General features: G+C 63.3%; 40 protein-coding genes. 34 read left to right on the top strand and 6 right to left on the bottom strand.

Translation table 11 applies throughout. The features are described 5' to 3' along the window. The first annotated feature begins 635 nt into the window (after positions 1-635). Entirely contained in the window at positions 636-1,262 is a 627-nt protein-coding gene (locus tag P9M14_00005) for a HEPN domain-containing protein (protein ID MDP8254104.1), read from the top strand. 379 nt (positions 1,263-1,641) lie between these two features. On the opposite strand, the gene smc is transcribed toward P9M14_00005, so the two are convergent. Next, positions 1,642-5,199: a chromosome segregation protein SMC gene (smc, locus tag P9M14_00010; protein MDP8254105.1), complete on the bottom strand. Its 3,558-nt coding sequence runs from the start codon at positions 5,197-5,199 to the stop codon at positions 1,642-1,644. 278 nt (positions 5,200-5,477) lie between these two features. Here smc and P9M14_00015 point away from each other — a divergent pair, with 278 nt between their 5' ends. The 20 genes from P9M14_00015 to P9M14_00110 all read left to right on the top strand — a co-directional run bounded on the left by P9M14_00015 (position 5,478) and on the right by P9M14_00110 (position 24,662). Further along, entirely contained in the window at positions 5,478-6,074 is a 597-nt protein-coding gene (locus P9M14_00015) for a hypothetical protein (protein MDP8254106.1), read from the top strand. After that, positions 6,071-6,535 (top strand): OadG family protein, encoded by a 465-nt coding sequence (locus P9M14_00020; protein ID MDP8254107.1) that lies wholly within the window; start codon positions 6,071-6,073, stop codon positions 6,533-6,535. The genes P9M14_00015 and P9M14_00020 overlap by 4 nt, the downstream gene beginning before the upstream one ends. Further along, positions 6,532-6,987, top strand: coding sequence for a biotin/lipoyl-containing protein (locus P9M14_00025; GenBank protein MDP8254108.1), 456 nt, complete (start codon positions 6,532-6,534; stop codon positions 6,985-6,987). The genes P9M14_00020 and P9M14_00025 overlap by 4 nt, the downstream gene beginning before the upstream one ends. A 4-nt stretch (positions 6,988-6,991) precedes the next feature. Continuing rightward, positions 6,992-8,098, top strand: coding sequence for a sodium ion-translocating decarboxylase subunit beta (locus P9M14_00030; protein ID MDP8254109.1), 1,107 nt, complete (start codon positions 6,992-6,994; stop codon positions 8,096-8,098). Positions 8,099-8,874: 776 nt separating this feature from the next. Continuing rightward, entirely contained in the window at positions 8,875-10,626 is a 1,752-nt protein-coding gene (gene mutL, locus P9M14_00035) for a DNA mismatch repair endonuclease MutL (GenBank protein ID MDP8254110.1), read from the top strand. Continuing rightward, on the top strand, positions 10,623-11,606 hold the full coding sequence (meaB, locus tag P9M14_00040) for a methylmalonyl Co-A mutase-associated GTPase MeaB (protein MDP8254111.1): 984 nt from the start codon (positions 10,623-10,625) through the stop codon (positions 11,604-11,606). Before mutL ends, meaB begins: the two co-directional genes overlap by 4 nt. Position 11,607: 1 nt before the next feature. Beyond that, entirely contained in the window at positions 11,608-13,218 is a 1,611-nt protein-coding gene (locus P9M14_00045; protein MDP8254112.1) for a kelch repeat-containing protein, read from the top strand. Next, entirely contained in the window at positions 13,215-14,138 is a 924-nt protein-coding gene (gene miaA, locus P9M14_00050) for a tRNA (adenosine(37)-N6)-dimethylallyltransferase MiaA (protein MDP8254113.1), read from the top strand. The genes P9M14_00045 and miaA overlap by 4 nt, the downstream gene beginning before the upstream one ends. Further along, positions 14,132-15,436 carry a 3-phosphoshikimate 1-carboxyvinyltransferase gene (aroA, locus tag P9M14_00055; protein ID MDP8254114.1) on the top strand — a complete coding sequence of 435 codons (1,305 nt, stop codon included), beginning with the start codon at positions 14,132-14,134 and terminating at the stop codon, positions 15,434-15,436. Before miaA ends, aroA begins: the two co-directional genes overlap by 7 nt. After that, positions 15,433-16,119 (top strand): (d)CMP kinase, encoded by a 687-nt coding sequence (gene cmk, locus P9M14_00060; protein ID MDP8254115.1) that lies wholly within the window; start codon positions 15,433-15,435, stop codon positions 16,117-16,119. The genes aroA and cmk overlap by 4 nt, the downstream gene beginning before the upstream one ends. A 110-nt stretch (positions 16,120-16,229) precedes the next feature. Beyond that, entirely contained in the window at positions 16,230-18,464 is a 2,235-nt protein-coding gene (locus tag P9M14_00065) for a 30S ribosomal protein S1 (GenBank protein ID MDP8254116.1), read from the top strand. Between the two features lie 25 nt (positions 18,465-18,489). After that, entirely contained in the window at positions 18,490-19,404 is a 915-nt protein-coding gene (gene sppA / locus P9M14_00070) for a signal peptide peptidase SppA (protein ID MDP8254117.1), read from the top strand. A gap of 28 nt (positions 19,405-19,432) precedes the next feature. Then, a complete protein-coding gene (locus P9M14_00075; GenBank protein ID MDP8254118.1) occupies positions 19,433-19,711 on the top strand; it encodes an integration host factor subunit beta in 279 nt (92 codons plus the stop codon). A gap of 4 nt (positions 19,712-19,715) precedes the next feature. After that, positions 19,716-20,204 carry a metallophosphoesterase family protein gene (locus P9M14_00080; protein MDP8254119.1) on the top strand — a complete coding sequence of 163 codons (489 nt, stop codon included), beginning with the start codon at positions 19,716-19,718 and terminating at the stop codon, positions 20,202-20,204. 11 nt (positions 20,205-20,215) lie between these two features. Then, positions 20,216-20,707, top strand: coding sequence for an HIT domain-containing protein (locus tag P9M14_00085; GenBank protein ID MDP8254120.1), 492 nt, complete (start codon positions 20,216-20,218; stop codon positions 20,705-20,707). Next, positions 20,707-21,087: a lipopolysaccharide assembly protein LapA domain-containing protein gene (locus tag P9M14_00090; protein ID MDP8254121.1), complete on the top strand. Its 381-nt coding sequence runs from the start codon at positions 20,707-20,709 to the stop codon at positions 21,085-21,087. The genes P9M14_00085 and P9M14_00090 overlap by 1 nt, the downstream gene beginning before the upstream one ends. A 7-nt stretch (positions 21,088-21,094) precedes the next feature. Next, a complete protein-coding gene (locus tag P9M14_00095; protein ID MDP8254122.1) occupies positions 21,095-22,099 on the top strand; it encodes a hypothetical protein in 1,005 nt (334 codons plus the stop codon). 12 nt (positions 22,100-22,111) lie between these two features. Beyond that, the gene (gene ftcD / locus P9M14_00100; GenBank protein MDP8254123.1) at positions 22,112-23,104 is read left to right on the top strand and encodes a glutamate formimidoyltransferase; all 993 of its coding nucleotides are present in this window, start codon (positions 22,112-22,114) and stop codon (positions 23,102-23,104) included. After that, entirely contained in the window at positions 23,104-23,727 is a 624-nt protein-coding gene (locus tag P9M14_00105; protein MDP8254124.1) for a cyclodeaminase/cyclohydrolase family protein, read from the top strand. Before ftcD ends, P9M14_00105 begins: the two co-directional genes overlap by 1 nt. Before the next feature lie 47 nt (positions 23,728-23,774). Then, positions 23,775-24,662: a formylglycine-generating enzyme family protein gene (locus P9M14_00110; GenBank protein ID MDP8254125.1), complete on the top strand. Its 888-nt coding sequence runs from the start codon at positions 23,775-23,777 to the stop codon at positions 24,660-24,662. 171 nt (positions 24,663-24,833) lie between these two features. Here the strand turns inward: P9M14_00110 and P9M14_00115 are convergent, their stop codons facing one another. Continuing rightward, a complete protein-coding gene (locus P9M14_00115; GenBank protein MDP8254126.1) occupies positions 24,834-26,765 on the bottom strand; it encodes a glycoside hydrolase family 127 protein in 1,932 nt (643 codons plus the stop codon). A gap of 152 nt (positions 26,766-26,917) precedes the next feature. Here P9M14_00115 and P9M14_00120 point away from each other — a divergent pair, with 152 nt between their 5' ends. Beyond that, positions 26,918-28,066, top strand: a complete 1,149-nt coding sequence (locus tag P9M14_00120) for a hypothetical protein (protein MDP8254127.1) — start codon at positions 26,918-26,920, stop codon at positions 28,064-28,066. A 300-nt stretch (positions 28,067-28,366) separates the two neighbouring features. Here P9M14_00120 and P9M14_00125 read toward each other — a convergent pair whose 3' ends face one another. The 4 genes from P9M14_00125 to P9M14_00140 form a co-directional block, all read right to left on the bottom strand. Beyond that, entirely contained in the window at positions 28,367-29,587 is a 1,221-nt protein-coding gene (locus P9M14_00125; GenBank protein MDP8254128.1) for a hypothetical protein, read from the bottom strand. Positions 29,588-29,728: 141 nt separating this feature from the next. Continuing rightward, positions 29,729-30,202 carry a DUF2062 domain-containing protein gene (locus P9M14_00130; GenBank protein ID MDP8254129.1) on the bottom strand — a complete coding sequence of 158 codons (474 nt, stop codon included), beginning with the start codon at positions 30,200-30,202 and terminating at the stop codon, positions 29,729-29,731. 141 nt (positions 30,203-30,343) lie between these two features. Further along, complete coding sequence (locus tag P9M14_00135) at positions 30,344-31,996, bottom strand: OmpA family protein (GenBank protein MDP8254130.1); 1,653 nt, start codon at positions 31,994-31,996, stop codon at positions 30,344-30,346. Position 31,997: 1 nt separating this feature from the next. Continuing rightward, positions 31,998-34,268, bottom strand: a complete 2,271-nt coding sequence (locus tag P9M14_00140; protein MDP8254131.1) for a metallophosphoesterase — start codon at positions 34,266-34,268, stop codon at positions 31,998-32,000. 270 nt (positions 34,269-34,538) lie between these two features. Between P9M14_00140 and rplU the strand changes: the two genes are divergently transcribed. The 12 genes from rplU to P9M14_00200 all read left to right on the top strand — a co-directional run bounded on the left by rplU (position 34,539) and on the right by P9M14_00200 (position 44,885). Then, positions 34,539-34,850 carry a 50S ribosomal protein L21 gene (gene rplU, locus P9M14_00145; GenBank protein MDP8254132.1) on the top strand — a complete coding sequence of 104 codons (312 nt, stop codon included), beginning with the start codon at positions 34,539-34,541 and terminating at the stop codon, positions 34,848-34,850. Between the two features lie 10 nt (positions 34,851-34,860). Then, positions 34,861-35,127 carry a 50S ribosomal protein L27 gene (rpmA, locus tag P9M14_00150; GenBank protein ID MDP8254133.1) on the top strand — a complete coding sequence of 89 codons (267 nt, stop codon included), beginning with the start codon at positions 34,861-34,863 and terminating at the stop codon, positions 35,125-35,127. A gap of 95 nt (positions 35,128-35,222) precedes the next feature. Further along, positions 35,223-36,266, top strand: coding sequence for a GTPase ObgE (gene obgE, locus P9M14_00155; protein ID MDP8254134.1), 1,044 nt, complete (start codon positions 35,223-35,225; stop codon positions 36,264-36,266). A gap of 160 nt (positions 36,267-36,426) precedes the next feature. After that, on the top strand, positions 36,427-37,500 hold the full coding sequence (locus P9M14_00160; GenBank protein MDP8254135.1) for a mannose-1-phosphate guanylyltransferase: 1,074 nt from the start codon (positions 36,427-36,429) through the stop codon (positions 37,498-37,500). Continuing rightward, positions 37,497-38,657, top strand: coding sequence for a glutamate 5-kinase (proB, locus tag P9M14_00165; protein ID MDP8254136.1), 1,161 nt, complete (start codon positions 37,497-37,499; stop codon positions 38,655-38,657). The genes P9M14_00160 and proB overlap by 4 nt, the downstream gene beginning before the upstream one ends. Positions 38,658-38,830: 173 nt before the next feature. After that, positions 38,831-39,382: a 2-oxoacid:acceptor oxidoreductase family protein gene (locus tag P9M14_00170; GenBank protein MDP8254137.1), complete on the top strand. Its 552-nt coding sequence runs from the start codon at positions 38,831-38,833 to the stop codon at positions 39,380-39,382. Positions 39,383-39,391: 9 nt separating this feature from the next. Further along, on the top strand, positions 39,392-39,709 hold the full coding sequence (locus P9M14_00175; protein MDP8254138.1) for a 4Fe-4S binding protein: 318 nt from the start codon (positions 39,392-39,394) through the stop codon (positions 39,707-39,709). After that, positions 39,706-40,908, top strand: coding sequence for a transketolase C-terminal domain-containing protein (locus P9M14_00180; GenBank protein MDP8254139.1), 1,203 nt, complete (start codon positions 39,706-39,708; stop codon positions 40,906-40,908). The genes P9M14_00175 and P9M14_00180 overlap by 4 nt, the downstream gene beginning before the upstream one ends. After that, the gene (locus P9M14_00185) at positions 40,905-41,846 is read left to right on the top strand and encodes a thiamine pyrophosphate-dependent enzyme (protein MDP8254140.1); all 942 of its coding nucleotides are present in this window, start codon (positions 40,905-40,907) and stop codon (positions 41,844-41,846) included. Before P9M14_00180 ends, P9M14_00185 begins: the two co-directional genes overlap by 4 nt. Positions 41,847-41,852: 6 nt before the next feature. Beyond that, a complete protein-coding gene (locus P9M14_00190; protein ID MDP8254141.1) occupies positions 41,853-42,329 on the top strand; it encodes an NAD(P)H-dependent oxidoreductase subunit E in 477 nt (158 codons plus the stop codon). A 3-nt stretch (positions 42,330-42,332) separates the two neighbouring features. Next, a complete protein-coding gene (locus P9M14_00195; GenBank protein MDP8254142.1) occupies positions 42,333-44,183 on the top strand; it encodes an NADH-quinone oxidoreductase subunit NuoF in 1,851 nt (616 codons plus the stop codon). Positions 44,184-44,192: 9 nt separating this feature from the next. Further along, positions 44,193-44,885 (top strand): 2Fe-2S iron-sulfur cluster-binding protein, encoded by a 693-nt coding sequence (locus P9M14_00200; GenBank protein ID MDP8254143.1) that lies wholly within the window; start codon positions 44,193-44,195, stop codon positions 44,883-44,885. The last annotated feature ends 310 nt before the right edge of the window (positions 44,886-45,195 follow it).

The following is a 45,195-nucleotide window of genomic DNA, read 5'->3' on the forward strand; positions in this document are numbered from 1 at the left end:
GTGAAATTTGGTAATTTGGTTCTTTGGTCATTTGGGGGAGTCCAGAGGGGCATCCCCTCTGGTGGGTCCAAGGCGAAGCCTTGGTCGCGGCATTTTCTTGAATGGCGAAATACGATCACCTGCCGATTTACAAGAAGGCGTTGGAGCTGACGGTGTACGTGGAAGATGTGGCGAAGAACTTTTCCCGCTACCATAAGTACACGATCGGCACGCGCCTTCGTGACGCCTGCTGGGAAGTCGTGACGGGCATTGTGAAAGCGAACAACACGCCTTCCGCCGAACGGCGGGGGCTTCTGGTTGCGCTAGGAGCGCGAGGACGAGGTCAACTGGCTGCTCAACGGCTGGATCGAGCAGGGAATCGAACCGTGGAACACCGAGGGTTTCCTCGAGTACTGGTACGAAAGTCGGTCGCCGATGAGGGGGGGGGCGTTCGGGGAAATTATCGAGACAGAGAAATACGAAAATTCGGGCATGTGTATCGATGCGATTCTGAGAAAGCTCTACGATAAAAAAACGAATAGACTTTTCTAGAGATACTTACATGGAAGAGATTCTATCTCTAGACCAACGTACATTTAAAGATTTCTGCTTTAGAATGGGGTGGAAATTCACTTCTTCATGAGGAGTAGCCACCGGTGGACGCAAAAACGAAATTCGATAAAGTGATTGCCCGCGCGATAAGTTTGTGTGATCTTCACGAAAGGCTTGAAACAAATGGCATTCCAAACGGAACCGTGGTTGATCTGTCGCTTGATGATCTGCTGCGATCAGCCCTTATGCTTGGTGTTTCAGGAATGGATGCCTATTTTAGGGACAAGTTCTTAGACCGACTTGTCCCATATGTGACGAAGAAAAAAACACCCAAAACACTTGAAAAGCCTTTGTCTGACGCTGGGGTGTCAATGAGCGATGTTCTTGAACTTCTCAACAACCAACGTCCACACAGAACCTTGAGGAATAAAATTGCAAACTGGCTGCTAGAAAAACCGATGCACGACCTTCGTCAAGTTGATGATCTGTTTCTTGGATTCGGAATTAAAAAACTGACGGAGAACGCTGCCAAGAAAAGTGGCGCACCCACTATAAACAAGAAGGTTTCTGACGCTGTCAATCGGCGTCACAATATCGCGCACTATGGTGATTACTTTGCAGGCAGGAGTAAGTTAAAAGAAATCAAGCGCGATTGGACAAAACGCCAATTGAACTGGATTTCTAGACTTGTGAAAGAGGCAGACTCGATTATCGCGTCAGCGACTTCGTAGTAAAAAAATTGTATCAATCGTCAATTTGTCGCGATTTCTTCCTATGAATTCGAACACCTCATGATCTTGTCCTTTCCGAGACGGACCCATATTCATGCTCGCATGAAGAAGCTGATGGCCTATCTGGAAGCCCTGATCGCTGAGGGATTCTTCGGCACTGCTGACCACGAATCCGGCAGCCGACGACTTTGTGCGCAAGGGGAAGTTCGGGGGACACCATACCTAACTATTGTCAGCCAATTCACAACAAATTCATCGTGCGAGCGTAGATCCTTCGGCCCAGGGCCTTTGGATGACGGTTATAGATAGGGTAGGCGGGCAAGAAAAAGCCCCCGTGGATGCTGCGGGGGCAAAACCGTATTGCAGGAAATCGGATCGATCAGTTCAGTTTCACCGAAACGATCTTACTGACCCCCTTCTCTTCCATGGTAACCCCGTATAGCTGATTAGCTATCTCCATGGTTCGCTTATTATGCGTAATCAGCACCAGCTGACTGTGCTGGTTCATCTCGTGCAGCAGCGAGTTGAAGCGGTCGATGTTGCTGTCGTCCAGGGGCGCGTCGACCTCGTCGAGCACGCAGAACGGGCTGGGCTTGATCAGGAACAGCGAGAAGATCAGGCCGATGGCCGCCAGCGCCTTTTCGCCGCCGGAGAGCAGCGAGACGTTGGTCAGGCGTTTGCCCGGAGGGCGCACCACGATATCGAGTCCGGCCTCGAGCACGTCGTCGGACTCGGTAAGCTCGAGCCGGGCGCTGCCGCCGCCGAACAAAATTGGAATCACCGCCTGGAACTGCTCGTTGACCCGCTCGAAGGTCTCGCTGAACAGTTTGCGCGAGGTTTGGTTGATACGGGTGATGGTGCGTTTGAGCGTGTCCATCGCCTTGAGCAGGTCCTCGCGCTGGGTGGTGTAGAACTCGAGCCGCTCCCGTTGTTCGGCGTGTTCCTCCACCGCGTTGGGGTTGACCTCGCCCATCTGCTCGATCTTCTGCCGCAGGTCGCGCCGCCGTTGGGACTGGGCCACGGGGTCGGACTCGAACTCGAGGTGTTGCGCGGCCTGCTGGGTCAGTTCGATGTTGTAGCGCTCAATCACCTGGCCGGTGACGTGTTCGAGCTTCATCCGCGCCTCGGTCAGGCTGACATCGCACGAGCGCTGTTCGTCGCGCAGGCGGTCGATCTCGCGTTGGCGGCGTTTGAGCCCTGATTCGCGTTCGGTCAGGGCCGAGCGTCCGGACTCGTATTCCTCTTGGACTTTGCGCAGGCCCGCCGCGTGCTCGTCGCGCTGTGCGTGCAGCGTGCCCAGCTTGGTCTTGAGCTCGGTCTTGGTCGCGGCGATCTGCTCCAGCCGTTGTCCGGCGGAGGCGATCTCGCGATTGCGGCGCTCGACCACCGAACCCAGGTCCGCGCGGGATCTCTCGATGCGGGTCAGGCTCGAACCCAGCTGGTCGGCCCGTTCGCGCAGGGCGCTGATCTCGATCCGCCGTTCGGAGAGTTCGGCCAGCGAGTTGTCGAGCGCCGCGCGATCGGTCCGCAGCCGTGCGTCGAGTTCGCGCACCGTGCCGCCGATCCGTTCGCGCTCCGCGACGATGGTGCTCAGCCGCTGCTCGGCGTCGGCCAGCAGTTTGCCGTCACGTTCGGCGCGCTGGACCAGGGCGGAGCCCTCGTCGGTCAGCCGCTGCCGCTCGGACCCCAGGTCGCGCAGCTCGGACCCGGCGTTGTCGCGGGCGTTTTCAATGTTGATGCGGTCGATGTGCAGCCGCCGCAGTTGCTCCTGGGCCTGCTCGAGCTTGTCCGCGACCTTCTGGGCCAGACCTTTGTTCATCAGGTAGGAGGACTCGGCGGCGGTGTACGATTTGGCCAGGCCGCTGATCTCTTGTTCGAGCTGTTTGATCTCGCGCTTGGCTTGCAAAATGCCCGATTGCACGGACTCGGGCGTGCCGCCGGTCATTGCGCCGCGGTCGTCCAGCAGCTCGCCCTCGATCGTTACCAGCATTCCGCGGTAGCCGTTGGCCTTCCACACTCGGTGCGCGGTGTCGATGTCCTTGACCAGCAGCGTGTCGCCCAGCAGGTAGTCGGCCACGGTCTCGTAGCCGGTCTTGACGTTGACCACCTCGCGTAGCGGGCACTCGGCCATGGACAGCGCGGTGTTGCCGAACTGGTTGGGGACCTGCTGCCGTAGGTTCATCGGGATGAAGGTCGAGCGTCCGGCCGAGCTGGACTTGAGGTACTCGATGGCCGAGATGCCGCAGGTCTGATCGTCGACCACCACGCCCTGCAGCCGGTCGCCCAGCACCGCCTCGAGCGCGGTCTCGTAGCGCTGGTCGGTGTCCAGGAAGTCGGCCACCACACCGCGCACGTTCAGCGGCTCGGGGTGGTCGCCGCCCGCGTGGCGCAGGATGCTCTGCACGCCGCGCTGGTAGCCCTCGAGGTTGTCGCGCATCGCCTTGAGCGATTTTAGTCGCACGCGGCGGCTTTCCAGCTCGCCCTTGATGTCTTCGTAGCGTTCGCCCAGGCCGCTCCCCTCGTCGAGCAGCGCCTGCCGCCGCCGGGCCAGGTCGTCGCGTTCCGCGCCCGCCTCTTGTTCGCTCTTGGTCAGGGCGGCCAGGTCGGACTCGATCTCGCTCAGCCGCGCGCTGAGTTCGTCGTTTTGCTCGGCGTTGGCTGTCAGCCGCTGGGACCCCTCGCTGTTGCGCTCCTGAGCGTCGGCAATGCGCGCCGCGGCCGCCTCGCGCGAGCCCTTGAGCTGCGCCTCCTCGGTCAGCAGATCGACCAGCTCGCTCTTTTGCTCGTCGAGCCCGGACGCCAGTTGCTCGACTGTGCCCCGCGCCTCGATCAGTTGCGACTCGAGGTTCGCCAGCTCGCCGTCCGACTCGGAGATCGTGACCAGCAGCGCGTTGCGCTCCTTGGCCAGCTTGTCGCGCTCGGACTCGAGCTGGTCGCGGCGGTTGCCGTAGTCCGCGATCTCGGCCTGGGCCGACTCGATCGATTGCTCGAGCTTGCCCGCCTCGCGCGTCAGGTGCTCGTACTCGGTCTCGGCGGCCTGGATTGCGCTATGGATCTCGAACAGCTCGCTTTGCCAGTTGTTCAGCCGTTTCTCCAGCTCGAGCAGCGTCAGCCGGTTGTCCTGGATTGCCAGTTCCTCGGCCTCGAGGCCGCCCGCGGCCTGCTCGACCTGCCGCGCGATGCGCGCCATGCGTCCGTTGATCAGGTCGGAGTCGAATTGCAGACCCGCGTACTCCCGCGCCGAGACCGCCAGGTCGATCCCGCGCAACTCGGTTTTGAACTCGTGATAGCGCCGCGCCTTGCCCGCCTGACGCGCCAATGAGTTGACCGAACGCGTGATCTCGGCGATCAGATCGTTGACCCGCAGCATGTTTTGCTGGGTCGAATCGACCTTGCGCAACGCCTCGTCCTTGCGCGCCTTGTACTTGGTGATCCCCGCGGCCTCCTCGATCAAGGACCGCCGCTGCAGCGGCTTGGCCGCGATCAGCCGGTCGATCTGACCCTGCTCGATCATCGAGTAGGCGCGTACGCCCAGGCCGGTGTCCATGAACAGCTCGTTGATGTCGCGCAGGCGGCAGGGGACCTTGTTGATCAGGTATTCGCTCTCGGCCGAGCGGTAGAGTCGGCGGGTGATCATGATCTCGGCGCAGCCCTCGTAGCCCGCGGGCGCGCCGGCCGAGGTGTCGAGCACCAGGTTGATCTCGGCCATGCCCATCGGCTTGCGCTCGTCCGTGCCGGCAAAAATTACGTCGGCCATGGCCGAACCGCGCAGGCTCTTGGCGCTCATCTCGCCCATTACCCAGCGCAGGCCGTCGAGCAGGTTGGATTTGCCGCAGCCGTTGGGCCCGACGATCGCGCTGATCTCCTCGTCAAAGGCGAGCACGGTTCGGTCGGCGAACGACTTGAATCCGAAAAATTCTATTTGTTTGATCTTCATCCGATATACTTCACCTTAAGCTACACCCCTACAAGCAAGGTGCAGCCCGCTTGTTGATTCAACAATTGGCTGAAAATTAGCACTCAACGGGACAAGGGTCAAGCAAAAACCGCAACTTGTAGCGCCGTTTGTGTAGGCTGGCACAAGATATGGTATTGTAAGGTTTAAGGGGCTTTTCCCGCGGCAAGCGGAGCGCCGTTCTGATGTTGACCGCGTTCCAGCGCTTTCCTTATAATGGATGATTGGCAATTGGGGCCTGGGAAAAGGGATTTTACCAGATGCAACGACCGGCACTTTACACCTTGATTCTGATTTTGGCCTTGGCGTGGGCCCTGGGCTGCACTGTGGGCGATTACGGCGGCAAGGAAACCGACGTGGCTGACGACGCTGAGGACGATGCGCCGGATCGCAACATTGACGATGACGACACGGCGGACGATGACGACGATGATCAGCTCGATTGTCAGCCCGACGGCTACGAGGTGAACGACGGATTCCCCGGAATGTTTCTCGGACAGCTCGGCAGCGAGCCTGTGCAGCTCAGCCCGACCTTGCATACGGCCGTGGACCACGATTTCTTTTCGTTCTACGTCGTGGACCTGTGGAACGAGACCTTCAGCCTGTACATCGAGCTGTGGCAGGTGCCCGCCTACGCCAACTACGAGCTCGAGCTCTACCGTTGCGACGACGAGCAGTGCGCCTCAACCGAGTTGGCCGCAACCTCGTACAACGCCGCGGGTCAGTCCGAGAGCATCGTGATTCACGATACCCCGGCCTACGAGGACGGCGGGTACTATTGCGTGCGCGTGTTCTCGGCCGACGATTATTCCTGCGACCCGTACGTGCTCTATCTCCAGGGACCGGGGGACAAGTGACCGCACAGATTTCGAGCATCCTGGCGTCCGCGATTGTGGCGCAAAGCGCCGCCCCAACGGCCCGGCCGGGACAATTGCAGTTCGTGATCATCGGTCTGGGCACGGTCTTCCTGGTGTTGATCCTGCTCTACGCGGCGATCAGGCTGTTAGCATGGATTATCAACCGCGAGGCGCGCGCGCCGCAGCAGGTCGAACCGATCAGCGGCGGAATCGTGTCCCGGATCGTGTCACAGCCCCAGCCCGTGGCTGATGCCCCGGCCGCGTTCGAGCCGGAGCCCACGCGACCACAGCTCGACCCGCCGCAGGTGGCCGCGCTGGCCTATGCGGTCTATCGCCGTCGGCTGAGCCAGGGACGGCCGCCGGGAGTCCAAGGCGGACCGGGCAGCGACGGCGCCTGGTCGCGCAAGGCGCGTCTGGACCAAAGCGATCGGCTGAGCAGCCGCTGGGAGAATCCGCGATGAAGCGCTTTGAACTCGACGTGGAGGGCCGTCGCTACTGGATCAAGATCCTCGACGAAGGTCCCCAGGGCGCCACGGTGGAGGTGGACGGCAAGCCCTATAGCGTGCGCCTCGGCGCCAAGCTGGCCCTTGATGGCGAGCCCGCGTCCGCGTTGCCGAGCAGTGCGCAGCCCGCAGCGGCCTCAATGCCCGCGTCCCCGGCGCAAGCGGCGGAAGCCGCACCGGAACAGGGCTGCGTCGAGATTCGCTCGCCCATGCCCGGCACCATTTTACAGTTGCTGGTCGAGCCAGGAACTTTGGTGCAGGCCGGGCAGGCGCTGATGGTGCTTGAGGCGATGAAGATGGAGAATCAGATTGCGTCCCCGGTTGCCGGGACTGTCGAGCGCCTTGAGGCCGTAGCGGGCCGCGAGGTGAGCAAGGGCCGACTGCTGGCCGTAATCCGCAAGCAAGACTAGCACCATGTTGGAATTCATCCAGAGCACGGGGATCTATCAGCTCGACTGGCGCAGCCTGACGATGATCGTCATCGGGCTGGTTTTCATCGGCCTGGCGATCATCAAGCGTTTCGAGCCGCTGCTGCTGATTCCCATCGGCTTCGGCATTATCATTGCCAACATCCCGTTCTCAGCGGCCGATATCAACGATCCGCACAGCACGATGTACTATCTGTACATGGGCGTGGAAATGGAGATCTATCCGCCGCTGATCTTCCTCGGGATCGGCGCGATGACCGACTTCAGTTTTCTGCTGTCCAAGCCGCGGCTGATTTTACTTGGTGCCGCGGCCCAGATCGGCATCTTCAGTACGTTCTGGATCGCGGGCTCCCTGGACTTCACCCTCAAACAGGCGGCGGCGATCGGCATTATAGGCGGCGCTGACGGCCCGACCGCGATCTACACCACCTCGATTCTCGCCCCGGACCTATTGGCGCCGATCAGCCTGGCGGCCTACAGCTACATGGCGCTGGTGCCGATCATCCAGCCGCCGATAATGCGCCTGCTGACCACCCGGGCCGAGCGCCGGATCAGGATGGCCGCGCCGCGCGACGTCGGACGCGCCGAACGCATCGCCTTCCCCCTGGTCGGCACGCTGGTCACTGTGCTGATCGTGCCCAAGGCCGCGGTGCTGCTGGGCATGCTGTTTTTCGGCAACCTGCTCAAGGAGAGCGGCGTCACCGACCGGCTGTCGAACACGGCCAAGGGCTCGTTCATCGACGCGGTGACGATTTTGCTCGGCGTATCGGTTGGCGCGTCGGCCAAGGGAGCGACGTTTCTGAGCAGCCAGAGCATCAAGATCTTTTTGCTCGGCGTGTGCGCGTTCGCCGTGGCATCGGCCGGAGGCGTGCTGTTCGCCAAGCTGATGAACCTGGTCTCGCGCGAGAAGATCAACCCCTTGATCGGCTCCGCCGGAGTCTCGGCAGTGCCCATGGCAGCGCGCGTTTCCCAGATGGTGGCCCAGAGCGAGTCGCCGGACAACTTCATCCTGATGCACGCCATGGGGCCCAACGTGGCGGGCGTGATCGGCTCGGCCGTGGCCGCGGGAGTGCTGCTCAGCTTCTTCGCCTAACAAGGGGTGGGGTAAAGATCGATAAATCGATCTTTGGCACCTTTTGAGGTGCCGCAAAACTCGCGTAGGTCGCTGGTCGTAGTGCCACGACCCACCCCGCGTCGAAAGATTGGGAAGGGGTAGGTAAAGATCGATAAATCGATCTTTGTGTGTAGGGCTCGCGGGGCATTGGAACGAAATTTCTTAATATCGTTCTGCATGCCGCCTCTAACATTATCCGCGACCCTCAACAGTCAGTAGGTCAGCCGTACCGGGTTCTCCACGCTCTTTTTCTTCGACATGCGCGCGGAAAAGTTCGTTGTTTGGCCCACCTCAAAATAAATTTCGTTCCAACACCCCGCGAGCCAGGGTGGGGGCAGGCAGGCGGCGCGATGGCGGCACGCCATCGCGCCGCCGTCTCTCTCCCCCCGCGCGAGCAGAGTATTGGATTGTTTATCGCTCACTGCGAGAGAAGCACGATGGCCCGATCTGCGCGTTCTCATCCGAGGGTGGACTGATACGCGAAGTTTGCGGTGCCATGTGCCAAGCCACGATCTATGATCGATAATCGTGCGGAATATCTTGCCTTGATGAACAACACTTCTTTGAGAACGCGCAGAGCGGGCTATCGTGCGTAGTCAGGTGGTAAATCTCAATCCAATACCCTGCTCGCGCCCACCCAATAATGTTATTCAACATTATTATTCCCCCACCTTATATTGTGGGAAGACTTGATTTGACGCCCCAGGTTGATCGCGGATAGGATTCTTAGCCTTGAATTCGCAGGATTGCATGACGTGAACCGAATAAAACTGCTCGACGACGGAACCATCAACCGCATTGCTGCGGGCGAGGTGGTCGAGCGCCCGGCCTCGGTGGTCAAGGAGTTGGTCGAGAACAGCCTCGACGCCGGGGCCACGGAGATCGTGGTCGAGATCGAGCGCGCCGGTCGGCGGCTGATTCGCGTGGCGGACAACGGCTGCGGCATGGGGTACGACGATTGCCTGCTGGCCGTGGAGCGCCACGCCACGAGCAAAATCAACGACGAGTCCGACCTGCTGGCCGTGCGCACCCTGGGCTTTCGCGGAGAGGCGCTGCCCTCGATCGCCGCGGTCTCGCGTTTCGCTCTCACCAGCTGCGGGCCCCAGGACGAGGGCGGAACCAAACTGACGATCAACGGCGGAGTGATCCAAAGCGTCGAGCAGGTCGGCTGCCCGGCCGGGACGATGGTCGAGGTGCGCGAGCTGTTCTACAACACCCCGGCGCGCAGGCGCTTTCTCGCCGGATTGCAGACCGAGCTGGGGCACATTATCGATCGGCTGACGCGCATCGCCCTGGCGCGTCCCGAGGTGCGTTTCGTGCTGCGGCACAACGGCCGCAACGTGTTCGTGCTGCCCGCATTGGACGACGCGCTGCTGCGCGTGTCCAGCCTGATCGGCGACGACGTGTCGCGGGCGCTGATTCGGCTCGAGCTCGACCAGGACGAGGTGATGATTCGCGGCGGAATCGCCGCGCCCGAGGTCAGTCGCGGCAGCGCGCGCCAGATCTACGCGCTGGTCAACGGCCGGGCCGTGCGCGACAAGGTGACCACCGGCGCGGTAATCGAGGGCTTCCGCGACCACCTGATGCGCGGCCGCTACCCCGTGGCGGTGATCGATTTGAATACTGCGCTGGACATGGTCGACGTCAACGTGCACCCGGCCAAGACTGAGGTGCGCTTCCGTGATTCGCGCAGCGTGTTTCAGGCGCTGAGCCAATCCGTGCGCCAGGCGTTGCGCTCGCACGCGGAAAGCAGCATGCCGCAGCCGACGGGGCAGGGCGGCGGGTCCGAACAGGTTTTGCCCGACCAGCGCGAACAGCGCGTGGCCGACGCGGTGGCGCGTTACAGCGTGGGACGCGGCAGCGACGCAGGCGCACAGCCCTATTTTCCGCGACAAGAACAGCCCGAGCTGATCCAGCGGCACGACGAGCGTCGCCCCTGGCGGATCATCGGCCAGGTGCTGGACTGCTACATCCTGGCGCAGGACGAGCAGGGGCTGGTGATTATCGATCAGCACGCGGCCCACGAGCGGGTGGTCTACGAGCGACTGCTGGGGCAGATCGAGCAAGGCGCGGCCCAGAGCCAGCGGCTGTTGCTGCCGATCACGCTGGACCTGGCCGGGACCGAGGGCGCGGCCCTGGAGCAGTTCGCGCCCGAGCTCGAGGGTTTCGGCATTACGGTCGAGCGTTTCGGGCCGCAGACGTTCGTGATAAAATCCCTGCCCGCCTTGGTGCCCGAATCCGCGGCTTCGAACCTGGTGCGCGATTTGGTCAGCGACCTGGCGGAGATCGGGTCGGCGGGACGGATCGAGGACGCGCGCGATCAGGTGGTGGAGCGCATCGCCTGCCATGGAGCGATTCGCGCCGGCACCGAGCTGAGCGAGGCCGCAATGCGCAGGCTGCTCGACGAGCTGCTGCGGACCCGCAATCCCGAGCATTGCCCCCACGGCAGGCCCACGGTGCGGCGAGTCAGTAGCGTAGAGCTGGAAAGGATGTTCAAGAGAACGTGACACAGCTTGTAGACAAAATGCTGCACGGCGACCCGCGGGCCCTGGCCCGGCTGATGTCGATCGTCGAGAGCGGCGGAGCGCAGCGGCGCAAGATCATGGCCGAGGTCTATCCCCACGCGAACAACGCCCGGGTGCTGGGGATCACCGGCCCGCCCGGCGCGGGCAAGAGTACGCTGGCCGACCGGCTGATCAGCCGTTTTCGCTCCCAAGATAAACAGGTCGGCGTGCTGGCGATCGACCCCTCGAGCCCGTTCAGCGGCGGCGCGCTGCTGGGCGACCGGATTCGCATGTCGCGCCACGCAGGAGACCGCGGAGTTTTCATCCGCTCGCTGGGCACCCGCGGCAACCGCGGCGGCCTGGCCCGCGCCACGCGCGAGTTCGCCATGCTGCTTTCCGCATTTGGCAAGGACGTGGTGATCGTCGAGACCGTGGGAGTAGGGCAGACCGAGCTGGACATCATGGACCTGGCGCACAGCGTGCTGGTGGTTTTCGTGCCCGAGAGCGGCGACGTGATCCAGACGATGAAGGCCGGGCTGACCGAGATCGCCGACATTTTCGTGGTCAACAAGGCCGACCGCGAGGGAGCCGACCGGATGGTGGCCGAGCTGCGGGCGATGGTCGAGATGAACCGACCGCAACAGAACGGTTGGACCATTCCGGTGCTGCAATCGCAGGCGTTCAAGGACGTGGGCGTCGAGCAGATTGCCGTGCAGATCGATCTGCACTGGGAATACCTCCAGCGCAAGGGCAACGGCCCGTGCGATCAGGCGTTCCGTGACGAGCTGTGCGAGGTGCTGCTCGAGCAGGTGCGCGACAATCTGAGCAGCACGGCCTGTGACGCCGATCAACTGCGCCGCATGGCGCGGGTCAGCGGCGACGAAGCGCATAACCCCTACCTAGTGGCCGAACGGATCGTGGCCGACAGCGCGCTGGCGCGTCGGCTGATCCTTGATTACAAGGCGGACAAATCCGATGACTAAGTTGAGCAATGCTTCAATCCATCCGATCAAGGCGGCCCTGCTGCTCGCGGCGCTGCTCGCGGCGCTGCTTTGCTGCACCGGTTGCCCCGAGGACGAGCCGGATTTGGACGAGGATGAGACCGACATCGACGCGCCCTATGCGGTCAGTCTGTTCTCCGCGGCAGGCTATATCGACCGCGTGGAGCTGACCTGGACTAATCCCACATCGCGCGACAGCGACATGAACAAAGACTTTGTCGGCGTGATGATCCTGCGCAACGAGGGCACGCCGATCAGCGCCCTGCCGCTGCGCGACTTGCGCTACATCGTGGGCGAGCAGATCGGCGCGGACACGGTGGTCTTCGTCGGCAGCTCCCAGAGTTTTATCGACGGCGACGTCGAGCCCGGGAAAACCTATTACTACGCGGCGGTCAGCTTTGACGAGGTGCCCAACTACGGCGACTCGGCGCAGACCAACGCCACGCCGGGCAGCTCGATCAAGGCGCGCATCGCCCACACTCTGACCGTGCTCGACGACGGGCGGGTGCTGATCGTCGGCGGCGTGAGCTACGACGGTCCCCAGGACACGGCCGAGATCTACGACCCGGCAAGCGGCACGTTCAGCCTGCTCGAGGCGCGGATGCACGAGGAGCGCTACTGGCACAGCGCGACCAAGCTTGCCGACGGCCGGGTGTTGATCGCCGGCGGTCAGCTCGAGGCGTTCGCCGACAGCCTGTCCAACGCCGAGATCTTCGATCCGCAGAGCGAGACCTTCGACCTGATCGGCTCGACGCAGATGGGCACCGGCCGCGCCGGGCACTGCGCCGCTGTGCTCGAGGACGGCGCGGTGTTGCTCGTGGGCGGCACCGACGGCCAGGACCAGCTCGACGACGCGGACCTGTTCAACCCGGTCGGCGGGTTTGCGGCAAGCGCGGCACAGCTGTGCGCCCCGCGCTCCAGCGCCACGATCAACGCGCTGACCATCGAGGGCCAGACGCGTCTGCTGGTCTGCGGCGGGTTCGACGGCGAGACCAGCCTCAACTCCTGCCAGCTGTACTCCGCGACGGAAGATGCGTTCACCGACTTCGCGGGCGTTACCGGCGAATGCGACGAAATGGCCGACAGGCGGTTGAGCCACAGTGCGACTTTGATCCAACTGCCCGTAGCGCCGGCAACGATTGACGACGACGACGACGACGACGAGCCGCAGTACGCGGTGCTGCTCGCCGGCGGCGACGCGGGCGATTTGGCCGCGAGCAACGTCGTTGACTCGGCCGAGATCTACGACCCCGCGGACGAGGCGCTGCTTTACGAGGTCGGCCCGATGAGCACTCCGCGCTCGGGGCAGGCCGCCGTGGCTTTGGATGACGCGGTGCTGTTGATCGGCGGCGTGGACGAAAACATCAACGCGCTGTCCTCCGCCGAACTCTACGACGTTGAGCTCGAGAGCTTTGTGCAGACCGGATCGATGGGCTTTGTGCGCGCGGTGCCCCAGGCGGTGCTGCTGGGCGACGGCCGGGTGCTGGTGGTCGGCGGCAACCTGAGCACCAACGTGTTCGAGCCGCGTCCGCTCTCCGCGGCGGAGATCTACGACCCCCTGGGCGGGTCGTTCGGCGTGGCCTACGGCGAGTGAGCGCCCGCGTCCTGGCGATCGTCGGGCCCACTGCCTCAGGCAAGACCGAACTGGCGGTGGGACTGGCCCTGGAGCTTGGAGCGCAGATCGTTAACGCCGATTCGATGCAGGTTTACCGCAACATGGACCGCGGAACCGCCAAGCCCACGGCGCAGCAGCGCGCGCAGGTGCGTTTCCATTTGGTGGACGTGGTCGATCCGCAGCAGGGATTTTCAGCCAATCAATTCGCCCAGCTCGCCCGCGAAGCCATCGAGCAGATCGGCAGCCAGGGGATGCTGCCGCTGGTCTGCGGCGGCACCGGGCTCTACATCAAGGCGCTGTTCAGCGGGCTGTTCCAGGGGCCGGAAGCCGACCCGGATTTGCGCGCCGAGCTGATGGCGCAAGAGGCGGCGCAACGCGGCAGCCTGCATCAGCGGCTGGCGCAGGTCGATCCGCAATCCGCCGAACGGATCAGCGTGGCTGACAGCGTGCGGCTGGTGCGCGCGCTGGAGGTCTATCAAAAAACCGGACGCAGCATCAGCGAGCTGCAAGCGGAGCACGGGTTTGGCGGCAGCGACTTTCAGGTGACGATGATCGGACTGGATCCGCCGCGCGATGAACTCTACCGCCGCATTGAGCAACGGGTGGACGCGATGTTCGCAGCGGGCCTGGTGCATGAGGTGGCCGCGCTGCTCGCCGCCGGATTGCAGCCCGCGCTCCCCGCGTTCAAGGCCATCGGCTACCGCCAGGTGGTGGCGCACTTGGCCGGTGAGTACGACCTTGACGAGGCGCGGCGCCTGGTCAAGCGCGACACGCGGCGTCTGGCCAAACGCCAGCTGACATGGTTTCGCGGCCAGGCCGACGTGCGTTGGCTCGACGATCCCCAAAATTTGGATGCGGCAATGGCGATCTGGTCCGGGCAGGGAGGGGCGCCGTGCTGAAGGCCAAACTCAAATCGCTGCCCGTGGAGCGCATGCGCGGCGAGGTGCGTCCGCCGGGCGACAAGTCGATCAGCCATCGGGCGCTGATCCTCGGTTCGTTGTGCCAGGGCCGGGTCGAGATCAGCGGGCTGGCCCAGGGCGCTGACGTGCGTGCCACTGCCTGGTGCCTGGCGCGGCTGGGCGTGGATTTACAGCTCGACGGCTGCGACGCGCTGATTAACGGCCAAGGGCTCGGCGGATTTCGCCAGCCGGACTCGGCGCTGGATTGCGGCAACTCGGGCACCACGTTGCGGCTGCTCTCGGGGCTGGTCGCCGGTGCGCGGATTACGACGACGCTTGGTGGCGATAAGAGCCTGCAAAAGCGACCGATGGGACGCATCAGCGCTCCGCTGCGCAAGATGGGCGCGCTGATCGGTGGACCGCAAGACGGGACCCGCGCGCCGCTTTACATCGAGTGTCGCGGCGTGCGTCCGCGGCTGCACCGGCTCGAAATCGCCTCGGCCCAGGTCAAGTCGATGATCCTGATCGCCGGTGGATTCGCACACGGACTGACCCAGGTCGAGGAGCCCGCGCCGACCCGCGACCACACCGAACGCATGCTGTGCTTTCTCGGAGCCGATCTTTGCACCGAGTTCCCGCGCGTGTCCCTGCGCGGCCCGCTGGACTTGGGACCGGCCGCGCTGCGCGTGCCCGGCGATCCCTCGTCCGCCGCGTTTCTGTGCGCGGCCGCACCGTTCATCCGACGCTCGCGTGTCGTGGTTCGAGATTTGTGCCTCAACCCCACGCGCACCGGGTTTCTCGAGGTGCTGCGCAATATGGGCGCGCGTTTTGAAACCCAGAACCTGCGCGATGTCGACGGCGAGCCGGTGGGCGATCTGGTGATGCGCTACGGAGCGCTGCGCGGCTGCACGATCCTGGGTCGGCTGGTGCCGCGCACCATTGACGAGCTGGTGGTGCTGGCGTTGATCGCGTCCATGGCCCGCGGCGAGACCGTGATCAAGGACGCGGCCGAACTGCGGCACAAAGAGAGCGATCGTATTGCGGGCACGGTCGATGCGATCAACGCCCTGGGCGGAAGTGCCGAGGCCACCGACGATGGAATGTTGATCCACGGCCTGGACGGGCCGTTGCTCGGCGGCACGATCCGTTCGCGCGGCGACCATCGCCTGGCCCTGGCCGCGCTGGCGATCGGTGCGGTCACCCAGCGCGGCGTGAGCGTGGAGGGTGCCGAGGCGATAGCGGTGAGCTACCCGGAGTTCGTGCAGCAGTTCAATTCGCTGGGAGGATCGATCCAGTGAGCGCCGAAAGCCGCGAGCCGGTGGTGGCGATCGACGGACCGTCCGGTGCGGGCAAGAGCACGGTCAGCCGTAGCGTGGCCCGCAGCCTGGGATTCACCTACATCGACACCGGAGCGATGTACCGCGCCGTGGCCCTGGCCGCGCAGCGCGCAGCAATCGCTGAACACGACGATCAAGGCCTGTCTGCGCTGTGCTCCGAGATCAATCTTTATTTCAAACCGGTCCGGGACGGGCAGCACATCGTGCTCAACGGCGAGGACGTTGAGCGGCTGATCCGCACGCCCGAGATCTCGTTGGCCGCGTCCGCGGTTTCGGCCCGGCCGGCGGTGCGCCGTGCGATGGTCGATCTGCAGCGCCGGATGGGAGCCGCGGGCGGCGTGGTGATGGAGGGGCGCGACATCGGCAGTCATGTGTTTCCCGACGCCGAGGTCAAAATCTTTCTTTGCGCCTCGGCACTGGTGCGCGCGCAGCGGCGCAATTGCGAGCTGGCCGGACGCGGGATTGACGAGGATCTGAGCGCCACCCTGGAGCAGATGCGCAAGCGCGACGCTGACGACAGCAGTCGCGAACTCGCGCCGCTAATTAGGGTCGCGGACGCGCACGAGTTGGACACCACCGAGCTGAGCCTGGAGCAGGTGATCGGGCGCGTATTGGAAATCGTTGAGCAGGCGCGAAAAAAATAGACAATTCGCTTGTCATGGCCCATGCGCTCGGCTATGATGCGCCCCTGCTTTTTACCCGGCCCAGCGGGCCCGCGTAAAGCAAATCCAATAGTTTAGAGGTTGAACACCGAATGGAAGAAAAAGACAGAACGCAAGACCCGTCTGAGCAGACGGCCCCTGAAACGCAAGAGGCTGAAAACGTCAGTCCCGAACAGCAGGTCGAACAAACGACCGAGGGCGACTTGGATGAAAGTCCGGTAAGCTTTGAGGAGCTGCTGGAAATGTCCACGGTCAATCTCAAGGAAGGAGAGGTGGTTCCCGGTAGGGTGATCGCCATCCATCGTGAGATGGTCGTGATCGACGTGGGCTACAAGTCCGAGGGCGCTGTCCACATGTCCGAGTTCCTCAACTCCGACAGCGACCAAAACGTCAAGGTCGGCGATACGGTCAACGTGCTGATCGAGAGCCAAGAGGACGATGAAGGCAACATCGTCTTGTCCAAGGAAAAAGCGGACAAGATGAAAATCTGGGACAAAATCGCCAAGGCCTACGATAACGACGAGGCGATCGAGGGCCGGATCGTCAGCCGAGTCAAGGGCGGACTGGCGGTCGACATCGGCATCCGCGGCTTCCTGCCCGGATCGCAAGTCGACCTGCGTCCCGTGCGCAACCTCGAGGCGTTGATCGGCAAAGAGGATCGATTTAAAATTCTCAAGTTCAACAAGCGCCGGGGCAACATCGTGCTCAGCCGCCGCGCTCTGCTCGAGAAAGATCGCGAGGAGCTGCGCCAGAAGACGCTGGCCAAGCTCGAAGAGGGCGAGGTGATGGACGGCATCGTCAAGAACATCACCGAGTACGGCGCGTTCATCGACCTGGGCGGAATCGACGGTCTGCTGCATATTACCGACATGACCTGGGGCCGCATCAGCCACCCCAGCGAGAAGCTCGAGATCGGCGACGAGATCCAGGTCCGCGTGCTCAAGTACGACGAGGAGCGTCAGCGGGTCAGCCTGGGACTCAAGCAGCTCTCGCCCGACCCCTGGCTGTCGGTGGACGATCGCTACCAGATCGACGATCGCGTTACCGGCAAGGTCGTCAGCCTCACCGACTACGGCGCATTCGTCGAGCTCGAGGAGGGGATCGAGGGCCTGATCCACGTTTCCGAGATGAGCTGGACCAAGAAGGTCAAACACCCGAGCAAGGTGCTCAACGTCAGCGACGAGGTCGAGTCGGTAGTGCTCGACCTTAAGAAGGACCAGCGCCGGATCAGCCTCGGACTCAAGCAGACCGAGCCCAATCCCTGGGTAGTGGTCGAAGATAAATACCCGGTGGGCACCCGTATCGTGGGCAAGATCCGCAACATCACCGATTTCGGCATTTTCGTCGGCATCGAGGAAGGGATCGACGGCCTGATCCACATTTCGGACATCTCCTGGACCCAGCGCGTGCGCCATCCCGGCGAGATGTATAAGAAGAGCCAAGAGGTCGAGGCCGTGGTGCTCAACATCGACCGCGAGAACGAGCGCTTCAGCCTGGGCGTCAAGCAGCTTACCCCCGATCCGTGGTCAACGATCCCCAACCGCTACAGCGTGCGGCAGGTGGTCGAGGGCGAGGTGCTCAACATCACCGACTTCGGCATCTTCGTGTTCCTCGAGGACGGCATCGAAGGACTGATTCACGTCAGCGAGCTGGGCCGCAAGAAGGTCGAAGACCCGAACACCATCGCCAAGGTCGGCGACAAGATCAAAGCCGAGATCATCAGCATCGATCAGGGCGAGCGCAAGATTCGTCTGTCGATCAAGAGCCTCCAAGAAAAGTCGGAGGCGGACGACGTCCATGATTACATCAAGCGCCAGGAGAGCGGCACATCGAGCATCGGCGATCTGATCAAGCAGGCTGCGGCCAATGCCGAGACCACGACCGAGGCAGGCGAAGAGCCGGCTGAAGAAGCTGGTGACGAGCCGGCTGAAGAGGCTGGCGACGAGCCGGTTGAAGAGGCCGCCGATGAGCCGGTTGAAGAAGCTAAAGAAGAGCCTGGCGACGAGCCAATTGAAGAGGCCGCCGATGAGCCGGTTGAAGAGGCCGTCGACGAGCCGGTCGAAGAGGCTAAAGAAGAGCCTGCTGATGAGCCCGTCGAAGAGGCTAAAGAAGAGGCTGCTGACGAGCCCGTCGAAGAAGCTGGCGCCGAGCCGGTTGAAGAGGCCGTTGATGAGCCGGTCGAGGAGACCGTCGACGAGCCGGTTGAAGAGGCTGACGATGCGCCGGTCGAAGAGACCGACGATGAAGAGAAGCAGGACGAGACCAAGACAGACAGTGCCGACTCGGACGACGACGTAGAGCAAGACGACCAGGACAAGCAGGACTGAGCCGAGCCACGTGGGAGGTTAGGCGTTGCGAAAGCGACCCATACTCTTCGGCTTTATAATCACCAGCATCGTGCTGGTAATATTCGGTTCGATGCTCGTGCTTTCGCTTTGGATGCTGCGCGGGTTGCGTGGCGAGAGTTCGCTGTTCAATCTCGGCGACTCTGTGGCGATCATTGAAATACGAGGGGTGATTCTCGACTCGCGCGGCGTGATCGAGCAACTTCGCAAATATGACGACGACGGCGGGATCAAGGCGATCATTCTGCGCATCGAGTCGCCCGGCGGAACCGTGGGGCCCTCCCAGGAGATCTACCAAGAGGTGATGCGCATCCGCAACCAGGGCAATGAGGACGGCAAGCCGGTTGTCGCCTCGATGGGCTCGGTGGCCGCATCCGGGGGCTATTACATCGCTGCGGCCGCGGACCGCATCGTGGCCAATCCGGGCACGATCACCGGAAGCATCGGCGTGGTGATGGAGTTTCTCAACTACGAGGGCGTGTACGAATGGGCCGGGCTCAAGAGCAACGTGATCAAGACCGGTCGCTTCAAGGACATCGGCTCTCCGACCCGAGAGATGTCCCAGGATGAGCGCGACCTGTTGCAGACTATGATCGAATCGGTGCTCGACCAGTTCGTGGGGGCGATCGTCGAGGGCCGCAGCATGGACCAGTCGCTGGTTCGCGAGAATGCCGACGGACGTGTCTTCTCCGGCCAGCAGGCCCTCGAATTGGGATTTGTCGACGAGCTGGGCAACCTGCAGGTCGCCATTGACCTTGCGGCGCAACTAGCCGGGATTGAGGACGAGCCCAACGTGATATATCCTCCGCGCAGGCAGCAGCGCGGACTGTTCTACATGCTATTCCGCGGAGCGGCCGACGCGTTTTTCGACGCTGCGGCGCAGCACGATACAGGCGATTTGAAACTGCTTTACTGCCAGTAATTTTATGCAAGACCGGAGGGAGCTTCGGATGACCAAGAGCGAATTGATCAACAAGGTGGCCGAGAGAATTCCAGGTGGCCGCAAGAAAGATGCTGAAGTAATCGTCAACACGATCTTCGATAACATGACTGAGGCGTTGGCCGGCGGCGAGCGGATCGAGATTCGCGGCTTCGGCAGCTTCAGCCTGCGCAAGCGCCGTGCGCGCGCCGGTCGCAACCCCAAGACCGGCGACAAGGTTTCGGTCGACAGCAAGAACGTACCGTTTTTCAAGGCGGGGAAGAGCCTGAAGAAGCTCGTGGACTATTGATGATATGCGGGTCGGGGTAATCTCCGACACCCACCTGACGAGCGGATCCGATAGGCGATCGCTGGACAGGATCTTTGCCGGCCCGCTGTTTGGCGTAGACCTTGTATTGCACGCCGGTGACTTGATCGACCTCGAAGTATTTGAGCCCTATGCCCGTGATTGCGAGCTGCTGATGGTGGCCGGCAACATGGATTCGGCCTACACTCGCTCGCGTTTGCCGCAGACACGGATGATCGAACTCGAGGGGCGGCGCATCGGCCTGGCCCACGGCTGGGGCGCTCCCGAGGGGATCGAGCAACGCCTGCTGGGGCTGTTCGACGAGCCGCCGGAGCTGCTGGTCCACGGACATACCCATTGCGCGCGCATCGAGCGCATCGGCGATGTGACGTTCTTCAATCCGGGCTCAGCCACTGATCCGCGCTTCACACCTAGGCCCAGTGTTGGCATAATCGAAATCAACGGCGGGATTAAACCGCGAGTGATCGAGCTGTGAGCGGAGGAGCGATGGACAGGCTCTGGGCGCCGTGGCGCATGGAATACATCAAGGGACCCAAAAGCGAGGGCTGCATCTTCTGCGATCTGCCCGATCCTGCGGGCGACCGCGAGCGGCTGATTTTGCGCCGTGGTAAAGCAGCCTACGTGATGATGAACCGCTATCCGTACTCCAACGGACACCTGATGGTCGCGCCCTACGCCCACCTGGGCCAGATCGAGTTGATCGACCGCGAAGTGCGGCTCGAGATGTTCGACCTGGTCGACGAGTGCGTGCGCGCGCTTAAGGCGAAGTTCGATCCGCAGGGGTTCAACGTGGGGATCAACCTGGGTCAAGTCGCGGGCGCGGGCGTGCTGGACCATGTTCACATTCACGTGGTTCCGCGCTGGAACGGCGACACCAACTTCATGACCGTAGTCGGCGAGCTGCGCGTGATCTCCGAGCATATCCTCAACACCTACGATCAGCTCGTAGGTGAATTTAAGGCTGGGGAGGGGAACTGATGCGTTTTTTAAAGTGGCTGATCATTCTGCTGTTCTTTGCTTTCCTGTTCCTGCTGGGCTACGGCAACTCCCTGGGCCTGTTCGACACGATGGTGATGTTCAAGTTCGAGCTCAAAGGACTGCTGCCCGGATTATTCGCATCGAGCTATCAGCCAACGCTGTACCAGACGCCGGTGATCATCGTGGCCCTGTTCAGCTTCTTTGGCGGAGCGCTGCTGTTCGCGCTGTTCGAGATTCGCACCATCCTGCGCCAGCGCCGGATAATCCGCCGCAAGAACCGCCGCATCGAGCAGCTCGAGGACGAGCTGATTCGGCTGCGCGGCGAGCCGCAGGAGGCCGACGACCTGCGCTCGGACGCCGACCAAACCTACGACGATTGATATTGTTTTGAGGCCGCTGGGCCTGCTGCTGTTGATCCTGTGCTGCCTGCCCGGGGCGGCGGCTGCCCAGGATGCGTCGGCCCAATCGCTGCTCGCGCTGCACGCTGGGGGCAATCTGCCACATTTCTGCCGCGAGGTCGGCCGCTATCTCGACCATCATCCCGATGACCCCCAGACTGCGGCGCTGCTGCTTTGCTCGGCCGATTGCTCGGACCAGGCCCTGGGCCGGATCGCGGTCTATCGCCAGGTGCTGCGCATCGAGCCTCAGGGCGCGGAGGCCGGGAGCGCGGCCCTGGCTTTGGCCGAGCTGAGCTATCTGCTGGGCGACTACGCCTCGGCCCTTGAGGCGACCCGGGTCTTGATCGAGGGTAAGTATTCCGTGCCGGAAGTACTGCGCGCCCATCGGCTGGCCGCGGATTGTCACCGGGCGCGCGGCCACCCCGACCTGGCGGCCCGCGATCTGCGGGCGCTGCTCGAGGCTGCTTCGGAGGGCTATGGGCCGATCGACGCGGCACGGGTCGATTTAGCACAGATCGAACTCGAGGCCGGACGGCCGCGCCAGGCCATTGAATTGTGCCGCACATTGATTCCCGATGGCGATCCGGAGCAGCTGCCGCGGGCGCTGTTGATCGCGGGCAGGGCGCACCTGGCCTTGGCCGAGCCCGGGGCCGCGGCGCGGATGTTCAACGCTACGCTGATCTTCGGCAGCAGCGAGCAGGCCGAGCAGGCGCGGCTGCTGCTGCGCAGCTCCTCGCCGGTGCACGACAATCCGCTGACCTATCAGACGCAGGACGCTTTCGCTATTGTGCTCGGCCCGTTTGGCGACGAGCGCTCCGCCGCATCGGCCGCCGAGATGGTCGCCGTCCTGGGCTACGGCGCGCGGCCGCGCGTTGCCGGTGTGCAGCAACAGGTGCGGGTCGGACCGTTCGACGCGGAGGTCGATGCGTTTCTGGCCCTGCGGCGCATCGAACGCGAGCTGGGACTCAAGGGGCGGCTGGAACGTATACAATGACGGAGAGGGACGATGAAAGAACTGGTTGAGTGCGTACCCAACTTCAGCGAGGGGCGTGACGAGGCCACAATCGAGGCCATCGTCGGCGCCGTGCGCGCGGTGCCCGGGGTCAAGGTGCTCTCGGCCGAGTCCGACGCGGACTACAACCGCACGGTGCTGACTTTCGTGGGCAGCCCCCGCGCGGTGTCCCAGGGCGCGCTGGCCTGCGCCCGGGCCTGCTTCGAACAGATCGACATGAGCGAACACCACGGCGGACATCCACGGCTGGGCGCGTTGGACGTGCTGCCCTTCGTGCCCGTACGCGGGATCGACATCAACGGCGCCGCGGCCCTGGCGCGGGCCGCTGCCGTGAGCATCGCCGACCAGCTTGACGTGCCGGTCTACCTCTACGGCGCGGCTGCCGCACGGCCCGAGTTCGCCAACCTGACCAAGGCGCGCAAGGGGCAGTACGAGGCGTTGGCCCAGCGGCTGGCCGATCCGCAGCAGCGACCGGACTTCGGCCCGGCGCGTTTTGTGCCGCGCTTCGGCGCGGCGTTGGTCGGCGCGCGGCCGTTCCTGATCGCCTACAACGTCAACCTCAATTGTGACGACGAGGAACTGGCCAACGAGATTGCGCGGCGCGTGCGCACCTCGGGCTACAAGCGCGAGGGTGAGCGCGTGCCCGGCATGCTGCCCGAGGTCAAGGGCATGGGCGTACTGCTCGAGACTCAGGGCCTGGCCCAGGTGAGCATGAATCTCACGGACTTTCGCTGCACCTCGATGCACAAGGCGTTTGACACGGTGCGCGAGCTGGCGCGCGAGCGCGGGGCCGATGCGGACGGCAGCGAGCTGGTCGGGCTGGCGCCGCTGCAGGCGCTGCTGGACACTGCGATTCACGCCGGCGGATCGGCCGACGAGGATCAGCGCAGAGCGGTGGCGCGCGCCGTGGAGTACCTGGGCCTGGACCGGCTGGGGCCGTTCGACCCCGACAAAAAAGTGCTGGAGCTGATGCTGGAGGATCGATGATGAGCGGGCTGATCGACTGCGACCTCGACCGACTGTTGGGCAGATTCGCCGACGCCGAACCCGCGCCCGGCGGCGGATCGGCCGCGGCGTTGGCCGGAGCGCTGGCCGCCTCGTTGGTGTGCATGGTGGCGCGCATTACGCTGAAGAAGGCCGACGAGCAGGCTGCCGAGGAGCTGGGCGAACTACTGGGCCGCGGCGAGTCATTGCGCGATCGGTTGACCAACCTGGTGCAGGAGGACTCCGATGCGTTCACCGCGTTCATCGAAGCGCGGCGAGCGCCCAAACAGACCGACGATGAAAAAGCGGCGCGTCGCGCGGCAATTGGCGAGGCTGCGCAACGCATGACCCTGGTGCCGCTGACCACGCTGCGCTCGGCGTTCGAGGTGCTGGGTATGGCGCAACGAATGGTTCAGATCGGCAATCCCAACGCGATCACCGACGTGGGCGTGGCCGCGGATCTGGCCCACAGCGCGCTGCTCGGAGCGCGGCTCAACGTGTTGATCAACCTTTCGACTCTGCCCGAGCAGCAGCGCGGCGAGCTGCAATCGGAGGTCGACTCGCTGATGCAACGGGCGGACGCTGCCGCAAAGCAGGTTGCAGCGGCGCTGGAAGCGGCATTGTGAAAACGCCGCGTCGTGGGATAAGATCGAAAATAAAACGGATGACGCTCATGAGAACAAGCATTGCACTAATCGCGGGTCTGGGACTTTTGCTGTTCGTCATCGGCTGCGAGCAGCAGGACGACCTGGAGTTCGACTCGCCTTATTACACCGGGGCCGACGCCTCGCCGCTGGTGCAGATCCCTGCCGGCGGATTTTTACGCGGCAGCCCGAGCAACGGCCTGGACCAGCTGTTCGGCGATGATCCGGAGCAGGGGCACTACGACGAATGGCCGCGCTCGGTGGTCGAGGTCAGCGCGTTTAGCATCGAGCGCTACGAGACGACCAACGCCCAGTACCGCTCCTGTGTGCTGGAGGACGTCTGCTCCGAGCCCAAGATCACCAACTCATTCACCAACGATTGGTACTACACCAACCCGGACTTCGACCAATATCCGGTGTTGGGCGTCACCTGGTATCAGGCCGAACAGTATTGCACCTGGCGCGGACGCCGGCTGCCGACCGAGGCCCAGTGGGAGAAGGCCGCACGCGGCAGCGCCGACGACCGCTCCTGGCCCTGGGGTCCGGACTATCCGGACTGTTTAAAGGCCAACTACGGCAAGATCATCAGCGACGACCAGGGGAACAAATTCACCGGCTGCTACGGCGACACCACGCCGGTCGGATTATTTACGCTTTGGACCAGCCCCTACGGCATTTACGACATGGCAGGCAACGTCAGCGAATGGGTCGCGGATTGGTACGCCGCGGACTACTACGATCCCGCACTGTATCCCGATACGCTGTATAACCCGCAGGGTCCGCCCACGGGAGAGTACAAGGTCGTACGCGGCGGGTCGTTCTTCGACGGAGCGTACATGATCAGGACCAGCTACCGTGACGGCCGACTGCCCGACCAGCCCAACCTCACAGTCGGATTCCGCTGCGCGGCCGATTAACAGCGGGCCGGTCCCGGCGAGCATTTACACATCTTATCTAGAATCAGCGTCCTGCCGCTCGTGGGGCGGGCTGTTGTATTACAACTGTGGTTGTACGCGAGCCATGCTGCCAAGGTGCCGTCGCGGAGAGGCACGCTGTATTACAAAAAACCTGGTGATACGCGAGTTTTGTTAAAGTGCCTCGCGCTGGAGCATGATTTGGCGGGCGATCAGCAGTCCTGAGATGTTGTGCTGGTTGTAGTCGATCTGGATTTTGCTGTACGAGCTGTTGTGACGAAAGCCGCCTAGGGCCATTGACGGGTCGGGGTAGAGGAAGGCGGTCTCGGGCCGGATCATCGTTGAGATCTGGAAGGTGGTGCCGGCGCGGATCGTGCGGTAGATGCGGTCCATCATCTCGCGGTCGCCCTCGCGCTGGGCCAGCAGGTAGACCGCGGTAAAGCCTTCCATCCGGCTGCCCGCGGGCGTGACGTTGGGCGTGCTCACCGGCCCGATCCACAGGTCGAGCTTGCGGCTGGTGCTGTAGCCGCCCAGCCAGTCGGGGAACGGCGCGCGCGTCAGGTACTGATCCTTGATCATGTTCTGGGCCAGCAGGTAGGCGTAGTCGCGGTAGGCCGGATCGCCGGTGACCTCGTGCAGCTCTTCCAGGGCGAGCATCATCCAGGCGTCGGGCGGCACGTACATCTGCATCCAGAGGACTTTCCAGCGGTCGTGCACCAGGAAATCCGCGCCGCGCCGCGCGTACTCGAGCCACTGCGGATTGCCGTCGAGCTGGTAGAGCCGAACCAGGCCGAAAATCGCCTCTCCCGGGTAGTAGATCGAGCGCCGGTTCTTGGCGGGCCGATTCGGGTTCATCGAGGCGTAGTTGATGAAGTCGCCGTTGGGAAGCTGTAGCTGGCAGATCCCGCGCGCCAGGCCGTCCATCGCGTCCTTGTGCGACATGTCGCCCGTGGCCCGCGCGTGGGCCACCAGGGCCAGGATCGCCAGACCCGCGCCGCCGAGCTTGGCCTGATTGCGGCCGTCCTCAAGCATCACCAGCGCGCCGGGAACTCCGGGCATCGGCACCGCGCGTTTGAGCATCCAGCCCAGGGCGCGCTCGCCCCCCTCGCGGAAGCGCTCGAGGCCCGTGGCGTCGTAGAGCTGCATCAGCGAGTAGGTGGTTCCGCAGTGCCGCAGCAGGTTGTAGCCCTTATCGTCGAATCCGTCGCCTATCAGGTAGCGCCCGAGCAGGGCCTGCGGGTCGTCGCGCGCGGTTTTGCGCCTAAGCGGGTAGTAGCGGTAGTAGAACTTGCCGTTGGGCTTGAGCAGCCGCAGCAGAAAGTCGCCGCCGATCAGGCAGGCGCGCTCGATCTGTGCAGGCGAGATCTCGTCGATCCGGCCGCCGACGCGGTAGATCGACTGTACGCCGCGCCCCGGGAAATGTTCGATGAACGAGTCGGTGCGAAAGCGGTAGAGTCCCTGGTCGAGCTGCAGCGGGATCTCGATCCCGCGCCCGGCCTTGAGTCGGGAGATGAAGTTGCGCGGGTGCAGCTCGAGGCGCACCGAGTCGTCGGGCATGGCGCAGCTCAGCGCTTGACCGTCGGACCAGGCCACGCCGCTCACGCCGCGTTGCAACGAACGGTTGGTGAAGAAGTCGCTGAGCAGCCGCAGCCGGTCGATCTCGCGCACCAGCTCGACCTGCAGTCGATAGCAGTCGAGCAGCCGCGGATCCAGGCCGATGTCGATCAGCGCCGAGCGTGACGCGGCCAGGGCCGAGGCGTAGCTCTCGCCCGACGCGGCCGCGCGCAGCCGGGTCGGCTCGGGCGGCGCAACGCTGAGCGCGCGCGCTTCGGGGTCAATGTGTCGCAGTGCGATTTCGCTGGCGCGCTGCACCGAGCGGCGCAGCTCCTGCATTTCCCACGCGGGCCAGAGCGTGACGACCACTGCCGCCCGGCCGTTATCAGGAGGCAGATCGGGCAGCCCGTTTGCCAATCCTTGATCGTCGATTTCGCCCGCGAGGCAGGCGCGGGTCAGCTCGAGAATCTGTGCTTTTTGTCCGTCGTTCAGATCGTCGAACGCCTGGAAGGGCGCAGGGCTGTTGTAGTTAAGCAGCAGGCCGGCAATCAAAACGATTACGGCCGCACCAAGCAGATATCGCCAAGCTCTACCCATAGTCTGCGGAGGTTAGCACGCCCTTTTTACGCCAGTCAATTGTTGACACTTGATCGGTGGTGCATACTATGAAAGCAAATACTTAGGCTTCTTGGGAGACTCATCCGATGAGACGCTACGGGCTCGTAGTCTGCTTTGTGTTGCTTTGCGTTGTGGGACTGTGCGCAGTTCCGTTCCTGGGCTGTCTGGATACTTCGACCCCAGTCGATCAATCCGACGACGACGTTATTGACGACGACGATAATGGCGACGACGACGACGGGCAGATGGTCTGGATCGCAGGCAAAGACTGGGTCGGGGGCCGGGGAGTGCTGCTGCAACGCGAGCAGGACGGCTGGAAAAGGCTCGACCCCCTCGATCCGGACGGCAACTGGGACCTGAAGCAAGTCGCCGTGGGCGGTGCGAACTACGCCGTGGCGGTGGGCAACCTGCTATCCGAGTATCAGGGGCTGATCGCCTATTTCAACGGCGAGAAATGGAGCTCGATCTCCCCCTCGAGCGCTCCTGAAAAATGGTCGCTCAACGCCGTGGACATCGCCGATGACCACGTGGTGGCCGCGGGATCGGACCAAGAGAATCTCGCCTCTCCGGTGGGGTTGCTACTGCACTACGACGGCAACAGCTGGCACAACCGCGACCTGCCGCAGGTCGGATCGGAGTGGGAGCTGCTCGACCTGGACATGCTCTCGAACGAGAACGGCTTTGCCGTGGGCCACTCGGGTCGCAACGGCAGCCGACAGGGCGTGATCCTGCGTTGGAAGGACGCGGAGTGGATCGACTACACTCTTCCCGACGTGTCCGACGACTGGGAACTGCACGCGGTATCGTTCGCCGGAACCGGCGCGGTATGGAGCGTGGGCGTGGACAACTCGGGGACCGTGTCGCGGCCCGTAACGCTGTATAAGTCCGAGGGCCCGTGGCAGCAGGTCGACGTTGAGGACACGCGGATGGAGCTCAACGGCGTGAACTTCATCAGCAGCTCGTTGGGATTTATTTGCGGCGAGAGCCTGGGCAAGGGGATCGTCTACCGCTTCAACGTCGGCGACTGGGAGAAACAGGATCTGCCGGACGTCGACGGTCAATGGTTGCTCAACGATATCGCCATGGTCAGCCAGACCGAGGCCTACGCCGTTGGCAAGTCCGTGCAGGACGACCAGGGGATCGCCCTGTACTGGAACGGCGCACAGTGGTCTCAGATCGACCTGCCGCAGATTAGTTCGAACTGGGAGCCGTTGGGCATCGGCGTCACCCACTAGTTCTAATCATCAAGCTTCCACTGCTGCGGCAGCTTCCAGCCGCAGTTAATCCAGCTCTTACCGGTTGGTTCTCTTTACGTCGCGGCGAGCGTCGTTGACCCACGAGACTAATACGATCACGAGTTTTGCGGCAGCTCCAAGCTGTATCAAGGGTGCGCAGGTTGTTGCCGCTGAGCCGCTTTACGTCGCGGCGAGCGTCGTTGACCCACGAGACTGGTACGATCGCGAGTTTTGCGGCAGCTCCAAGCTGCAAAAGGGCGGCCGCAATGGCCGCCCTTAGTGTTGAATTCGCGGTTGGTACTAGTGAACGGTCAGGTCGTTGAGCTGGACGCTGATCGTGTCCTCGAATGTCGGCAGGGTCTCGTCGGACCAGGAGTCGCCAGTATATTTGGTGAGGATTCCTCGGCCCTGTTCCAGCTCGGTGTCGAAGTAAACGCCGCAGACCCAGGGCACATTAGCGGTGTCAAGGGTGCCGCCGATAAGAGCCCAGGTGTCGTACGCCAAGTCGGGCGGGATCTCCTCGAAGCTTTCGCCGCTGACAAAGCCGACCTGTCCGCCGCTGGCGGCGCCGCTGTTGTCATTGCCCACGATCAGCACCGCGTCTCCGGTGTGGGTCACCGAGCCGATGTTAACGTCGCTGATTGAGAAGAGCGGCGGAGTCAGTTCCCAGGTGTCGAATTCGGGTTTGTAGATCATGGTCACCGACTCGGATCCGGCCGTGTTGTAACCCGCGACGAACGAGTCGATCGCCTTATCCGGGCTGATGCCCAGGGCGTAGAATTCCCAATCGGCGGAGATCTCGGGCATTAGGTAGGGCTCGCCAAAGCCTTCGTTCGTCCACTTGAGCACCAGGCCGGTCTTGCCGCCGGTTGTGGGGAACTCGGCCCCGGCGAACCAGGCTTCGCTCTGGGAGATACAGGTTACAGTATTGAGATACCAGTCGGTTAGATAGGTCGGCGCCACGTCGCTCCAGGTGCCGTTGCTGTAGCGATAGATCAGGGCCTGGGTTCCGTCGCGGCCGGCTACGAAGCCGAAATCCGCGGAACAGAAGTCGACGTCGTGAAGCTCGAAGGACTCGGGAAGGGTAATGCCGCTGAAGTCGATATCAGCCCAGCCCTTGCCCGTATACTGCAGGGCGATGCCCACATCTTCGTCGTTGCCAACGGCGTAGCCCGCGGTTGCGGATACGAAATCCACGGCGTCGAGGGTCCAGGATACGCCTTCGGCGCGTTCGGGCACGGCCACCTCGCTCCAGCTGCCCTTGGCGTCGCGCTGTAGGGTCAGGCCGGTTAGCTCGTTGCCCTCGGGTGCAAGGGTTCCCTTGAAGCCTACAGCCCAGGCGTAATCGACCACAACATCATCGTCATCATCGTCGTCGTCATCATCGTCGTCATCATCATCGTCGTCATCGTCGCCGGAATGATCGTCGTCGTCGTCATCGGACGAGCAAGTCACCGTAAACAGCATGGCGATTGCCAGTAGGATAACCAGCCATAGGCTGAACCATTTATAATTCGACATAGTGTTTCTCCTCAAGGGCCCCTTATGTTTTGAAAATAGTACTACAGGAGCTTGGCGCACATCAATCAATTATCTCACGCGGCCGTGGCCGCGCAGGGGTCGTTGATTGACGATAATCAAAATCAGCGAGGTTTTGGGCATCTACTTCGCGGACCCCACCGCTGCTGGATCTTGGGTCCTAGCGGCGAGCCGTTTACGGCGCCGCACAACCAGCCAAGCGCTGAACAGACCCAGCAGGGTGCCGAGCAGCACACCGAGCACCAGTCCGCCGACCAGCCAATCCAGGAACAGCACCTTGGCTTGCACCAGGCTGAAATCGGAGAAGCTGACGTGGTACCAAGCGCCGTAGAGAATCCGGTTGCCTACGTGTACGCAGGCGTAGATCACGGGCAGGGCGATGATCGGGTTGCTGACCTGAGTGCCCAGCAGCGAGGCGAGTTTGTTCAATCGCAAAGCGTAGGCCAGGCCAAGGGTCATCAGCGTGTGCAGGCTGTAAAAGGGCGTCAGCCCGATGATCACGCCCGCGGCCACGGCCAGTCCGATGCGCCATGGGCTGACGTGTTCCGAGACAAGCCGGGCCAATCCCGCACGAATCGATCGGATAGGATTGCGCATGGACTTTTTTAACCCGGACTGTTCATCAGGCTTATGCTGCGGCTCACATTCTACTCTCAATAGCGGCGTCTTAAAGCCGCGAGCCGGGCAGGGCGGTTCGCTCCGCTCTCAAGCCCGGCCCGTCGGCAACAGGGAGCAAGGCTATTTAATGACCAGGAACTCCACTCGGGCGATCGGCTCGGCGCTTCCCATGCCCTTGGTCTTCAGCCGTCCGGCCGTGATTCCGCGGCGCACCAGGTAGTTGCGCAGGGTCTGAGCGCGACGCTCGCTGAGCTGCTGCAGCTCGTCGGCCTCGCCGACATCGTCGGTGTGCACCCTGATTTCAACGGTCAGCTCGGGATGGGCCATCAGGATGTTGGAGATGTCGTTGAGCATCGTCAGGCTCTCGGCCGATACGCGCTTGTCGCTACCCTGGGCAAAAACGATCGGCGTGGGCAGCCGGATCTCCTCGGCGAAGAGCACCACGCCGCTGGGGCGGCGGTCGATCTCGACCTCGGGGCAGCCGTCGTCGTCGCGGTAGTTGTTGAAGGTCTCGGCCTGCAGCGGGCATTGGTCCGTTGCGTCGGCGATGCGGTCGCCGTCGGTGTCGGCCTTGAGCGGATCGCTCTTGAGCTCGTTGACCTCGCGGCCGTCCTCGATGCCGTCGCCGTCGGTATCGACGTTGCGCGGATCGGTGTTGGCGATTTTGACCTCTTGGCCGTCGGACAGGCCGTCGTCGTCGCTGTCGGCATCGCGCGGATCGGTGAGCGTAACTTTGAGCTCCTCGCCGTCAAGCAGTCCGTCGCCGTCGCTGTCGGGATTGTTCGGATTGGTGTTGGCCTGCTTCTCCTCGAGGTTGGTCAGGTTGTCGCGATCCGGGTCGGCCGTGGGCGCTGCCGACGCGGATGCCGAAGCCGCGCGACTGGGCCGCTCGAGCGGCGGGTAGGTGAAGCTCAGTCCGGCGAACCCGCGGTAGGACGGGCTGCCGATGCCCGGGGTAATACCCGCACCGCCGCCGAGCACCAGCGCGATTCCCGCGCCGGGATAGATCTTAATACCGGCCTGGGCCTCGATCGGCATCTCGGCGTCGATTCCCTCTACGCCGTAATCCGAGGTCTTGCCGAAGGTCTCGCCGAACAGGTCGATCCGACGGTGAGCCGCGATGTCCAGACCGATGCCCCACAGCAGTTCGCCCGCGGGCTCGATTTCGTCGGTGGCTCCCTTATAGCGGTATCCGCCGTTGATCACGATGTTGACCATGTCGAAACGCTTGTCCAGCACCAGCTTGGCGCCGAAGTCGTTGGCGCCCGCGCCGATGTACAGTGCGTCGTCGCCGGTGGCGAACGAGCCGAAGGGCACCAGTGCGATGCCGAAAATCCCGTCCGGGCTGTTCTCGAGAATGCCGATCTTCAGCGCGGCCTGTAGATCGCCAAATCCGTTGCCGTCGGCATCCTTGGTGGGAAAGCCCTTGAGCCCGACCGCGCCCTGACCGCTGCTGGCGACCATGTTGTAGCTGCCGCCGAGCATTACGTCCAGGCGCTTGATCACGCCCACCGAGGCGTAGACGTGGTTGGCGAACAGGCTTTCGACCGCCACCAGATCGCCGCGATCGCCGATCGAGAACACCAGCGGCTCGCCCGCGTAGTTGGCCAGGTAACCCAGGCTGAACTGTCCCATCTCCAACGTGTCGGAGTTGTACAGTGACATCAGGCCGGTGGTGGTCAGCGCCGGGTTCATGTTCTGGATGTCGATTGCCGCCGCGGGCGCGGCCAGCAGGCCGACGATCAGTAGCGCGATTGACAGGCGTTTTGGCATCTCATGCCCTCCGTCGAGCAACAAGCAGAAATAGCATGCCGAGCAAAACAAATATCAGCGTTGCGGAAGTTGGGCCGTTTTTCGCGGTCTGGCAGCCGCAGCCCTCTTCCTCTTCGTCCTCATCGTATTCGAGTTTAATCGTTGTCTGGCTCTGCGATTGGGCGCCGTGCTCGTCCATCACGATCAGTTGCACGATGTAGTAACCCTGGCCCGGCGCGTGAAACGTCAGCCGGTCGCCTGAGAAGCGCTCGGAGCTGATGAACCAGTCGTAACGCACGATGCGGTCGTCCTGGTCCGGGTCGAAGCTGTCCTCGGCCGAGACCACGAACAGGCCCCGCTTGTGGTCCACGCGCTCGACGGCGATGGAGGCCAGGGGAGGAGCGTTGTCCGTGTCCGGCGCGGCGACGATGGTGTGCAGCCCGCCCTGCCAGGGCTGGGGCGGGAACTGCGCGGCCTCGCACGCGGCGGGCAGTGCGGCGCGGGCGTAGATTACGGTCTCGCCCTCGTCGCCCAAGCCCAGGTCGACGATCGGCAGCTGGGTCTGAGTAAACAGGTCGTAAACGCGGTAGCCCGTGCCATCGCCGCGCATGTAGAACTCGAGGTTGATCGTCACCGGCTGGAACAGCGAGTTGTTGGCCAGCACCTCGACCACATTAGTGGTGCCGTCGTTGTAGGTCAGCGGCAGGGTCCAGACGTTGCCCGCGGGGAGCGATTGCAGCGAATTCTCGGCCGAGAAATCGACGTCGCGCAATATCCCGCCCTCAACGTCGATCAGCCGGTAGCCCCAGTAGTCCATGTCGGTGTAGATCGAGGAGCAGGCCGTGGTGGTGTGCACCCAGCGCATCGGCCCCTGGGTCGCAATGCCCGTGGACCGGCCCTCGTAGTCGATCAGTTCGTCGCCGGGCTCGAATACGTCGACCCAGTCCGAATGCACGTGGCCCAGAAACACGTGGCTCACGCCGTGGTCGACAAACGCCTTGAGCGCCAGCACGCCGGTGTTGACCTCCGGCGTCTCGTTGCTGATCGGGTCGGCCGGATCCGAGTCCCAGACCTCGCTGTCGTAGTTCCACTCGTCGTTGGTCAGGCCCAGCGGCTTGGCCGGGAACTTGGTGTTGGGAGAGTAGGGGCCGCGCATATCGTGGTGGCCGAAGACGATCGTCTGTCGGCCTTCCACATCGTTGGCCTCGAGATCGGCGTAGAGCCAATCGAGCTGCGGCTGGGTCATGAAGCCGCCGTAGTTGTCCACCGGGCTTGCCAGCGGCGGCAGCGGCAGCGAATTGCGGCGCTCGCGGCTGCCGTCGTAAGTGTTCAGGCCGACGACATGCAGCGGGCCGTAGTCGAAGCTGTAGTAGGGCGGGCCGAAAGTTCGGCGGAAATAGTCCAGACCGTCGTACTGCCAGTCGGCTTGGCGGACCATGCTCGCCATGCCGTCGTGGTTGCCCGGGACCATGAAGATCGGCACCTGGGTGTTCTTGAGCAGATCGTAGGCGTTACCGTATTCCTCGACGTAGTCCAGTCCGTAGACCAGGTCGCCGCTGAGCAATACGAACGCCGGCTTGAGCAGGTTCAGCTCGCTGATCTGCTGGCCGACGATTGCCGATACCAGCTGCTTGTCATCTTCGGTGTAGCCCGGGAAGTCGGCCGAGTTGAGCATTCTGCCGCCCGAGGCGCCGCGCGGGTCGTCGATGTGCACGTCGGTGATGTGGGCGAAGGTCAGGTCCGGCGAGATCTCGCGTACAACGTGCAGCGCGTTGAGCTGCTTATCGGCGAAGAATACCGTCGAGACGCGCACGGAGTAGGCGTCGGCGGGCGCTCCTCCGTTGACCCGGCAGCCAAGCTGGTACACGCCCCAGTCCTCTAAGTAGTCCACGGACTCGATGCTCAGCGGATAGGTCTGGGCCACGGCGTCGCCGACCTTCTCTTCCTCATTGTAGGGGTCGCTTTCGCGGGTCGTGATGTATCCGCGCCAACTGTCCGGATCGAGCAGCCGGTCCGCGAAGTGCGCGGCCATCAGCACGGTCAACTCGCCGCCGGGCTCGGTGATCGCGGGCATGCCCAGCACCGGGTAGATCATCTCGCCGATGCGCGGGAAAATCGGCCACTCCTGGTCCACGGCCAGGGCGTCGGAATAGCCCAGCCCCTCGGCGTCCACTGTTCCGTAAGGCCAGCCCGCGATGCTCGATAGGCTGTCGGCTGCCGCCGGGGCGGTGAGGCCGACGATTAGCGCCAGGCAAAGGATCGCTGTTGATATCGTATGCTTCGACGTTGCCATTACGTGATCTCCCTGGTGTCCACCGCTTGCACGGGCGCACAAATCCAGAACTGGAACGCGCGCCTGTACGTTTCAAACACAGTACAGGTAGTATTATATGGTACACTGCGCATCCGGATTATTAAACATCGGCAAGGTTCTTTTTATCCGACCGACCGCGCGGCAGCGATAGACCCTTGACATACGGGACCCAAAGGGTGTAAAAATCCGCGCTCTAATTGCTCGAGCCCGGTTCTTTTTTGATCGGGGCCCGTAACACAAGGTGTAATCATGTACGCGGTATTAGAATCCGGTGGACAGCAGTTGAAGGTCGCTGAGGGCGACGTGGTCAAGATCCATAAGATCGAGGCCGAGGACAGCGCCGAACTCGTGATCGACAAGGTGCTGATGATCTCCAAGGACGGCGACCTGCAGGTCGGCAAGCCCTACGTTCCCAACGCCAAGGTCACCGCCGAGGTGCTCGGACAGGGGCGCGACAAGAAGGTGATGGTTTTCAAGAAGCGGCGTCGCACCGGCTTTCGTGTGATGCGCGGCCATCGTCAGCCGTATACCGAAATCAGGATCGTCAAGATCGAGGCCTGAGGAGTAAGCAATGGCTCATAAAAAAGCAGGCGGCAGCTCACGCAACGGCAGGGACTCGGCGGGTCGGCGCTACGGCGTCAAGCGCTACGGCGGCGAGCAGGTAAACGCGGGCACGATCCTGATTCGTCAGCTCGGCACTCGGGTTCACCCCGGCGCCAACGTCGGCGTGGGACGCGACTGGACGATCTTCGCCAAGATCGACGGCGTGGTGTGCTACGAGCGGATGGGCAAGGACCGCACCAAGGTCAGCGTCAAGGAGATGTCGGCCGAATCCTGAGCGATCACAAATTAAACAGCGACAACGGGCTGGCCCCTGGGCCGGTCCGTTTTTCTTTTCAGCGCCCGGAGCATTGTTCAGGTTATGATCGAACCATGAAGTTTGTTGATCGAGTAAAAGTGATGGTCGCCTCGGGCGATGGCGGCAACGGCTGCGTATCGTTCCGTAGGGAGAGGTACGTGCCGCGCGGCGGGCCCAACGGCGGCGACGGCGGCCACGGCGGCTCGGTGATTTTCAAGGCCGACCTGAGCAAGCAGACGCTGATCGACCTGAGCTTTCATCGGCATATACGCGCTGATCGCGGCGATCACGGCAAGGGCTCGGACCGCCACGGCCGCAAGGCCGAGGACCGCATCGTGCACCTGCCGCCGGGCACGGTTGTTAAAGATCCGGAGAGCGGCGCTGTGCTGGCCGACCTGGATCGGCCCGGCGCGACCTGGGTGGCGGCCAAGGGCGGACGCGGCGGTCGGGGCAACGCGCGGTTTCTGAGCAACGCCAATCGAGCGCCGCGCGAGTTCGAACCCGGCTTTCCGGGCCAGGAAGGCTGGCTGCTGCTCGAGCTCAAACTGATCGCGGATATCGGACTGGTTGGCTTTCCCAACGCGGGCAAGTCCACATTGCTCTCCAAGCTCACCCGGCGCAGGCCCAAGGTCGCGGGGTATCCGTTCACCACGCTCAGCCCGCTGCTCGGGGTCCACGTTGCTCCCGGCGGCCGCGAGATCGTGCTCGCCGATCTGCCCGGGCTGATCGAGGGCGCGGGCGAGGGCGCGGGCCTGGGATTGCAGTTCCTGCGCCACGTGGAGCGCACGCGCGCGCTGATCCACGTGATCGACGTGCTCGATCCCCAGCGCGAAGATCCGTTGGCAGCCTACGACGCCATCGGCGCCGAGCTCGAATCCTACTCCCCGGACTTGATTACCAAGCCGCGGGTGGTGGCGCTGAACAAGATCGACCTGCCCGGCGGGTTGGACGCGGCGCGTGCCGCACAGGAAGCATTTGCCGATCGCGGCGTGCGCACGTTACTGATCAGCGCCGACCAGCAGCAGGGATTGCCCGAGCTGGTCGAGGCGGCCGTAGCGCTGCTGGAAAAGCCGCCCGAACCCGAGTGGATCGAGCCGCAAGGGGGGAAGGCACCTTAGAGGTGCCCGCCCGGCTCTAAGCCGGGCGCTGCTCGCGCCTACCAAATAATGTTATCCAACATTATTATCCACACCCATTTGGCTTGTGTTCCGATTACAGTCCTGCCGGAGATTGCCAACGGGCGGCTGAATTACGATACTTAACTCTTTGGAGGATTAAGTGAGACACGCCGTGATTATGGCCGGGGGCACGGGAACGCGCTTCTGGCCGCGATCCAGAGAGAATAAGCCCAAGCAGCTGCTGGCGATCACCGGAGAGCAGTCCCTGCTGCGCCAGACCTTCGAGCGCCTGGCCCAAATCGTCGGTCCGCAGAACGTCTGGATCGTGACCTCCGAGCAGCTCGCGCAACAGTGCATGGACGAGCTGCCCGAACTGCAATCGGAAAACGTGCTGGCCGAGCCATTGCGACGCAACACCGCGCCCTGCGTGGGACTGGCCGCGGCCGCCATCGAGCGCCGCGATTCGGATGCGGTGCTCGGCGTGTTCCCGGCCGATCACCTGATCGGCAAGCCCGAGAGTTTCGCTGCCGTGGCGCAGGCCGCATACGCTGCGGCCGAGGCTCAGGACGTGCTGGTGACCCTGGGAGTGGAGCCGTTCGAGGCGGCCACGGGCTACGGCTACATCGAGTTCGGTGAGGTGGTCGAGCGCATCGCGGATCAGCCGCTGCACAGTGTTGTGCGCTTCATTGAGAAGCCCGAACGCGAACGCGCCCAACAGATGATCGATTCCGGCGGTCACTTTTGGAATGCGGGGATCTTCTTTTTTTCCGCGCGCGCGATTTTGGCGGCCATTGACCAACACATGCCGCAGCTCGGCGCGCAGATCGCAATCTTGCGCAATGCTGCGGACGACGAGCAGTTCAACGCGGAACTGGCGCGGATCTATCCGCAGATCGAGCCGCAGTCCATTGACAACGGAGTGATGGAGCATGCGTCGAACCTGCGCGGCATTCCGGTGGATATCGGCTGGAGCGACCTGGGCGCCTGGACCGCCCTGGCCGAGCTGCTCGAGGCGGACCAGAGCGGCAACGTCAACGTCGGTCGGCTGTTGGCCCTGGACTCATCGGGCTGCATCGTACACTCGGCGGACAAGCTGGTGACGCTGATCGGCGTGGACGACCTGGTCGTGGTTACGACCGACGACGCGGTGCTGGTCTGCGACCGCAAGCGCGCCCAGGAGATCAAACGCGTGTTCCAGGAGCTCAAGGACCGCGGCTGGGAGGAGTACCTGTGACCCTCGACCGCCGCGAGCTGATGTCCCAGACGCGCACCGTGGTGATTAAAGTCGGCTCGGGCGTGCTGGCCGACGCTGACAACAGCGGGCTGAGCATGGCGCGGGTGGCCGAGCTGGCGCGCGACGTGCAAGGCGTGCGCTCGCGCAACGTGCGCGTGGTGCTGGTCAGCTCGGGAGCGATTCTCGCCGGTCGCGGCAGGCTGGGGCTCAACGCGGGACCGTGCAGCCTGGCCGAGACCCAGGCCGCGGCCGCCGTGGGCCAGAGCGCGCTGATGCAGGCCTACGAGCGCTACTTCGCCACCTGGAACGGCAAGGTGGCCCAGGTGCTGCTCACCGGATCGGGACTCTCGGCGCGTGCGCGTTTCAACAACGCGCGTCAGACCCTGCGCGTGCTGATCGAGCGCGGATTCGTGCCCATAATCAACGAGAACGATACCGTGGCCACCGAGGAGATCACCTGCGGCGACAACGACAAGCTCGCCGCGTTGGTGGTCAATCTGGTGGAGGCCGACCTGCTGGTGATGCTCTCGGTGGAGCAGGGGATTTTCGATGCCGATCCGCGCGGCGGCGACGCCAAGCTGCTGCCGCTGATCCGCGATATCGACGAACTGGCAAAGCGCGTGGGCGAACCCAAGCCCTCGATGACAGGCCGCGGCGGAATCGCCAGCAAGGTCGCCTCGGCCAAGATCGTGGCGCGCTACGGCGTGCCGACCGTGGTGGCCCACGGTCGCGAGCCCGATGTGCTGCGACGGCTGTTCGACGGCGAAGATTTGGGCACGTTGGTGCTGCCCGCGACCGAGCAGCTGGGCTCGCGCAAGCACTGGATCGCCTTTGGCAGTCGGCCCAACGGTGCGCTGGTGATCGACCAGGGCGCGGCCAGCGCCCTGCGTCGCGGCGGCACTAGTCTGCTGCCGCGCGGGGTGATCGAGGTGCGCGGATCGTTCAAGGCCGGCGAGCTGATCGCGATCGTCGAGCAGTGCGGGACCGAGGTCGGCCGCGGGGTTGCCAACTACTCCGGTGAGCAGTGCGCCAAGGTCATGGGCCATGCCGGCAGCGAGATCGAGGCGCTGCTGGGCGTATCCGGCGCGGACGAGCTGGTGCACGTGGACAACATGGTGCTCTCAGATCCGATCGAGGATCGGCCCAACGGTGTGTAATCGTAACTACTGTTATTAGGGGCCGATGGGCGGATAAAGGTGGCGTTGTAACGGGGCGCGATATGTTGACATCCTCGCGGTACGGCGTTTAATATCGCGCTGCGCGACACTCCGCTTTTCCGTGTTTAGAAAATTAAGATGAATCCTCCATTTATCATGAGGTTTGCCGGAAAATGATCGAGATTCGCTTTCACGGACGGGGCGGCCAGGGTGCCGTGACCTCGGCCGAATTGCTGGCCCAGGCGGCGATCGGCGAGGGCAAGTACGCCCAGGCTTTCCCCAGCTTCGGACCGGAGCGCCGCGGCGCGCCGGTGTTGGCCTTTGCACGCATCGACGAGCAGCAGATTCGCTCGCGGGAGCAGGTCTACGAGCCCGACGTGGTGATCGTGCTCGACCAGGCGCTGCTCTCGATCGTCGATGTTGAGGCCGGGATCCGCGAGGGCGGACTGGTTGTGATCAACAGCGGCCGATCGGCTGCGGAGCTGCGCCAAGAGTACAAACTGCGTTCGGAGATCTGCCTGGTCGACGCCACGCAGATCGCAATGGAAGTGCTCAAGCGTCCGATCACCAACACCACGATGCTCGGCGCGATGCTCAAGGGCCGCAACCTGGTCGAGCTTGAGAGCCTGCGCGCGCCGCTGGAGCATCGCTTCGGCGCACTTGCCGCGCGCAACTTCGACGTGATGAGCAGGGCCTTCGAACAGGCGCTGCTCGAGAAAGCCTAGGAGAAACAGATGGCAAAGCTACCCGGTTGGAAAGATCTCAGTCTCGGGATCGCCATTACCGATGCGGGGAACGCCAAGGAGTACCGCACCGGCGACTGGCGCTCGATGCGGCCGGTGACCGACGAGTCCAAGTGCATCTCCTGCGGATGGTGCTGGCTTCTGTGTCCGGACCACAGCCGCCAGCCTTTCCCGCGCAAAAGCCCCAAGGCCGATTGCCCGTTCGACGATTTCTACGACGTTGACGAGTACTACTGCAAGGGCTGCGGGATCTGCGCTGCCGAGTGCCCGACCGGCGCGATCAAAATGGTCCCGGAGGTGGGACAATGAGCGCTGAACAGGCCAACCACAAGCGGATCGGCATGGAGGTCAGCTTCGCCGTGGCCGAGGCGGTGAAGATGCTCGAGGTCGAGGCGATCGCCGCCTACCCGATTACGCCGCAGACGCATATCGTCGAGGAACTCAGCCAGATGGTGGCCGACGGCGACCTCGACGCCGAGTACATCCCGGTCGAGAGCGAGCACTCGGCGATGTCGGCCTGCCTGGGCACGTCGCTGGCCGGTGCGCGGACCTACACCGCGACCTCGAGTCAGGGTTTGGCGCTGATGAACGAGGTGCTGTTCGTGGCCTCCGGGCTGCGGCTGCCGATCGTGATGACGATCGTCAATCGTTCGCTTTCCGCGCCGCTTTCGATCTGGGGCGACCATTCGGACATCATGTCGATCCGCGACGTGGGTTGGTTGCAGTTTTTCGCGGAGAACGGCCAGGAGGCGTTCGACCTGACGATCTGCGCTTTCAAGGTTGCCGAGGATAAACGCGTGCTGCTGCCCACCGGGGTCAACCTCGACGGGTTCAGCGTCAGTCACGTGGTCGAGCCGATGCTGATTCCCGATCCCAAGCTGGTGCGCGACTTCGTGCCCTCCTACGAGCCGCAACTGCGCGCCGATCCCGCCGACCCGGTAATGATCGGCCCGATCGGCATCCCCGAGATCTACACCGAGGCGCACATGGCGCGCGACGTGGCCTTGATCCAAAGCCGCAAGCTGATCGACGAGGTGTTCGCCGATTTTGAAAAGGTCTTCGGTCGGCGCTACCACGCGCTTGAGAGCTACCGCGCGGACGACGCCGAGGTGATCGTGATGGCGATGGGCGGCATGGCCGAGACCGCGATGGGCGCCGTGGACACCCTGCGCAACGAGGGCATCAAAGCCGGGCTGGTTCACATTCGGGTCTGGCGGCCGTTCCCGTTCGACGATCTGCGCGCAATGCTTAAAAACGCCGAACTGGTGCTGGTCATCGACCGCGCGCTGTGCGCCGGCGGCCCCGGCGGCCCGGTGGCCTCCGAGGTGCGCTCGGCGCTCTATCCGCTTGAGAAGCGGCCGCAGGTCGCCTGTCAGATCGCCGGGCTCTCCGGCCGCGACGTGCGCGCGCTGCACATCGTCCAGATGCTCAAGCGTTCGATGGCTCAGGCCGAGGCGGGCGAGCTTCCCGAATACGAACTGCACAACGTCAGGGAGGTGGCACAGTGAGCGACTACAACGTCTACGCTGCGCGGCTGCTGCCCCGTTCCGAGTTCTTCACCCCCGGGCACCGCGCTTGCCAAGGCTGCGGCCCGGCGATCGTGCTGCGCCAGGTGGCCAAGGCCCTGGGACGCAACACGATCGTGGTCAACGCCACCGGATGCATGGAGATCGTGGTCAGTCCGTTTCCGCATTCGGCCTGGGAGATCCCGTGGGTGCACACGCTGTTCGAGAACACAGCGGCAGTGGCCAGCGGCATTGAGGCCGGCATCAAGGTGCTGGCGCGGCGCAAGCGGCACTTCACCGACAGCGGCAAGATCAACATCATCGCCATCGGTGGAGACGGCAGCACCGCGGACATCGGTATGGGCTGCCTTTCCGGTGCGCTGGAGCGCGGCCACGACTTCATCTACCTGTGCTACGACAACGAGGCCTACATGAACACCGGCATCCAGCGCTCGAGCGCCACGCCGATGGGAGCCTCGACCACCACCAGCCCCGCGGGCAAGGCCAGCAAGGGCCAGTTCTCGCGCAAGAAGGACCTGGGCTACATTGCCGCGGCGCACCACATCCCGTACGTGGCCACGGTCACCCCGGCGCATCCCTTCGACCTGATCGACAAGCTGCGCAAGGCCGCAGCGGTCGAGGGCCCCGCGTTTATCCACGCCTTTGCTCCGTGCCCCACCGGCTGGCGCTGCGGTGCGGACACCACGATCAAACTCGCGCGGATGGCGGTCGATACCGGCGTGTTCCCGCTGTACGAGGTGGTGGACGGCAAGTGGAGTCTGACCCACGAGATCGAGGATTTCGAGCCGCTGGACGAATACCTGTTCGCCCAGGGGCGTTTCCGTCATCTGAAGAACGACGCCGAGTTCGTCAAGCAGCTCGAGTGCGACGTGCATCAACAATACGAAGAAATCCGCGCGCGCACCAAAGCAGGGGCATAGACGCTTATGGAATTCGAAAGCCAACGCATCGACGAGTTTATCGGGCGCTACGGCCGGGAACAGAGCGCGCTGATCCAGGTGCTCCAGGATATCCAGGCCGAGTACAACTACATTCCCAAGCCGGCGTTGAAATACCTCGCCGAGCAGCTCAAGGTGCCGCTGAGCGAGGCCTACAACGTGGCCACGTTCTACGAGACGTTCAGCCTCGAGCCCAAGGGGCGCAACCACATCAGCGTCTGCTTGGGCACGGCCTGCCACGTGCGTGGGGCGCAGCTGATTCTCGAGAAGTTCGAACGCGAACTCGGGGTCCGCACCGGTTGCACCAGCCAGGACGGCGAATATTCGCTGGACCGCGTGGGCTGCCTGGGCGCCTGCGCCCTGGGGCCGGTAGTTACAGTCAACGGCGAGTACCACGGCCACATGACGCTCTCCAAGATTGACAAGCTGCTGAAAAACATCAGGGCCGAAAAGAAGGATGAGTAAGCCATGCCGCGCCTGAATAATCGAGACGAGCTAAATGCGCTTCAAAGCAGGCTGGCCGAGGATCGCGACAAGCGTAAGACCGCGCTGGTGGTCTGCGCCGGCACCGGCTGCCGCGCCAACCGCAGCTTCGAGGTCTACCAGGCGTTCAAGGACGCAATCGAGCAGCGCGGCCTGGGCGAAACGGTCGAGGTTCGCGCCTCGGGCTGCCACGGTTTCTGCGAACGCGGTCCGCTGCTGGTAATCAAGCCCAAGGATATCTTCTACCAGCACGTGACTGTCGACGACGTGGACGAGGTGATCGAGCAATCGGTGCTCGGCGAGAGCCTGGTCGAGCGTCTGCTGTGGACCAATCCCGACGGCAGCACGATTGTCGAGGAGTCGCAGATCCCGTTCTACAAGCTCCAGCGCCGGCTGGTCTTCGGCCGCAACGGCGAGATCGACCCCACCAGCATCGAGGACTACCTCTCGATCAACGGCTACCAGGCGTTGGCCAAGGCGCTTGATACGATGCAGCCCGCCGATGTGGTCGCCGAGGTCAAGCGCGCCAATTTGCGCGGACGCGGCGGCGGCGGATTCCCCGCGGGCGTCAAGTGGGAGAGCACCGCGGCCGCACAGGAGCAGCCCAAGTACATTTTGTGCAACGCCGACGAGGGCGACCCCGGCGCGTTCATGGACCGCTCGCTGCTCGAGGGCAACCCGCATCTGGTAATCGAGGGGATGCTGATCGGCGCGTTCGCCATCGGCTCGAGCAAGGGCTACGTCTACGTGCGCAACGAGTACCCGCTGGCCGTGATCAACCTCAACATTGCGTTGCAGCAGGCGCGCGACTACGGCCTGCTGGGCGAGAACATTTTGGGCAGCGGCTTTAACTTCGATCTGCAGATCAACCGCGGCGGCGGAGCGTTCGTCTGCGGCGAATCCTCGGCGCTGATGGCCAGCATCGAGGGGCGTCCCGGCGAGCCGCGCGCCAAGTTCGTGCACATGGCCGAGTCCGGGCTCTATGACAAGCCCAGCAACCTGAACAACGTCGAGACCTGGGCCAACGTGCCGATCATTATCGACAAGGGCGCTGACTGGTATTGCAACATCGGCACCGAGGGCTCCAAGGGGACCAAAATATTTTCGCTGGTGGGCAAGATCAACAACACCGGTCTGGTCGAGGTGCCGATGGGCATCACCCTGCGCGAGATCATCTACGAGATCGGCGGCGGCATTCCCGGCGGCAAGCAGTTCAAGGCCGTGCAGACCGGCGGACCCTCCGGCGGCTGCATTCCGGCCGAGCATTTGGACCTGCCCGTGGACTTCGACAAGCTCTACGAGGTCGGCTCGATGATGGGCTCGGGCGGCCTGATCGTAATGGACGAGCAGACCTGCATGGTCGACATCGCCCATTACTTCACCGAGTTTCTGGCCAAAGAATCGTGCGGCAAGTGCACGCCGTGCCGCGACGGCCTGCACCAGATGCTGCACGTACTGACCCAGATCAAAGAGGGCAACGGGCAGCCGGGCGACATCGAGCTGCTTGAGGATCTCGGGCAGTGCCTGGCCGACGCCAGTCTCTGCGCCCTGGGTCAGACCGCGGCCAACCCGGTGCTGACCACGCTGCGCTATTTCCGCGACGAGTACGAGGCGCACATCAAAGATCACAAGTGTCCGGCGGGCGTGTGCAAGGCCCTGATCGAGTACCGCGTGATCGATGATAAATGCACGGCCTGCGGCCTGTGCCGCCGCGTTTGTCCGGTAGACGCGATCAGCGGCGCCAAAAAGGTGGTGCACAAGATCGACCTCGAGAAGTGCATCAAGTGCGGCGCCTGCATCGAGTCGTGCAAGTTCGACGCAATCGAGAAGAGATAGGAGGGGCAGGTGGACAGCACTCCCCAGAAGGTAAAAGTCACCATCAACGGCCGTTCGATCGAGGTCGAGCAGGACACCACCATCGTCCAGGCTGCCGAGCAGCTGCGGATTCATATTCCGACCCTGTGCTACAACGAGAATCTCGCGCCCTACGGCGTGTGCCGTGTGTGCATGGTCGAGATCGACGACGGTCGCCGCAAACGGATGGTCCCCTCCTGCGCCTTCCCGATCCGCCGCGAGATCAGCGTATCGACCAACAACGAGCGCGTGCGCCGCATTCGGCGCTCAGTATTGCAACTGCTGCTGGCGCGCTGTCCCAATGAGCCGGTCGTTAAAAAGCTCGCCGCCGAGTACGGCGTCGACGCGCCGCACCCGCGGATGCTCATTAAGGATGATGACTGCATTCTCTGCGGCCTGTGTGTGCGCACCTGCCAACAGATCGTTGGCGTGGCCGCCATCGGCTTTGAGGGGCGCGGCTACGAGCGTCGGGTGGTGCCGCCCTACGACGAGCAGAATTCGCAGTGTCTGGCCTGCGGCGCCTGCGCCTACGTCTGCCCCACGCAGTGCATCGACTTCAGCACCAGCGGCGATCTACACAAGCTGGAGCGCTGGCACCGCGATCTGGACGTGTCCAAACTGCCCGAGGCCGAGCGCGGCCGCTACAACGCGTTCCTGGGCAACTTCTTCAAGGACAAGATGTAGCAGGGGCGGCTTGGAGCCGCTGCATGGCTCGCGTAGTTCGCTGGCCGTAACGCCACGACCTTTTTCGCGTCGGCAGCTTTGAGCTACAGCAAAATTCGCGCAGAACGCTGGTCGTAATCCAATGTGCCTCTCCGCGACCAAAGATCGGGGGAAATGGGTAAAGATCGTTAAAACGATCTTTGTGTATAAGGCGAGCGGCGCATTGCCTCAGGGTTTTCATAAACTCCTCACCTTGCCACCTCGAACAACACCTCTTCTCTCGGCATAAATCCGAGGCCGATTTTTAATCGAAATCGATTCGCTTCGTTGA

It is taken from the genome of Candidatus Alcyoniella australis, assembly GCA_030765605.1.
Taxonomy (GTDB): domain Bacteria; phylum Lernaellota; class Lernaellaia; order JAVCCG01; family Alcyoniellaceae; genus Alcyoniella; species Alcyoniella australis.

Excerpts from the sequence above, each read along its gene's own strand:
- P9M14_00025 (MDP8254108.1), top strand. The coding sequence starts at position 6,532 with ATGAAGCGCTTTGAACTCGACGTGGAGGGCCGTCGCTACTGGATCAAG.
- rpmA (MDP8254133.1), top strand. The coding sequence starts at position 34,861 with ATGGCTCATAAAAAAGCAGGCGGCAGCTCACGCAACGGCAGGGACTCG.
- P9M14_00175 (MDP8254138.1), top strand. The coding sequence starts at position 39,392 with ATGGCAAAGCTACCCGGTTGGAAAGATCTCAGTCTCGGGATCGCCATT.
- P9M14_00110 (MDP8254125.1), top strand. The coding sequence starts at position 23,775 with ATGAGAACAAGCATTGCACTAATCGCGGGTCTGGGACTTTTGCTGTTC.
- P9M14_00090 (MDP8254121.1), top strand. The coding sequence starts at position 20,707 with ATGCGTTTTTTAAAGTGGCTGATCATTCTGCTGTTCTTTGCTTTCCTG.
- P9M14_00075 (MDP8254118.1), top strand. The coding sequence starts at position 19,433 with ATGACCAAGAGCGAATTGATCAACAAGGTGGCCGAGAGAATTCCAGGT.
- P9M14_00180 (MDP8254139.1), top strand. The coding sequence starts at position 39,706 with ATGAGCGCTGAACAGGCCAACCACAAGCGGATCGGCATGGAGGTCAGC.
- smc (MDP8254105.1), bottom strand. The coding sequence starts at position 5,199 with ATGAAGATCAAACAAATAGAATTTTTCGGATTCAAGTCGTTCGCCGAC.
- ftcD (MDP8254123.1), top strand. The coding sequence starts at position 22,112 with ATGAAAGAACTGGTTGAGTGCGTACCCAACTTCAGCGAGGGGCGTGAC.
- P9M14_00170 (MDP8254137.1), top strand. The coding sequence starts at position 38,831 with ATGATCGAGATTCGCTTTCACGGACGGGGCGGCCAGGGTGCCGTGACC.
- P9M14_00085 (MDP8254120.1), top strand. The coding sequence starts at position 20,216 with ATGGACAGGCTCTGGGCGCCGTGGCGCATGGAATACATCAAGGGACCC.
- P9M14_00030 (MDP8254109.1), top strand. The coding sequence starts at position 6,992 with ATGTTGGAATTCATCCAGAGCACGGGGATCTATCAGCTCGACTGGCGC.
- P9M14_00190 (MDP8254141.1), top strand. The coding sequence starts at position 41,853 with ATGGAATTCGAAAGCCAACGCATCGACGAGTTTATCGGGCGCTACGGC.
- P9M14_00105 (MDP8254124.1), top strand. The coding sequence starts at position 23,104 with ATGAGCGGGCTGATCGACTGCGACCTCGACCGACTGTTGGGCAGATTC.
- P9M14_00015 (MDP8254106.1), top strand. The coding sequence starts at position 5,478 with ATGCAACGACCGGCACTTTACACCTTGATTCTGATTTTGGCCTTGGCG.
- P9M14_00195 (MDP8254142.1), top strand. The coding sequence starts at position 42,333 with ATGCCGCGCCTGAATAATCGAGACGAGCTAAATGCGCTTCAAAGCAGG.
- P9M14_00135 (MDP8254130.1), bottom strand. The coding sequence starts at position 31,996 with ATGCCAAAACGCCTGTCAATCGCGCTACTGATCGTCGGCCTGCTGGCC.
- P9M14_00140 (MDP8254131.1), bottom strand. The coding sequence starts at position 34,268 with ATGGCAACGTCGAAGCATACGATATCAACAGCGATCCTTTGCCTGGCG.
- P9M14_00125 (MDP8254128.1), bottom strand. The coding sequence starts at position 29,587 with ATGTCGAATTATAAATGGTTCAGCCTATGGCTGGTTATCCTACTGGCA.
- P9M14_00130 (MDP8254129.1), bottom strand. The coding sequence starts at position 30,202 with ATGCGCAATCCTATCCGATCGATTCGTGCGGGATTGGCCCGGCTTGTC.
- obgE (MDP8254134.1), top strand. The coding sequence starts at position 35,223 with ATGAAGTTTGTTGATCGAGTAAAAGTGATGGTCGCCTCGGGCGATGGC.
- rplU (MDP8254132.1), top strand. The coding sequence starts at position 34,539 with ATGTACGCGGTATTAGAATCCGGTGGACAGCAGTTGAAGGTCGCTGAG.
- P9M14_00120 (MDP8254127.1), top strand. The coding sequence starts at position 26,918 with ATGAGACGCTACGGGCTCGTAGTCTGCTTTGTGTTGCTTTGCGTTGTG.
- P9M14_00080 (MDP8254119.1), top strand. The coding sequence starts at position 19,716 with ATGCGGGTCGGGGTAATCTCCGACACCCACCTGACGAGCGGATCCGAT.
- P9M14_00065 (MDP8254116.1), top strand. The coding sequence starts at position 16,230 with ATGGAAGAAAAAGACAGAACGCAAGACCCGTCTGAGCAGACGGCCCCT.